This is a genomic window from Dyadobacter sp., from assembly GCF_039919315.1.
In the GTDB taxonomy this organism is placed as follows: Bacteria; Bacteroidota; Bacteroidia; order Cytophagales; family Spirosomataceae; genus Dyadobacter.
On sequence record NZ_JBDSFX010000099.1, the window covers coordinates 1 to 44,157 of the forward strand.

The 44,157-nt window shown below is 45.8% G+C and carries 44 protein-coding genes; 16 read left to right on the forward strand and 28 right to left on the reverse strand.

The window, feature by feature from the left end; all coding sequences use genetic code 11:
- The 5 genes from ABIO93_RS28710 to ABIO93_RS28730 all read left to right on the forward strand — a co-directional run.
- Positions 1-139: hypothetical protein (locus ABIO93_RS28710; protein WP_348073501.1), on the forward strand; the 139-nt coding region annotated here is incomplete at its 5' end.
- A gap of 12 nt (positions 140-151) precedes the next feature.
- Positions 152-496: a hypothetical protein gene (locus ABIO93_RS28715; RefSeq protein WP_348073459.1), complete on the forward strand. Its 345-nt coding sequence runs from the start codon at positions 152-154 to the stop codon at positions 494-496.
- Complete coding sequence (gene zapA, locus ABIO93_RS28720) at positions 493-804, forward strand: cell division protein ZapA (RefSeq protein ID WP_348073460.1); 312 nt, start codon at positions 493-495, stop codon at positions 802-804. Before ABIO93_RS28715 ends, zapA begins: the two co-directional genes overlap by 4 nt.
- Positions 805-924: 120 nt before the next feature.
- Complete coding sequence (rny, locus tag ABIO93_RS28725; protein WP_348073461.1) at positions 925-2,496, forward strand: ribonuclease Y; 1,572 nt, start codon at positions 925-927, stop codon at positions 2,494-2,496.
- Between the two features lie 15 nt (positions 2,497-2,511).
- Positions 2,512-4,047: a magnesium chelatase gene (locus ABIO93_RS28730; RefSeq protein WP_348073462.1), complete on the forward strand. Its 1,536-nt coding sequence runs from the start codon at positions 2,512-2,514 to the stop codon at positions 4,045-4,047.
- A 71-nt stretch (positions 4,048-4,118) separates the two neighbouring features.
- Here ABIO93_RS28730 and recA read toward each other — a convergent pair whose 3' ends face one another.
- A complete protein-coding gene (gene recA, locus ABIO93_RS28735; RefSeq protein WP_348073463.1) occupies positions 4,119-5,186 on the reverse strand; it encodes a recombinase RecA in 1,068 nt (355 codons plus the stop codon).
- A 342-nt stretch (positions 5,187-5,528) separates the two neighbouring features.
- Here recA and ABIO93_RS28740 point away from each other — a divergent pair, with 342 nt between their 5' ends.
- Positions 5,529-6,581 carry an aminopeptidase gene (locus tag ABIO93_RS28740; protein ID WP_348073464.1) on the forward strand — a complete coding sequence of 351 codons (1,053 nt, stop codon included), beginning with the start codon at positions 5,529-5,531 and terminating at the stop codon, positions 6,579-6,581.
- Positions 6,582-6,591: 10 nt separating this feature from the next.
- Positions 6,592-7,395 carry a DUF3108 domain-containing protein gene (locus ABIO93_RS28745; RefSeq protein ID WP_348073465.1) on the forward strand — a complete coding sequence of 268 codons (804 nt, stop codon included), beginning with the start codon at positions 6,592-6,594 and terminating at the stop codon, positions 7,393-7,395.
- On the opposite strand, the gene ABIO93_RS28750 is transcribed toward ABIO93_RS28745, so the two are convergent.
- Together ABIO93_RS28750 and dnaA are read right to left on the reverse strand one after the other, a co-directional pair.
- Positions 7,324-8,361 carry a hypothetical protein gene (locus ABIO93_RS28750; RefSeq protein WP_348073466.1) on the reverse strand — a complete coding sequence of 346 codons (1,038 nt, stop codon included), beginning with the start codon at positions 8,359-8,361 and terminating at the stop codon, positions 7,324-7,326. The two genes, ABIO93_RS28745 and ABIO93_RS28750, sit on opposite strands and share 72 nt — an antisense overlap.
- Positions 8,362-8,414: 53 nt before the next feature.
- Positions 8,415-9,842, reverse strand: a complete 1,428-nt coding sequence (gene dnaA, locus ABIO93_RS28755; RefSeq protein ID WP_348073467.1) for a chromosomal replication initiator protein DnaA — start codon at positions 9,840-9,842, stop codon at positions 8,415-8,417.
- A 256-nt stretch (positions 9,843-10,098) separates the two neighbouring features.
- On the opposite strand from dnaA, the gene ABIO93_RS28760 reads away from it, so the two are divergent.
- Positions 10,099-11,496, forward strand: coding sequence for a methylmalonyl-CoA mutase family protein (locus ABIO93_RS28760; RefSeq protein WP_348073468.1), 1,398 nt, complete (start codon positions 10,099-10,101; stop codon positions 11,494-11,496).
- On the forward strand, positions 11,493-13,628 hold the full coding sequence (gene scpA, locus ABIO93_RS28765; protein ID WP_348073469.1) for a methylmalonyl-CoA mutase: 2,136 nt from the start codon (positions 11,493-11,495) through the stop codon (positions 13,626-13,628). The genes ABIO93_RS28760 and scpA overlap by 4 nt, the downstream gene beginning before the upstream one ends.
- Here scpA and ABIO93_RS28770 read toward each other — a convergent pair.
- From ABIO93_RS28770 to ABIO93_RS28840, 15 genes are all read right to left on the reverse strand, one after another.
- Positions 13,625-14,824: a beta-ketoacyl-[acyl-carrier-protein] synthase family protein gene (locus ABIO93_RS28770; RefSeq protein WP_348073470.1), complete on the reverse strand. Its 1,200-nt coding sequence runs from the start codon at positions 14,822-14,824 to the stop codon at positions 13,625-13,627. The genes scpA and ABIO93_RS28770 overlap by 4 nt on opposite strands.
- Positions 14,824-15,090: a phosphopantetheine-binding protein gene (locus ABIO93_RS28775; RefSeq protein WP_348073471.1), complete on the reverse strand. Its 267-nt coding sequence runs from the start codon at positions 15,088-15,090 to the stop codon at positions 14,824-14,826. Before ABIO93_RS28775 ends, ABIO93_RS28770 begins: the two co-directional genes overlap by 1 nt.
- A 61-nt stretch (positions 15,091-15,151) precedes the next feature.
- Positions 15,152-16,429 (reverse strand): ABC transporter permease, encoded by a 1,278-nt coding sequence (locus ABIO93_RS28780; protein WP_348073472.1) that lies wholly within the window; start codon positions 16,427-16,429, stop codon positions 15,152-15,154.
- Between the two features lies 1 nt (position 16,430).
- On the reverse strand, positions 16,431-17,180 hold the full coding sequence (locus ABIO93_RS28785) for an ABC transporter ATP-binding protein (protein ID WP_348073473.1): 750 nt from the start codon (positions 17,178-17,180) through the stop codon (positions 16,431-16,433).
- Between the two features lie 15 nt (positions 17,181-17,195).
- Positions 17,196-18,227, reverse strand: coding sequence for a BtrH N-terminal domain-containing protein (locus tag ABIO93_RS28790; protein ID WP_348073474.1), 1,032 nt, complete (start codon positions 18,225-18,227; stop codon positions 17,196-17,198).
- A gap of 4 nt (positions 18,228-18,231) precedes the next feature.
- On the reverse strand, positions 18,232-18,630 hold the full coding sequence (locus tag ABIO93_RS28795) for a hypothetical protein (protein WP_348073475.1): 399 nt from the start codon (positions 18,628-18,630) through the stop codon (positions 18,232-18,234).
- A 60-nt stretch (positions 18,631-18,690) separates the two neighbouring features.
- On the reverse strand, positions 18,691-19,833 hold the full coding sequence (locus ABIO93_RS28800; protein ID WP_348073476.1) for a beta-ketoacyl-ACP synthase III: 1,143 nt from the start codon (positions 19,831-19,833) through the stop codon (positions 18,691-18,693).
- Between the two features lie 2 nt (positions 19,834-19,835).
- Positions 19,836-20,744: a hypothetical protein gene (locus tag ABIO93_RS28805; protein WP_348073477.1), complete on the reverse strand. Its 909-nt coding sequence runs from the start codon at positions 20,742-20,744 to the stop codon at positions 19,836-19,838.
- Positions 20,745-20,771: 27 nt separating this feature from the next.
- Positions 20,772-21,254, reverse strand: coding sequence for a hypothetical protein (locus tag ABIO93_RS28810; RefSeq protein ID WP_348073478.1), 483 nt, complete (start codon positions 21,252-21,254; stop codon positions 20,772-20,774).
- 49 nt (positions 21,255-21,303) lie between these two features.
- A complete protein-coding gene (locus tag ABIO93_RS28815; RefSeq protein WP_348073479.1) occupies positions 21,304-22,362 on the reverse strand; it encodes a methyltransferase in 1,059 nt (352 codons plus the stop codon).
- The gene (locus tag ABIO93_RS28820; RefSeq protein WP_348073480.1) at positions 22,359-23,033 is read right to left on the reverse strand and encodes a YdcF family protein; all 675 of its coding nucleotides are present in this window, start codon (positions 23,031-23,033) and stop codon (positions 22,359-22,361) included. Before ABIO93_RS28820 ends, ABIO93_RS28815 begins: the two co-directional genes overlap by 4 nt.
- 199 nt (positions 23,034-23,232) lie before the next feature.
- Positions 23,233-23,865 (reverse strand): hypothetical protein, encoded by a 633-nt coding sequence (locus ABIO93_RS28825; RefSeq protein ID WP_348073481.1) that lies wholly within the window; start codon positions 23,863-23,865, stop codon positions 23,233-23,235.
- Positions 23,866-23,890: 25 nt separating this feature from the next.
- Entirely contained in the window at positions 23,891-24,505 is a 615-nt protein-coding gene (locus tag ABIO93_RS28830; RefSeq protein ID WP_348073482.1) for a hypothetical protein, read from the reverse strand.
- A 33-nt stretch (positions 24,506-24,538) separates the two neighbouring features.
- Entirely contained in the window at positions 24,539-25,789 is a 1,251-nt protein-coding gene (locus tag ABIO93_RS28835; RefSeq protein ID WP_348073483.1) for an AMP-binding protein, read from the reverse strand.
- A 16-nt stretch (positions 25,790-25,805) separates the two neighbouring features.
- Positions 25,806-27,515: a C45 family peptidase gene (locus tag ABIO93_RS28840; RefSeq protein WP_348073484.1), complete on the reverse strand. Its 1,710-nt coding sequence runs from the start codon at positions 27,513-27,515 to the stop codon at positions 25,806-25,808.
- Between the two features lie 63 nt (positions 27,516-27,578).
- Here ABIO93_RS28840 and ABIO93_RS28845 point away from each other — a divergent pair, with 63 nt between their 5' ends.
- The 3 genes from ABIO93_RS28845 to ABIO93_RS28855 are packed head-to-tail and all read left to right on the forward strand — an operon-like array spanning position 27,579 to position 30,712.
- Entirely contained in the window at positions 27,579-27,725 is a 147-nt protein-coding gene (locus tag ABIO93_RS28845) for a hypothetical protein (protein ID WP_348073485.1), read from the forward strand.
- A gap of 39 nt (positions 27,726-27,764) precedes the next feature.
- A complete protein-coding gene (locus ABIO93_RS28850) occupies positions 27,765-28,205 on the forward strand; it encodes a 4'-phosphopantetheinyl transferase superfamily protein (RefSeq protein ID WP_348073486.1) in 441 nt (146 codons plus the stop codon).
- A 32-nt stretch (positions 28,206-28,237) separates the two neighbouring features.
- The gene (locus ABIO93_RS28855; RefSeq protein ID WP_348073487.1) at positions 28,238-30,712 is read left to right on the forward strand and encodes a PIG-L family deacetylase; all 2,475 of its coding nucleotides are present in this window, start codon (positions 28,238-28,240) and stop codon (positions 30,710-30,712) included.
- A gap of 9 nt (positions 30,713-30,721) precedes the next feature.
- Here ABIO93_RS28855 and ABIO93_RS28860 read toward each other — a convergent pair whose 3' ends face one another.
- The 9 genes from ABIO93_RS28860 to sufC all read right to left on the reverse strand — a co-directional run bounded on the left by ABIO93_RS28860 (position 30,722) and on the right by sufC (position 37,352).
- Entirely contained in the window at positions 30,722-31,831 is a 1,110-nt protein-coding gene (locus tag ABIO93_RS28860; protein ID WP_348073488.1) for a hypothetical protein, read from the reverse strand.
- A 90-nt stretch (positions 31,832-31,921) separates the two neighbouring features.
- Complete coding sequence (locus ABIO93_RS28865; RefSeq protein ID WP_348073489.1) at positions 31,922-32,350, reverse strand: BrxA/BrxB family bacilliredoxin; 429 nt, start codon at positions 32,348-32,350, stop codon at positions 31,922-31,924.
- A gap of 134 nt (positions 32,351-32,484) precedes the next feature.
- Entirely contained in the window at positions 32,485-32,796 is a 312-nt protein-coding gene (locus ABIO93_RS28870; protein WP_348073490.1) for an SUF system Fe-S cluster assembly protein, read from the reverse strand.
- A 33-nt stretch (positions 32,797-32,829) separates the two neighbouring features.
- A complete protein-coding gene (locus tag ABIO93_RS28875) occupies positions 32,830-33,261 on the reverse strand; it encodes a SufE family protein (RefSeq protein ID WP_348073491.1) in 432 nt (143 codons plus the stop codon).
- Entirely contained in the window at positions 33,258-33,449 is a 192-nt protein-coding gene (locus ABIO93_RS28880) for a hypothetical protein (protein ID WP_348073492.1), read from the reverse strand. Before ABIO93_RS28880 ends, ABIO93_RS28875 begins: the two co-directional genes overlap by 4 nt.
- A gap of 2 nt (positions 33,450-33,451) precedes the next feature.
- Positions 33,452-33,835 (reverse strand): DUF5618 family protein, encoded by a 384-nt coding sequence (locus ABIO93_RS28885; RefSeq protein WP_348073493.1) that lies wholly within the window; start codon positions 33,833-33,835, stop codon positions 33,452-33,454.
- Positions 33,836-33,895: 60 nt separating this feature from the next.
- On the reverse strand, positions 33,896-35,122 hold the full coding sequence (locus tag ABIO93_RS28890) for a cysteine desulfurase (RefSeq protein ID WP_348073494.1): 1,227 nt from the start codon (positions 35,120-35,122) through the stop codon (positions 33,896-33,898).
- Between the two features lie 90 nt (positions 35,123-35,212).
- On the reverse strand, positions 35,213-36,532 hold the full coding sequence (gene sufD, locus ABIO93_RS28895) for a Fe-S cluster assembly protein SufD (protein WP_348073495.1): 1,320 nt from the start codon (positions 36,530-36,532) through the stop codon (positions 35,213-35,215).
- Positions 36,533-36,593: 61 nt separating this feature from the next.
- Positions 36,594-37,352 (reverse strand): Fe-S cluster assembly ATPase SufC, encoded by a 759-nt coding sequence (gene sufC / locus ABIO93_RS28900; RefSeq protein WP_348073496.1) that lies wholly within the window; start codon positions 37,350-37,352, stop codon positions 36,594-36,596.
- Positions 37,353-37,609: 257 nt separating this feature from the next.
- Between sufC and ABIO93_RS28905 the strand changes: the two genes are divergently transcribed.
- Both ABIO93_RS28905 and ABIO93_RS28910 read left to right on the forward strand, forming a co-directional pair.
- Positions 37,610-39,079 carry an arginine deiminase family protein gene (locus ABIO93_RS28905; protein ID WP_348073502.1) on the forward strand — a complete coding sequence of 490 codons (1,470 nt, stop codon included), beginning with the start codon at positions 37,610-37,612 and terminating at the stop codon, positions 39,077-39,079.
- 78 nt (positions 39,080-39,157) lie between these two features.
- On the forward strand, positions 39,158-40,114 hold the full coding sequence (locus ABIO93_RS28910) for an arginine deiminase-related protein (RefSeq protein ID WP_348073497.1): 957 nt from the start codon (positions 39,158-39,160) through the stop codon (positions 40,112-40,114).
- A gap of 70 nt (positions 40,115-40,184) precedes the next feature.
- Here the strand turns inward: ABIO93_RS28910 and ABIO93_RS28915 are convergent, their stop codons facing one another.
- The gene (locus tag ABIO93_RS28915; protein ID WP_348073498.1) at positions 40,185-40,643 is read right to left on the reverse strand and encodes a hypothetical protein; all 459 of its coding nucleotides are present in this window, start codon (positions 40,641-40,643) and stop codon (positions 40,185-40,187) included.
- A gap of 263 nt (positions 40,644-40,906) precedes the next feature.
- Here ABIO93_RS28915 and ABIO93_RS28920 point away from each other — a divergent pair, with 263 nt between their 5' ends.
- Complete coding sequence (locus ABIO93_RS28920) at positions 40,907-42,979, forward strand: TonB-dependent receptor (protein ID WP_348073499.1); 2,073 nt, start codon at positions 40,907-40,909, stop codon at positions 42,977-42,979.
- A complete protein-coding gene (hemW, locus tag ABIO93_RS28925; protein WP_348073500.1) occupies positions 42,979-44,103 on the forward strand; it encodes a radical SAM family heme chaperone HemW in 1,125 nt (374 codons plus the stop codon). The genes ABIO93_RS28920 and hemW overlap by 1 nt, the downstream gene beginning before the upstream one ends.
- The last annotated feature ends 54 nt before the right edge of the window (positions 44,104-44,157 follow it).

A 44,157-nucleotide genomic window follows, 5' to 3' on the forward strand; every position in this document is an offset into this window, starting at 1 on the left:
GCAAGGCAAGAAGTCCTACTCCATCAGTTTTGTGTTACAGGACGATCAGCAAACACTGACCGACAAGGTCATAGACAAGTCAATGCAACGACTGATCACCGCTTATGAAAGGGAATTTGAAGCGTTAATCAGAAAGTAGGCAAGTCAGCAAATGGAAAGAAGCACAGCGCGAATCATTGAGCTTAAGTTAGCTGATCTTGAGAAAAAACTTGAGATACTGATCAATGCAAAAGAAAAATTAAGTTGGTCAGTTACAGAGCTGCAACGTGAAAATACCGAGCTCCGGTTGTCAAATACCAAACTCAAGGAAGAAGCGAAAGAAATAAAGAAAAAATACACTACTTTGGAAAAAGACTTTAATAAGTCTAAAAGTTTCGCTAAAATTGTCACTAGTAAACTGACACCAACGAGCGGAATAGCCGAACTGAAAGACTCAGTTGAAAGATATATACAAGAGATCGATAAGTGCATTGAATTGCTTGAAGATACCTTATGAAAAAAAATAGCATACCCAATCCGGACGTTTCTGTCTTTATAAAACTGCTGGACAGGGGTTTCAAACTGAGTGTTCCGGCAGATCAGGAGAAATTCTACAGGGATGGGTATGAGGTGTTCATGCAACGCGTGCAGCAGCATAAATTAAAAGGAAAAGTATACGGTGACATCGAAGCGATTGCGCTTACCTCCATTGAATGCCTGGTGGCATTGCAACGGAATCAGCAGCAAATGGACAACTTGGTGATGGCTTTTAAAAGCAGAGTGGAAAAGCTGGACGAGACAATTACCAGCGCTATTGAAAGCTGAGCAATCTACACCCCTAACCTTTAATTTATACGGAATCTTCTAAATAACTTTCAATTCTTCATTTTCGGCATTTTAACGCGGGATAGTCGGTAAAACCAACTATATATAACCATAATTGAAATGTCAAATTCTTTAATTTTCATCATCGTCCTGTCCGATATCATTGCCATTGGCGTCGGTATTTTTGCAGGTAAATACATTTTTCAGAGGTCATTCGACCAAAAGGAAAAGGAAGCTCAGGAACGTGCTGCTGAAATTCTCCGTAATGCCGAAAGTGCTGCTGAAAACATCAAAAAAGACCGTATACTAGAAGCTAAAGAAAAATATCTCCGTCTGAAATCAGAATTTGAAGACGATGCCAATAAAAAACGTGTCATTCTTCAAACCAACGAGCAAAAGCTCAAACAACGCGAGCAGACCCTGAATCAAACCATCGAACAGAATAAGCGCCGTGAAAATGAGCTTGAAACACTCAAAACCAACCTGAACCAACAGGTAGAGCTCGCCTCAAAACGCCGCGAGGAAGCTGAAAAATCATTGCAGCAGCAGGTAACCCAGCTGGAAAAAATCGCTAATCTTACAGCAGACCAGGCGCGCGACCAACTCGTTGACGCCCTGAAAGCAGAAGCCGATACAAGGGCCGGATCCTACGTGAAGAGCGCCATGGAAGAGGCTCGCCTCACAGCAACCAAAGAAGCGAAAAAAATCGTTATCGAGACTATCCAGCGTACTGCGGCTGAACATGCCATTGAAAACTGCGTGTCGGTATTCAACATTGAAAACGACGATATCAAAGGAAAAATCATCGGTCGTGAAGGCAGGAACATTCGCGCATTGGAAGCTGCCACAGGTGTTGAGATCATTGTCGATGATACCCCGGAAGCGATCGTTATCTCAGGTTTTGATCCCGTACGCAGGGAGATTGCCAGACTTTCGCTGCACCGCCTGGTTCAGGATGGAAGGATCCACCCCGCAAGAATTGAAGAAGTGGTGGCGAAAACCCGTAAGAATATTGATGACGAGATCGTCGAAATTGGCGAAAGGACTGTCATTGACATGGGTATCCACGGCTTGCACCCGGAGCTTGTTAAAATGATCGGCCGCATGCGTTTCCGTTCATCTTACGGCCAGAATCTGTTGCAACACTCCCGTGAGGTCGCTAAACTTTGTGCTACCATGGCATCCGAACTGGGCCTAAATACGAAACTTGCGAAAAGAGCAGGATTGCTACACGATATTGGTAAAGTTTGGCCGGAAGAATCCGACCTGCCGCATGCTATCCTGGGAATGGAGCTTGCCAAGAAATACAAGGAAAATCCCGAGGTATGCAATGCCATCGGCGCTCACCATGATGAGATCGAAATGACGAGCATTCTTTCTCCGATCATTCAGGTCTGTGATGCGATTTCGGGCTCACGTCCGGGCGCACGCCGTGAAATGATGGAATCTTACATTCAGCGTCTGCGCGATCTGGAAGCCATGGCTTTGTCTTTTGATGGCGTTGAAAAATGCTATGCGATACAGGCAGGCCGTGAATTAAGGGTGATCATTGACGCCGATAATGTTTCGGACGAAAAAGCGGGAATGCTTTCCTTTGATATTTCTCAGAAAATTGAAAAAGAAATGCAGTATCCCGGGCAAATTAAAATTACAGTGATCCGTGAAATGCGCTCAGTGGCGTATGCGCGTTAACCTAGCTTCAAATACATGACTTACTTACAGCTTAGCAGTTCACAACGATTGGGTATCCATACGCTTGGTGAACTGAAAAAAGCAGGTTATCAGCCGCGTTCCATCAAACAGGAGTTAAGAGATAACCTGATTACCAAAATTAGGAGTAAAGAAAATGTTTTTCCAGGAATATGGGGTTACGAAGAAACCGTCATACCTGATGTTGAGCGGGCGATCCTCTCGATGCATAACATTAATTTCCTTGGATTACGTGGCCAGGCCAAAACCCGCATTGCGCGGATGATGGTCAACCTGCTCGACGAGTACATTCCCTACATTAAGCATTCAGAGCTGCACGACGATCCGTTGCAGCCTCTTTCCAGATTCGCAAAAGATGTGGTCGCTGATCACGGTGATCATACTGAAATTGCCTGGCTGCACCGTGATGAGCGTTACACTGAAAAGCTGGCAACGCCCGACGTATCGGTGGCAGACTTGATCGGCGATGTGGATCCAATTAAGGCGGCGAGCTTGAAGTTGCCTTACTCTGATGAACGTGTCATCCATTTTGGACTGATACCCCGCTCCCATCGCGGCATCTTTGTTATCAATGAGCTGCCTGATTTGCAGGCGCGTATCCAGGTGGCATTATTCAATATTTTGCAGGAAGGCGATATCCAGATCCGTGGTTTTAAGCTGCGTTTACCACTAGACATTCAATTTGTGTTTACGGCCAACCCGGAGGATTATACCAATCGCGGCAGTATCGTTACGCCTTTGAAAGACCGTATCGAAAGCCAGATTGTTACCCACTATCCCAAGACCATTGAAACAGGTAAAAAAATTACCGAGCAGGAAGCGGTCGTCAAACCCGGGCAAAAAGAGCTGGTATCGGTCTTCGAGCTGGCTAAAACGCTCATTGAACAAATTGCTTTTGAGGCGCGGGAAAGCGAATATGTGGATAGTAAAAGCGGTGTTTCGGCACGTCTTACGATTTCCGCCTATGAAGGCCTTTTGAGTACAGCCGAAAGACGAGCGCTGATTAATGCAGAAACCCGCACCAGTGTACGCATTTCGGATCTTTACGGCGTTGTTTCGGCGATTTGCGGAAAGGTGGAGCTGGTCTACGAAGGAGAAGTGGAAGGACCAGTGATCGTGGCGCAAAACCTGATCGGAAAAGCGATCCGTACCCAGTTCCTGAGCTTTTTCCCGGATCCTGAGAAAAGCAAGAAAAGCAAGATCAATCCATATGCGAAGGTAATCGAATGGTTTGGGGCCGGCAATGAAATGGAAATGCCGGGTGATATGACAGACCGCGAATATATGGCGCGCCTGAAAACCATTGACGGGCTTGACGATTTTGTCGATATGCTTAGTGCCTACTCGACTGCGGAGGAAAAGCTTTTCATGATGGAATTTGCCCTGCACGGCATGGCAGAGTTTTCATTGATCGGAAAACAATCCCTCGACCAGGGCATGAAATTCCAGGACCTGGTTAGCAGTATGTTCTCTGGCCCGGGCGATGAAGATTATGATTTCGACGAGGACGATGATGACAGAAAGCCTTTTTAAAATGATATGCCAATAAAAATGCCCTGCTAGAAACAGGGCATTTTTATTATACATCAGTGTAGATTCTCAAATTATAACGGAGCGCCTTCGTCGACAACGTTAGGCTCGCTGGTATCAATCAGTGCATCCGGTTCATTGTTTACTTTCCCGCGTACTTTGGCTTCCAATTCGTCCATTAATTCAGGGTTATCTTTCAGCAGGGCTTTCACCGCATCACGGCCCTGACCCAAACGATTTCCATCATAGCTAAACCAGGAACCAGCTTTCTTGATAATTTCCAGTTCAACACCCAGGTCAATGATCTCCCCTACTTTGGAAATTCCCTCGCCATACATGATATCAAACTCCACTACCTTGAAAGGCGGCGCTACTTTGTTTTTTACTACTTTAACACGTGTACGATTACCAAGAATCTGATCCGCGCTTTCCTTAATCTGCCCAACACGACGGATATCTAAACGAACAGAAGCATAATATTTCAATGCATTACCACCGGTAGTGGTTTCCGGGTTACCAAACATTACACCGATCTTTTCACGCAGCTGGTTGATGAAAATACAGCAGCATCCCGTCTTGTTGATCACGCCCGTCAGCTTGCGCAGTGCCTGCGACATCAAACGCGCCTGCAAACCCATTTTGCTTTCTCCCATTTCGCCTTCCAATTCAGCGCGGGGAACCAATGCTGCCACCGAGTCGATCACGATAATGTCCACTGCGCCGCTGCTGATCAGATGCTCGGCGATTTCCAGCGCCTGCTCTCCATTATCTGGCTGCGAAATCAGAAGATTGCTGGTATCAATGCCTAGCTTCTCGGCATAAGAGCGGTCAAATGCATGTTCCGCATCAATGAATGCTGCCAGGCCGCCCTTTTTCTGAGCTTCGGCAATGCAATGCATGGATAATGTAGTTTTACCGGATGATTCCGGTCCATATATTTCCACCACCCGACCGCGTGGCACGCCACCTACGCCAAGGGCGAGGTCGAGCCCGAGTGAACCTGTTGAAATAACGGGAATATCTAAAACCTTGCTGTCGCTAAGGCGCATTACTGTGCCTTTTCCATAAGCTTTGTCAAGCTTTTCCAGCGTGGTCTGTAACGCTTTTAGTTTGTTGTCTTTATCAGTGGTTGCTTGTGCCATAAAAAAAGTGACAAAAATTTAGTTTGTACATAAAAAAGCGGTCTTTGCGTCACAAAAACCGCTCGATGACTGGTCTTTTCTGAGATGTAAAAATACCGAATTTTGCTCAAAATTCCAAGCCCCTTTTTCTTAATAAAATGTAATTTCTGATTAGAAAAAACCACTAATACCGGTAATTATTTTTAAGGAGAAACAAAATAATTACCCACCGAGTTAAACTAGTTAGCAACCGGAATTTGCGCTCTTTGACCAGTGGATAAATACTGTCGTTTTTGTATAATTTTGTGCAGGAAACGATTGTTGTACAATCTGATCCCCATTCATTTTTTAATTGAAGTTTCAGTGTTAAAAAAAATATTGCTGGCCATTCTGGTCATACTTATACTACTAGGAATTTATTACAAAGATCTGCTCAGCTACGGCTGGATGCAGGCATCGGGGCAGATCGGAATATTAATGAATGTCCAGGATGTGGAGGACGTACTCAAAGATCCTGCCATACCCGACTCCGCAAAGGCAACGATCAGGCTGATTGCTGAAATCAAGCAATTTGGTGTTGATTCGCTGGGTCTGAAACCTTCTGAAAACTACACGACCTTCTATAATCAGCATGGTAAGCCTCTGATCTGGCTAATTACAGCTTCGGACCGCTATAAGATCAACGCCTATAAATGGAATTTCCCTGTGATCGGCAGCTTTCCTTACAAAGGCTTTTTTGACTCCACACGCGCCGTTTCGGAAGAAAAAACCATGATCAGCCAGGGCTTTGACACCGACATTGGCGAGGTATCTGCGTGGTCTACTTTGGGGTACCTGAAAGATCCGATCCTGTCGAGTATGCTGAGACGAAAAGTGGGCAGCCTGGCCAATCTGATCCTGCACGAGCTGACACATGGTACGCTTTTTGTGAAAAGTAACCTGGAACTCAACGAAAATCTGGCCAGCTTTGTCGGCGATCAAGGTGCGATCCGTTTTTTGAAATACAAGTATGGTCTGGATTCCCCCGAATTACGTACATACGAATATTCCAAAAAATTCAATGATGCCTATTCGGGGCACATGCTTAGGGGTATAGGCCGGTTGGACAGTCTTTATAAGACCTTTGGTAAGGATCTTTCACCCAACGCCAGAAAAGACTCGCTCAAAAACAGTCTGATCATGCATATACTTAGCGACGCGGATACACTTCTGGCAGGTAATCGAACGTTAACAAACAAAAACCGCCAGGCGGCGAGCCGGTGGCAAGCGGGTAACCTTCCCAACAATGCATACTTTATCAGTTACCAGACTTATAAATCAAAGCAGAATACGTTTCGGGAGGAGTTTCAGAATAAGTTTCAAGGAAATTTTAAGAACTATTTAGCCTATTTAAAACAGAAATACCCCTCTCTTTAATTACACGAGTATGAAGATATCGTACATATTAGCATCCGTTTGCGCATTATTGATCTTATTTTCTTTCAAACAGTACGAGGAAAAATCGGAACAGAACAGAGTCGTTCCCAACAAAAGCTTTTGCACCGGTGAGCGAGTGGAATACCGGGTTCATTATGGATTTATTAATGCCGCTGAGGCGAAGGTAGAGGTTGGCAAAAACGTTTCCATGATCAACAACAGGCCCTGTTTCCGGGTTAATGTAACAGGCAGGACTGTGGGCGCATTCGATCTGATTTCGCGCGTTCGCGATACCTGGCGCTCCTACATTGACACGACCGCTATACTGCCGCATATGTTTGAGCGGCAGATACAGGAAAACAAATACCGTAAGGAAGAAAAGATTTTCTTCAATCACAGCAAAGACCAGGCGGTTTCGAGCATCAAGGATGAAACCAAAACTTTCAATGTGCCCAATAACATCCACGACATCATCAGCGGCTACTTTTTTCTGCGCACCATCAATTTTGAAAAGGTAACAGAGGGTGAAATTATAGAGGTACCCACCTTTTTTGATGGTCAGGTTTACAAATTGAGGGTTAGGTATGTGGGCAGAGATGTGATTAAAACCAAGTTTGGCAAAACCAAAGTTCTTAGACTCAACCCGCTGATTCCTGACAATAAATTTTTCAAAGATGAAGGTGCGATGCGGCTTTGGGTCTCTGATGATTCCAATAAAATACCGCTCAAAGCCGAAGTAGAGTTAAAAATCGGCTCGCTTGAAATGGACCTTAAATCTTATAAGGGCCTGCGCAAAGACCTGGTTTGGTTTTAAAAAATAGCTCACTCTCCAATGCTGGATTTGCCTGAATGGAAACCATAACCGGTTTTTGCTGACTTTGAGATAAGGGATTGCCTGACTTCCAAAGCTTTTGTAAAAACCAGAGATCTGATCAACTTCCGGGCTTTCAAAGTCAAAAATAAAGGCCTCCCCCGCGTGTTGCAAAAAATACATGTCAAGCATCCCGCTTCGTGCATTACCCTTTCTGCCGACCGGATCTGAGGCATTAAACAAATAAATAACCCTTCCTGCATACCTGACCAGCAGTATGCCCGAATGAATCACATTTTCTTTCTTTGCATACCAAAGTTCTGCTATACCTGTCGATTCGGCCGCAACAAAGAGTTTTTTCAGCATCCCGTAAGCATTTTGATTGACCCCTCCCGCTATCAGCTCAGAATGATTTGCTTCGAATAGCTCAATGAGTGTTTCTACCTCAATACTGAGTTCAAAAGCCCAGCCTTCTTTTTTGCTTCGACTGACATTAACCCTGCGATCCGCAGAGTAACTTGCACCAATCTGCCGGTAAGGTTTGTCAAGGCTTAACCAATGCGTGTGATACGTCACGAATGTAAATTCGGCTAGCTGATCTTTAATCTTCGATAAAGTATTGAAATTTTCGGGATTGAAATGGTAGCAACTGATGTAGGAAAAATGATTGGACAAGGATCGCGTAAAGGCAAGAAAATCGGCCTCAGTGAGTGAATCCATTGAAAAAAGGCCAAGGTACTGACAAAAAAGAGGCTGAAAAACAATGCTCTTTCCCCATTTGATACGCACCGGTAACGGCATTACAATCTGATAACTAGATTGATCAGGCCAGACTAACGCTTGCCATCCGCCGCAAACAATGTCCAGGTAAAAGGTATGGGCGTAAAGGACACATTGCTTTGAGGAGCTGATGAGCTGATCCCAGCGGGCATCATTTATTTTTGTGCGGTCTAGCAGAATGGGCGTCAAAAGAAGTCGGAATAAGTCAGTGAATGATGAGGCTTATTCCTTAGACGCTGATTCTATTTAAAGTAACTGCGAAGTTTCTGAAGAGTTTCTTCGACGTCCGGTGTTTCATCCATCAGCAAGTTAATGCTCTGAATGGAGTGGATCACGGTACTGTGGTCGCGCCCGCCAAAGTGATACCCGATCGATTTCAATGGAAGGTCCGTGTACTCTTTGGCCAAAAACATCGCGAGCTGGCGCGGATAGACCACTTCCTTCTTGCGACTCTTACTTTTCAGATCCGCAATGGTCACCTGAAAGTAGTCCGCAACGGTCTCCTGAATGGTATCGATGGTGACTTCCTTATCCTCATTGGTCACAATGTTGCGCAAAGTGTTTTTAGCAAGTTCTACATCGATTTCACGTCTGGTCAGCGAGGCCTGGGCCATCAGAGACACAATCACACCTTCCAGCTCACGCACGTTGGAATTGACACTGTGGGCAATGTATTCGATCACATCATAGTCAATGGAGATTCCCTCGGCCTGGATTTTTTTCTGAAGAATAGCGATACGCGTTTCAAAATCCGGCGTCTGAAGGTCAGCAGTCAGCCCCCACTTAAAACGGGATAACAGCCTGTCCTGTAAGCCTTGCAGCTCCCTGGGCGGGCGGTCACTGGTCATGATGATCTGCTTTCCGAGCTGGTGCAGGTGATTAAAAATATGGAAGAATGTATCCTGTGTTTTTTCCTTTCCCGACAGAAACTGAACGTCATCGATAGCGAGTACGTCGACTTTCATGTAAAAATCTGTGAAGTCCTGAAGGGTATTGTTTTTAATGGAGTTGATAAACTGGTTCGTGAATTTTTCGGAGGAAACGTAGAGCACCAGCTTGTTATCGAAGTGGTTCATGATATAATTACCGATCGCCTGCACCAGGTGGGTCTTGCCCAACCCTACCCCGCCATACATCATCAGCGGATTAAATGAAGTCAGTCCGGGACGCTGTGCTACCGCAAACCCGGCTGAGCGTGCAAGTCGGTTGCAGTCACCTTCAATGAAATTGTCAAAAGAATAATTGGGGTTCAGATAGGTATCCAGGTTCATCGAGTCCTGGTCCTTGTCCTTATGATTGGAACCCATCCGAGGATCGGTAGCAAAATTATCGGGCCGCGAATAATTAGGGGATTTCTGGGTAGACACATTCATGGTAAGCGGCTGGTGCTTATCATTGCCCGTATCTACAATGATGGAATATTCCAATAAGCCATCCCGCCCGATTGCATAATCCAGCGCCTTTCTGAGCAGGTTCACATAATTATCTTCCAGCCATTCGTAGAAAAACTGACTTGGAACCTGAATGGTAAGCACTTTCCCATAGATTTTCAAAGGCCTTATAGGTTCAAACCAAGTCTTAAAGCTCTCATCAGGAATGTGCTGCTGGATCACTCTCAGGCAGGCATCCCAGATCTGGTCGACTTCTCTATATGTGCTTACTCGTTCCAATGTATAATCTACCGTATTCAGAATGTCAAATTTTAAAAGGACGGCAAAGATATAAAAATACCTGATCTCTCCAGATTAAACTAAGGTTCAATTTAATACCAATGCCTTCCATCTCCAAGCCTGTAAATAAATCTATTTCATAAACCCGCCGTGCTAACGCCTGGGCCACATTCACATGCATGAATAAAAAAATGATATGTAATTTGTAGCTTTGTTAACCCACATTTTTGGTACTCACGACGATTTTTCCTACAAAATGCCAGGTAGTTTATTTTCAGAATTCGGACCTTCAAGCAAAGACGCCTGGGAAAAACTGGCTCAAAAGGAACTGAAAGGCAGACTGCATGAGCTGCCCCCCTGGGCGATTGCTGATGAGCTCAGCTTTGAGCCCTATGTTACCAGCCAGCAAACAGAGCTTGAAAAAATGGCAGCCATGCAGCGATGCCAGAAAAAGACGCCGGGATGGATCAACATGCCCGAGGTTACCTTCACGGATCCGCGCAAAACCAATGCTAACATTAAAAATGCGCTGGCCAATGGGGCCGATGCCATTGTTTTGAACCTGAGAGATACCGAGCTGAACCGCTGCGAATTCCCTAAACTGCTTCATAGCCTGCGACTGAGCGACACGCCGGTATTTTTTCAAACCGGTCAAAATAGCGGTCAGCTGTTTTCTGAAATTTCCCGGCATGCCGGGTATTATCTCAAAGGCGGTGTGGCTTTTGATCCGGTCGCCGAGTGGATGCGGACGGCCAAACCCTTTGATGAATCCATCAATGCTATTTCGGAGCTTTTGCACCACACCAAAAATATGCGCGAGTTCCGCCCGTATATGGTCCAGACCCATTTATACCATGATCAGGGGGCCAGCCCGGTGCAAGAACTGGCCTACGGGATCGCAGCCACGGTAACATATATGGATTTGCTTACCAACAATGGCGTGGCACCACTACTGGCATTCAACAGGATTCTCTTTTCCGTTTCAGTAGGGACCCAGTACCTGACCGAAATTGCCAAACTGAGGGCATTCCGATACCTGCTGCGAAACATCTCACGCGCCTACGGGCTGCCTGATGCGCTTTGCGCCCCCTTTTTGCGGGCTCGTACCTCCTCTTTCTACCACTGCGGCAGCTCGCCCCATACCAATATGATCCGGGCGTGCTCAGAGGCCATGAGCGCTGTGATCGGTGGATGCAATGCGCTAACCGTGCAGGCCTTCGATCAGCATCGCAGCGTGCACACTGATTTTTCTGAGCGGATTGCCCGAAATGTATCCTCTGTTCTCTCCTATGAAAGCGCGTTGGGCGTTGTGGCCGATCCGGCCGCGGGCTCCTATATGCTTGAAGACATGTCGTGCAAACTGGCGGATGCTGCCTGGAAATTATTTTTGGATATGGAAGAAAAAGGAGGTTTGATCAAATGTTTTGAAAATGGTTTGATTCAAATTGAATTAAAAAAATCATTGGAGCAGAAAGTGAATGCATTGAATCATGATCAGGTGATGGTGGGTGTAAATCGTTTTACCGAGCCTGGCGAAACTGCTCAAAACAACACTGTACACCTAGATACTAATACTACACAACCTTTTACAATTCTAAATGACAGATCTTCTTTGTCAGATTATTTTCACCAACATAGTCTGACTAAAAAATGAAGCCTGATTTCAAACATATCCCAATACCAGACCAGGTTGAGCAGGTTACTGCCAGCGAAAAGTCAATTGTAACCTCGGAAGGCATTAGGGTCAAGCCGACCTATTCGGCGGAGGATATAGCAGATTTTCAGCATCTATCATTCGGTGCCGGTGCGGCTCCATTCCTGCGCGGGCCGTATGCGAGCATGTACCTGGACCGCCCCTGGACCATTCGGCAGTATGCCGGATTTTCGACGGCGGCAGATTCGAATGCATTTTATAAAAGAAACCTGGCAGCCGGGCAAAAAGGGCTTTCTGTCGCATTTGACCTGGCCACCCACCGTGGTTATGATTCAGATCATCCCCGGGTAACCGGCGATGTAGGAAAGGCAGGTGTGGCCATCGATTCGGTGGAAGACATGAAAATGCTTTTTGATGCCATTCCTTTGGATCAAATCTCAGTGTCGATGACCATGAATGGCGCAGTGCTGCCCATCATGGCGTTTTTTATCGTCGCTGCCGAGGAACAAGGCATTAGTTCTGAGCTGCTTTCGGGCACGATCCAGAATGATATCCTCAAAGAGTTCATGGTGCGCAATACCTATATTTATCCGCCCGGGCCTTCCATGCGCATCGTCGGAGATATTTTTGCCTATGCATCCCGCTATATGCCCAAGTTCAACTCGATCAGCATCAGCGGCTATCATATGCACGAAGCAGGCGCCCCGGCGCACATCGAGTTGGCCTACACGCTGGCCGACGGCCTTGAATACATTCGTACCGGGCTGGATGCAGACATTGCAATTGATGATTTTGCTCCCAGGCTTTCATTTTTTTGGGGCATAGGGATGAACCACTTCATGGAAATTGCCAAAATGCGTGCTGGTAGGCTGTTATGGGCCAAAATCGTGCATCAATTTGCACCTAAAAATGAAAAGTCGCTGGCGTTAAGAACGCATTGTCAGACCAGCGGATACAGCCTCACCGAGCAGGATCCTTATAACAATGTAGCGCGCACGACCATTGAAGCCATGGCCGCTGTAATGGGCCACACCCAGTCACTGCACACCAATTCACTTGATGAAGCCATCGCATTACCTACCGATTTTTCAGCACGCATTGCCCGTAATACACAGCTTTTTATCCAATATGAAACAGATCTCTGCCAGGCTGTTGATCCCTGGGGCGGCTCCTATTATGTCGAGTATCTCACCAATGAACTGGCAGAAAAAGCCTGGCAGCTCATCGAAGAGGTCGAGCACCTGGGCGGCATGACCAAAGCCATTGAAACGGGTCTGCCTAAAATGCGAATCGAGGAAGCTGCGGCCAGAAAACAGGCCAGGATCGACTCGGGTAAGGATGTGGTGGTGGGTGTAAACCGTTTTAAAACAGAAAATAAAGAAGAGCTCGATATTCTCCAAATCGATAACCATGCCGTTCGTCAGGCCCAGATCTCCCAGTTGGAAAACATCAGAAAAACCCGCAATGCTGAGCAGGTAAATGAGTCGTTGCAGGCCATTACCGATGCTTGTAAGCGGGCGGGCGGAAAGGATATGAGCACTAATTTGCTGGCCCTGGCCATTGATGCGGCACGTAAAAGGGCTACTTTAGGAGAAATTTCTGATGCTATGGAAAAGCAGTTTGGGCGTTATAAATCCACCATCCGCTCTGTTTCGGGCGTGTACCAGTCCGAAGCATCGGATGATGAAAACTTCCGTCTCGCCTTGCAGATTTCAGATCAGTTTGCTCAGGCGGAAGGTCGCCGGCCGAGGATATTGGTTGCCAAAATGGGCCAGGATGGTCACGATCGCGGCGCGAAAGTCATTGCGACCAGCTTTGCAGACTTGGGTTTTGATGTCGACATTGGTCCGCTGTTCCAAACGCCGCAGGAAGTTGCGCGGCAGGCGGCTGAAAACGATGTGCACGTTGTCGGCGCATCCAGTCTGGCTGCGGGCCATAAAACACTGATCCCAGAGCTGATTGCTGAGCTCAAAAGCATTGGCAGGGAAGACATTATGGTCATAGCGGGCGGGGTAATCCCTGCCCAGGATTATCAGTTTCTCTACGATGCAGGCGTGAAAGGCATTTTTGGGCCCGGAACGATCATTTCCGTCGCAGCCCAAAAGATCTTGAAGGAATTAATGGCAGGTTAGTTCATACCAGCAAAAACCAACGAAGTACAGTTTCCTCCGAAGCCGAAAGAATTGGAAAGCACGTAATTAACTTTTTCCTTTTTGGTATATACCGCAATGGGGCTGGTTTGATAAGTGGGGATTGGCGTTTCGACATGCAAACTGGGAAACAATTCGGCGTGATGAATGCTCAAAATGCTAAAAATAGCCTCCACCGCACCCGCAGCTCCCAATGTGTGCCCGGTATAAGATTTGGTGGAGCTGAATGGCGGAATCTGTCCAAACAGCTTATTAAGGCCGTATAATTCAACCTCATCATTGTTCTGCGTTCCCGTGCCATGCGCATTCACGTAGTCAATCTGATCATAGGAAATGCCCGCAGCCTCGACCGCCTCCCGCATGCTGCGAATAGCGCCCACTGCATCATCGGACATGGCAGAAGGGTGGTGGGCATCATTTGAATTGCCATAGCCAGCCACTGCTGCATATACTTTTTTTCCTGAGGCGACTTCCTCCGATTCCAAAACAAGATAGGCTCCGGCCTCACCCAAGTTAAGCCCGTCACGATCCACATCGAAGGGTTTACAGGGATTTTCAGAAAGTATTTTAAGCGCGTTAAAACCGTTGACGGTGTATTTGGCCAGGCTATCCACTCCTCCCACGATTACCCTTTTGGCTCTTCCGGATCGAATCAAACGCGCGCCGAGCATAATCGCATTGGCAGAAGAAGAACAGGCCGTGTTGATCGTATCAGTAAATCCCCTGATCTGGTATCGCCTGGTCAGCTTCATGGTGTGTGCCGAGCAGCTATATGCATTCAGGTACTCTGAACCGTTAGATTTCAGGTTCGCATCCTCGTAAAGCTGGTCTGTGAGACACATTCCCCCTACTGTGCTGGCCGATATCAATGCAGTGTCAAAAGCTGAAAGCTCGGCCCGGGATAGTCCTGCATCGTTGATCGCTTCGGAAAATGCTTTGTCGGCCAGAAGACAGGTCCTGGTGTAGCCGCTCCTATATGCCAGTCCCAGCGACTGCTTCAAGCGCTCATTATCCACATTGATTTCACCAAATGGCAGCAGACCAGCATAGTGAGATTTAAAATGGGTAGCTTTGGAAATCCCCGAACGGGCACTGCGCAAGCTTTCATGATTTTCAGAAAGATTTTCACCAATCGCAGAAATAATGCCCATTCCAGTCACCAGCACCCGTTTCATCATCAGGCAGGTTTGGTATTGGCCAAAATGTATTGGGCCATATGATTGACATCCACCAAGATTTTTCTTCCTTCCGCCGGATTGGTTATTTTGATGCCATACTCTCTTTCAAGCAGAACGACAAGTTCAAGGGAATCGATGGAATCCAGGCCCAGATCGCCTCCAAACAAAGGTTCGTCGTCCTTGATGTCGGCAGGGTTGATATCCAATAAATTCAGATACTGCACAATCTGCCCTTTCAAGATGGGCTTCAAACTTTCTATGTCCATATGATTTGATTAGTCTCTTCCGACTGTATGATGTTCTTTTAGGGTGTTCTGTGGTTCAAACTTAAATAATTCTTTCTAACCGCAACTTAAAATAGGTCCCAAGTTGGCAAATCAGGATAAAAATACCCAGGAAAGCAAATACATACCTGAGCTCCCGCCAGCTTCCGCCTTTGAGAAAAAGCACGTAAAATCCTTCCAGACACCAATGTAACGGCGAAAAATTAGCGGCAAACTGCATAAAGCCCGGCATCACAAATGTCGGTACCAGAATGCCTCCGATGGCTCCGAAAATGATAATCGAAATTGCTCCGAAGCCATTGGCCTGCTGCTCGGTTTTGGCAAAAGCGCCGATCATTAAAGCATAGCTGACCGCTGCCATACTGCTAATGAGTACTACCGCCGCCAGAGCCAGAAAGTTATGAGGGACAGTCAGCAGTGGCAGGCCCAGCCTGGGCAATATCCAGATTCCCATCGAAAAAGTGAGCGCAACCTGCACTACGGCCACAATCACATAGATAGCCATTTTGCTAAACATGACCAGCATGAAGGTGGTAGGCATGGTTTTGAGCCGTAAAAAACTGCCATTGACGCGCTCTTTTACAATATTGCTACCCAATGATACCACCATAAAGAACATAGCAAAAATCGTCCAGGCCGGCACATTGTGCTGAGTGGAATTGGGGATAGCAGTTGAATTGCCATTACTGGCCACGATCTGGTCAATGGCCACCCTATTGGAAATCATTTTCTCTTTCAGCTTTTCAGACTTATCACCCAGATCCATACTGGTGTACATCCGGTCGATCATCAGCGAATTTTCGATCACGCTCATATAGGACTGAATGACACCCATCACTGAGTAGCTGTAATTTTCCTGCAAGACCGGATCATTGTAAAAAGAAAGCCTGGGCATATCCACTTTTTCAGGGTCGGATACATGGTGTTCCAGTCCGAGATCCTCCATCAGGATCTTGCTCACATCTGCCGCATTACTTTCCAGTCCGGCCGAAAAACGCGGCGGAATATACAATGCGAGCAGTTTTCCACGCGAAAGCAGTTCCGATTTCAATGACTGCTGCTGGATTTTGTTCTGAGAATCAATTTTAAAAAGTCCGGATTTTTTCAATGCGGCTACCAGCTTTGTCCCCTCTTGGCCCGTATCATGGTTGACCACCAGCAGCGGGATCTGGTTTTCGTTGACGACCTTATAGGCGCTGTCCTGAATGATGGTAATGATAAAAACCAAGATCAACGGCATCAAAAACATCAATGCGAGGCCCACCTTATCGTTGATGAGCAGCAAAAATTCCTTGCGCAATGATGAAATGATTTTGAACATATTAGTCGCGGTACTGCTCTCCGGTCAGTTTAATAAATAAAGATTGCAAGCTGGGCACAGCATTTTCCGTTTTTAGTTTCAATAATTCTCCTGCTGCAATAACCTTTCCATTGTCGATCAGGGCAATGTGTTTACAGAATTCTTCCGCCTCCCCCATATGGTGTGAAGTGTAAATAATGGTTGTTCCGCTCTGATTGATTTGCTGCAAGTAGCGAATGATTGCGTTTCGGCTCTGGACATCGACCCCTACTGTGGGCTCGTCAAGAAACAGGATGGCGGGCTCGTGAATAATGCCGATGGCCAGGTTAATTCTCCGCTTCATTCCTCCCGAATAGGTACTTACCTTTTTATCAGCCGCTTTGGTAAGCCCCAACACTTCCAGTAGATGCTCTCTTCTTTGTTGCAGGTTGCTTTTGGAGAGGTTATACATGGCCCCAAAATAGTCCAGATTCTGTCTGGCTGTCAGCTCCTGATAAAATGCGTATTCCTGCGGAACAAATCCTACACGATTTTTCCGCTCTGTTTCAGTTACCTGATCACCGTCAATGAAATAATGAATTTGCCCTGATGAAGCTGGTATGATCCCGCATAGTATGGAGATCAAAGTCGTCTTTCCGGCGCCGTTCGGCCCTAGCAGGCCGAAGACGTCACCGGTTTGAATGTCAAGGGAAACATCGGTGAGGCTGTCCTCCCGGGAGGATTTGTATCTTTTATAGATATTCTGAATTTGAATGCATACTGCTCCGGCCATGATCTGTCGTTATGCTCACTTACCCAGATTAAGCCCTGAAAGCTTCTGAAAGGCCTCTTTTTCTACCAGTCGAATGTCGAGCAGCATATCGGCGATCTCTTCAAAATCCTTCTGTTCGGTCAGTCTGCCTTTATAGACTCCGGCCATTTTAATGGCGCTGGCCCGCCACATATCCCCGGCTTTGGTAAAGTCCTCGGAAATGTTGGAAAGCCGCTCGTCCTGCATGTAGCCAGCCGCTTCTTCCAGGAAAGCCCCATATAGAAAGCGAAACCCGCCGCCGCCCGTCCCTATTTCCTCCTGCATGCGCACGATCTGCCCTAAGTAAAGACTGGCTTTTTTAAGCCCGAGTTTATCGCGCCACTTGCGAATATGGCCAGATGTATGCCTGATGCCGTCCACACCAGCAAAATTCCCCGGAATTCTGAGCATATCGCGCACATTTCTGCGGATACCTTTCACAATACCTTGCCGGATGACATCATCGCTGACTGGTTTGACCCTTTCAGGAAAATAAATGTGTCCCTTTGGCGCAAGAGGTCCCTGCGCAAAACGAACGCGCGTCAGATCTGTTTTCGAAAGAGTCGTGACATCCTCCATCACCGGGTCACTGATCAGATAGTTATCATCTTGCTGGCCGAAAACGATCAGGTTGTGCGCATTGAAATGAAACCGGTATTCTTTGGGAAAATAAGTCAAATGAAAAACCCCTACCTGGCATCCTACCGGCACGCCTTCCTTTACTTTTTGATCTAGAAAAGCCTCGGCAGCAGCTACATTGGAAAATTTCTTGCGGGTCACTTCCACGCCCAATGATTTGCAGGTTCTTTTGAAAATAGCCCCGGGCATGGTTCTGAACGAGATCGCAGGCCCATTGTTGACTGTCAAAAAAGGGATCTGGATATAAAACAGCCCCGAACCCATGCCAAACGCCAGCGGCTCGGTCATAAATTCCAGACCGTGATAGCGCAGCAGCGCAGTAGTCACACCATTTTCACAATGGGCTGTCTGAACATGGCGGAACGCATCGGTTTGACTATCAATATTCACTGGCTTAGCCTTTAAAATTTTTCAATTCACTTACGGTAATATCGAACGCCCTGGCATATTTTTCCAGTTTGCGATCGCTCAAATCTTTAAAAACCGATGGTTTTAAATGTCTCTTTATAAAAAAAGGGAAGAAACCCGTGTACCCTGAAAGTACGGAAAGGTCCATCAAGCGAAGTTCCATAAAATAATGTACCGGACTCTTTTCGCCTCTGGTCACGGCCTGCCTGGCATCCTCTATGCGCTCATTCACATCGTCCCAGGCGCTGTCCAGCGCCTGCTTTTTGACTTCCCATCCCCTGCTCAGCGCGGCTTCATATTTGCCGTCCTGATTTTTGACGTAGCAAACTTCTCTGGTAAACTTGTCTAATGCGCCCGGGTCCTGGGGAAGGTCTTCCTTTTTCATTTGATCAGCAGTGATTTGTCAGATATCATTCATTCAAACTGAGCGTGCACTGCGGCAAAATCAGCACACAGTCAGCAAGCAAAACATATAGGAGAAGCGGGAACTTTCGGGTACCGCCAAAAGAATTTTCTCACCCTTTTTCAATGCGCCGCTATTGAAAACTTCTTCCAGCATCATGTAAATAGAAGCCGCTCCCACATTACCCTTGGTGACCAGATTGGTGTACCATTTTTCTTTGGGTACTGTAATGCCATTCTCCTTAAAGAAATCATCAATCTTAACTTCAAAAAAGTAGCTCGATAAATGTGGCAGAAAATAGCTGACATCCTCCATACTGATGCCCTTTTTGGTAAGTATATCTTTCAGTTTTACAAAACCCAATTTAACGATCTTTTCGCCCAACAGCTTCACGTCCTGTTTGATGCTAAAAACAGACTGATCCTGAATTTCGCCGGCAGAATATTCCTTGTAGCTTTTGAGAGAGCCGTCGGCAAGCTTATCTGCGCCCATATACATACAGGCTTCCTCCTCGTTGGCGTAGGAACAGCCTTCAATCCAATCTATTTTCAATGAAATCCCTTCGGCATTCGGCTGGGGTTCAAGCAAAAATGCGCCAGCACCGTCTGATAACATCCATCTAAGGAAGTCCTTTTCAAAGGATAGGTACGGATTCTGTTCCAGTCTTAACAGTTGTTGCACCTCGTCCTCAAATCGGTCTGCACGCAAAACTGGCGACAACCTTTCGGAAGCGCAGGCGACTGCCTTTTGCTTTTCACCGAGCTTGACAGACATATAGGCATATTTGAAGGCATGCATACCTGCGCAGCAAACCCCTGACGGAGAGACTACCTCAATCGAACCCGACCCGGGCAAATAGCCGTGTACCATTGCGCCGTGCGAGGGCATCAGCTGATCCGGGCTCGAAGTCGCGCAGCTTAACAGATCGACCTGGGAGATTTCCTCCGAATTAATTCTAAATAAATCCGAAACCGCCAGTGCGGCCATTTCAGCATTGCTGTGTGTGGGCGTTCCGTCTTTTAAAAGCGCGTAATATCTACTTTTGATACCGTTATTGCGTAAAACGATTGCTTTTGATTTGGACGGTTTTCCGTTGATGTATCCTAAGTATTCTTCCATTTCCTCATTTGAAACGGACTCATTCGGTAAGAACTTGGCAATTCTGGTAATATATGCTTCTGACATTACTATTTGATTTCTACCCCACAAAAGTATTCTTTTTTCTTCTTAATCGCATTTCCGGTAAAGGGTGCGATCAGCAAATTATAGATAAACAGCAGCACCGGAGCCACCAAAAACAAGGCGATCAGCAGATAATACTTAAAGAAGCCCACCAACCGTTTCCGTTTTTCAGGAGTAGTACCTTTTTTCTTGATCAACCCTGCCCAGATACGAAAAATCTTCTTGGCCCTTTCTTCAATAAATAAAATATCGGTCGGTATTTGGATCAGCCCTGTTGCGAGCACCTCTTTTTGTAGATCACTGTACTCCTCTTTTTCAAAAGCGCTTTTCACAATGTGTCCAAATCTTTCCCCGCTCTTGATATCCTGCTCACTTACACCCGGGAAAGGGAAAATACCCCATTTCTTGTCTTTGCGGCCTGTCAGCATCCAATGCAAAATCGTCACTGCGCTGATCAGATTGGAGGTCCGGTCCATGAAAGGGATGTTGGCCACTAATTTGCCGCCCGCATCCTTAATGAGTTTTTTGACACTTTCCTGAGAGTTAAGCCACATATTTCTGCCGCCAATGATGGTCACAACGGGCGTATTGGCTAGCAGGCGTTGAAATTCAGGAGTTTTAAGCAATGCCGTAAATGGAAGGGACGGCGACAAAAACCAGGGCTGGTATCCCATCACAATCAGATCGTAACGGTCTGAGGCAAAATGAAGTGCTTTCAGCTCGATGGGCTCTTCGAGCACACATTCAGGCATCTTATCGAAAAATTCCTCGGTAGTCCACGGAAAAACAAAGGGTCGGGCAGGAAAAACCTGCACCCTTTCTACGGTCTCAGAATCAAAAGGCAACAAAAACTGATCGATAATTTCATTGAGTTGTCCGCTCTGGGTGTAATTGACAACTAGTATTTTTTTCATTGAATAACAATGCTGTTTATGCCTGATCTACTTTAAATCGGATTCTTTGAGAACCTTGGAATCTTTTGCGTAATCTGATATAAATTCCTTTAAATCAGCATTCAGCTTGCTATATCCCGAGACAATGGCCTGTTTATCCTCATCAAGCTCCTTGTTATAATTTAAAATTCCAGGTGCATGCTCCTGAATGGTGAGTCTTAAAAAACGAAATTCGGTATTAGCAGGATTGGTCTTTATTTCGTCATCCAGTAACTGAACACCCCTTTTAAACGTCTTTAACTTACCTCCTACCCCTTTCACAAATCCCGCCTGTTTCATCGTTAACGCACCTTTATAGGCATTCACCCGAGGCGTCACTTTTTCGCCATCAAGTCTGGCGAGCGCTTTGTTGATCACATCCTCTTCGCCACTGGATAATGCTTTATAATAAGTGCTTTGTTGTGCTTGGGCCGGTGCGAGGGCCGCTAGCGCACTGATCAGCAAAAAATAAATTACTACGAATCCCCTCATATCGTGCACTTACGTATTCTGTATTTAAATGGATGATGATCCGGCTGGCTTACGCCTTTTTTTGGCATTCCAGGATCGTATGATAGCTATTTCCTATCAATGGATAAGTTTCCACCACCTCAAATCCTGCCTGGCTGACCAAGTCCTTCATGACTTCAATCCGGTACATTTTGCTATTCCCATTGGCCATGATGGTAAAATATAACGATGTCGCCACCAGGCTATATTGCGCTGCAGGATAATTCTGGTTATCAAAAAATGGTTCCAGTATGTATAAGGTAGTACTCTCTGAGGCCGCCTGACATGCATTTTTAAGGATTTGCAAAATTTGTTCCTTAGAAAAACAGTCCAAAAACTGGCTCATCCAGATCACGTCCGCACCCTGCGGTATTTTTTGTGTTTCGTCAAGCAGATTGATCGCGTGAAATTCAATGCGATCCAGCAGTCCTTTCTCGGTCGCATTGGCTTTTGCTACATGGAGCTGTACGGGCAAATCCAAGATTTTAATCTGTACATTTTGATCATGATTACAGCATGCAAAAGACCATTTGCCAGTATTTCCACCTACATCAAAAATCAGTTTCGGATTTTTCCTGAACACAATTTTCAAAGCATCCGGAAATGCATTGTCGGAGTAGTAATGATCAAAATCGAACCAGGAAGTTTTTGCGGGCTCTGGCAGAATCGAGAGCCCCTCATAGATCGTCGGCCAATCGCCTAACACTTTCAGCCCCTCAGGTTTGCCATTTTTAAAGCTCTCCGTCATGCTTTTGGCCCCCAGGTAGCACACATCATTCATGAAATTAACATTCACACGGGTCATTTCATCTTTCAAAAGAAAAAACCCGACCTTGCTGATCTTGACCAAACCTTCCTCCATCTCTACCACGCCTAAAATTTCAGCTGCTTCCAGCAAAAGGGTAATGCCGTACTCGGAAACATCCATTTCCGCAATGATGGTATCCACATGCACACCCTTACGGTGATTGCTAATAAATTGAAGAATCCCGAGGTCCCTTAGTGCTATGACCGATTGGAAATACATCGGCCCGAATGCTATCTTCTGTGCTTCATACTTGGCTTCAATAGCCGACAATTCTTTTTTCATTGTACGCTTTTAAGGTTCTTACTTTCCGACGAGGCAGGTATCATTCTATCCTTGAACTTTCTTCTGTGCTTTTTCTTTTTAAGGTCTTCTTCATGCCAGATAATGTACTTGCCCATTGTTCCCTTGAAACGCTGGAAAAAATTCTCTCTGTCCGACAATTTGACAAAGCCCTCTCTGATGGATGGTTCTGCGTTAATTTTCGGTTCATACAGATTCAAAACTTTCAAAGTATCAATCACCGTCGGCATTAATCCGATCGGGAGCTCAAAGCGCTTGATAAATTTGCGCATATAGCTGTTCTGAATAGGGTCGGTCGCCAATGCAATTTTTGAAAAGCCGAGCTCTTTTGCAAGTCGGTAAGAATAATATACGTTTTCGGTGCTGTGCTCTGCTTTTTCTTCTGTGAAAATATGCTCCCGGGTAATGCCCAGCGCCTCGGCATACGTAGCCATTACTTTACTTTCAACATAAGGTGTAGCAACTGCCGAGCCCGAGAAAATGATATTTTTAGTGTAGCCTTTCGTATAAAGGTAGTGGGCCCAGTGAATGCGCATTTGCAGGACCATATCCCACTTTTGACCATTGTGCGGAAAACCAGGAACGATCACAGCGTCGTATGGCTGGTCTTGGAGGCCTTTTTGAAATGCCTTGTCCGCCGCGCGATAAAGCATTTTACCGCAACCGGAAAAAAGTACGGAGATCAGGACAATAAGGCTCAACGATAAAATTCGCACGATAATGGGTTATCAGTTTAAACAGTAAGCTGTGAAGCGTTCACCCAAACCGGCAAACAAATCACAGCTTACAAAACATTGCTTTGGTATCGGTAATGAAATCTCAACTTTAAAAATAAGCAATTCTATTTACTTTTTATGACTTGAAAGATTTACTCCACTTTTTGTAGAGTTTGGAATCGATCTCCTGATTGATTTTGTATACTGCTCCGGCCCAAAAGTTACGGAATCCGAAACCGCCTGCCTTACCCTCTACTTTCTCGATATAAAGTACTTTTTTGGTTGCCAAATCAATGAAAGTAACGTAGGCCGTTAATTTTTCGGAAGTCTTATTCAGGCTTTCAATGATGTAAACCACACCTACTCCGTCTTTCTCGCTCAATGAATACTTGCCAACCGCTTTTTTTGCCTGATCCTCAGTCAATGTAACCTCTGAATCTGTAATGTTGTCAGCCACGTTAGCCGCTTTGTTGAATTTGACCATATCTTCCACTTTGGAGAGGTACTGATCATCTTTCAGGTTGAACGCTTTCTGCAAAGAGAATTTCTTAGGCTCCATTTCGATCAGGTTGTTCCAGCTCACCATGTGCTGGTTCTGAATAGCTGCAGGGTCGGTAAAACCGATCTTCCCAACATATTTGGCTTGCGTGAAATCAAGGCCCAGAAATACCAGCTTGGTCTTGCCTGCAAATAAATCAGCCATCGTGTTATCCGCTGAAACGCTGCCGGCACTGAAAAGAACGAATGCAAGAAGTAATAACTTTTTCATAACATGAGTAATTTGAAACGGTTGATTATTTAAGCTTTTTGTCTAAAAAGGCAGCCAGAGATTTACCTGCTTTGGCATAAGATTCTGCAATACGGACGCCGGTATCAAAGTCAAAACCACCAAACTGGCCGCCAGGGACGTTTCTCATGGTGATCTCGGCTACCTTGGCCGATTTGTTGGCTGATTCAACCAGGTCTACCTCGTAATCCACATAAGCGTTCTTACGCATGACGCCTACATTGAAACCCGGCTCGATAAATTTGGTACGCACAATCAGCGTGTAGGCAGCATCGGGTCTTGCCTGAATTGCCTGCAAGCCTTTCTCGCCTAGTCCCTTATTGAAAAGTTCTTCAAATTTGGGTTCAAAGCGGGCTTTACGGTCTTCCACCCAAGCCTTTTTCCAGGTATCCCCTTTACCCGCTTCCTTATTATTATATTCCGCGGATTTTTTGTCAAGATACTCCTGTTCGGTGGCAAATTTCCCTACTCCGAAGCTGGAATAGTCGTATTCGATATTAACTGTTTTCTGTCCTGACAATACACTTACATCTCCTGAGCGGAGATCAACGCGTTGGGCAAAAGAGTCACTGACGCCCATTGCAGCCACGGTTAAGATGGATGCGTAGATAAACTTTTTCATTGTAGTAATGTGATTTTTAAGGTAATAGAGGCTTCAAATATATATCAATTTTTCAGGTTTGCGTTTTTCCTGTTTGTATATTCTCAGCGACAATTCTTCAGCGGTTATAAACTGGAAAGAGGGCGTCACCCGAAGCCTCGATTTGAACAGAGAATGAAGCATTTCCCTGAAAATCTGGGTGTCTAATGCCATCGGAATCAGGATCGCGACATCATCATTTCCGTACTCATTTTTGGAAACTACCACCTGATAAAGATCTATTTCTTTGACCATATCCAGTACATCAAACAGGGCTGGCGGAAAAATGGTCGTCCCCTTGAATTTGATCATTTGCTGCTTGCGGCCTACCACCGGCCCCAGCCGCGGACTTTTACGTCCACAACCGCAAGTCGCGTAATACACATGACACAAATCACCTGTTTTATAGCGCAGCATAGGCATGCCTTCCACGCCCAGCGTCGAGATTACCACTTCACCCAGTTCACCGTCTTTCACTGTCTGCCCGGCCTCATCGACAACTTCCAGGATCAGCAAGTCTTCATTCAAGTGCCCTCCCTTACCTTCTTCACATTCTGTAAATGCTGCGCCCATTTCAGTGGACGCATAGGTGGAATATAGTTTCACATTCCATTGAGAGGTGATTCTTTTGCCCAGCCCATTATAGGTAAAATCCGCGTTACGGACCGGCTCGCCGATACAGATCACCGATTTGACACTGGAAGCATTGTAGTCGATGCCATTGGCCTGGGCGTAGTCGATCAGACGCGGGATAAATGAAGGAATGGCGATAATGACCGTAGGAGAAAACCGTTGAATGGACTCCCATTGCAAAAACGGTGCACCCGGGCCGACGCGTATCATACCCGCGCCCATTCTGCGGGCACCCATCCAGTAGGCCAATCCGGCCATAAAACGGCGGTCAATGGTGGTCATTAACTGGTAAATATCATGCTCGCTGCCGCCTGCACAACGAAACGAATCCGACTCGTTGATGGCCAGTCTTTCTATATCCGAATCGGTCAGATAAAATGCAACGGGGTCACTCAATGTGCCTGAGGTCGTTACGTAATCGGCGATCCTGCTTTTGGGCACGCACAAAAAATCATCATTGGCCGCGGCAAGGTCATCTTTGGAAGTAAATGGCAGCTTAACAAGATCGGCAATACTGACAATGGAATCAATGTCGACACCGTGCTCTCTGAACACTTTGCGGTAATAAGGTGAATGGGCCGACACATAGGCCAGCAGATGTTTCAGTTTTTGTTCCTGCGTTTCACGGTTCATGGCAGAGGTCATTTTTTCACTCGGATTTGTAGGTAAACATCAGGAACTTCACTTTTTTGCATTCTGAAATCCGTTCGCGGATCGCGTTTTCTTCATTGAGCGAAGAAACATCATGCTTTAATGCTTCCTGGTAGTAGCTGATGGCCTTTTTCAGGTTTTTGCTCTTTTTGAAATAATCACCCAGAAACAGATAGGTAAGGTAGCTCTGCGGATTATTACTCACAAAACTCCTTTCCTCTTCGGCAGAAAGTTCAAAAGGAACATCCAACATGAGGTACCTGATGATCATTTGTTTGGTCGCTTTAAATGCTTCGAATTTCCTGTAATCCGCTGAACTTAGGAAAGGATCTTTTTTGATTGCCAATGAATCCACTGTACCAAATTTTCCTTTCCCAGAAAATACATCATTCAAATTGTAGCAAATGAATTCTCCCAGTTGGTAGGGAGGCGTGGAAATCCACATTTCCTTTTTGGCAGGTTTAAAAACGATACCGTGGTGGGCTATGAGCTGATTCAATGATTTCGAATTACCATAGCCTATAAATTTATCGTTCACGCCACTTTTATCCCGTAAAATAGAGGCCGCCTTATTCACGTCCAGCGGATAGGACCGGCCCATCAGCTGGTTCATCCGGTCAAAACGAGATTTGGAATCCGTGTCCTTGACATTGTTGATATTGACCGAATCCTTGATGAATGCATTGCCCTGATAATGATTGGCACACACCAGGTAATCTTTGCCTGACTCGAAAACATCCATTTTCTGCGGTGATTTCTCAATGATAACTGCCTTATCATCAGCCGCCGAGCCGATTAGTAAAGATTCTGATACGAATGTTTCGCTGCGCTGCGCAATGCGGTTTGCTTCTTCAATGGTACCGGCGTACTGCAATATTTCTCTTGCCAAAATCGAAATCGGCTCTTTGGCAGCAAACGGAATGTCGGATTTGGACGCGTTTAGGGTGACGGTAATGCCTTTCTCGTTCATGCCCGACACCACGCCGGTCAGTCCTGCCCAGGCGTAGGAGGCAAATTGGTAGCCCTTATCGGGTTTCATGAAAACGATAAGCTTGTCTTCCGAGAAAGCATCGCCCATATAGAAATCAAAATTCCGCGCAATCAGCAAAGTGGAGTCTTTGGAAAGCGAATGGTTTACTGCAAAGGAGGTACAGCCGACCATATTCAGGTCAGTCAACGCGTGGCCAATATCGTGGGCAGCGTGGTAATTGAGTATGCGGTAATATTTGGGGCCAATGTAGTTGAACTGCTCAGAAAATGACTGGGAAACGCCATAGATTTCTTGTTGGTTTTCCTGGGGAATGTATTTGTAAATGTCTCGGTTAAACCAGCCCACAAAACCTTTCAGCACTTGCAGGAACATCACGCTTGGGATCATTTCCTTGATCTGGCCCACAAAATGTACCTCCTGTTTTTCCATGAGCTCCTTGGCCAGGATACCGTAGATCAGCCCTCTTTCATAGGGAGCCCCTTCCAAGTACATTTCCCAGATACCTTCCTTATTCTTCCGAAGCCAACAGTTGCCGACCGCGTAATGGTTTTCGGCCACTTTGACACGCTTGTAACTCTCTACAGTTTTATTACTTTCAAGATTCGGAGCCGGCACCGTGATTCGCCAGATGAATAAACCGAAAAGGAGCACGGTTATCAGCAGGAAAATACCGAAGAATTTGAGTACAGATCTTGTTACTTTATTTTTTGGCCACATATAGATAAAACAAAACAGCTGTCTGCCGATTGGCAACTGGCATAAGATCAAAATTAATAATAAATGGGCATCTCTTACATAAAAAGCGTTTCAGCGGACTCAGCATTGGGGCTTTGGCATATGACCGAGCCGTGGCAGCAGCTAAGAAATATCGTCCATTTACCTCCCAATGAGTTGATAACATTGGAGGAAAAGAAAACAGATCGGTGAAAACAGGAATGGCTGGCGTGCCGGGCATTGTTGCAGCAAATGACAGATACTCAGCCAGTCATCTATTATGATGAAAACAGAAAACCGCACATCCAACACAGCGGCCAGCAATTATCGATGTCTCACTCGGGCGAGTATGTGAGTGTATATCTGCACAAAACCCATGCTGTAGGCGTGGATATTCAGCAAATGAAGCCCAGCATTTCCAAGGGTGCCGATTACTTTCTAAATGACGACGAACAGCGCTGGGCCGATCTGGACGACAATGTTTTGCTGCATTTGATATGGTCAGCAAAGGAATCCATTTTCAAATACGCGGGAGATACGGATCTTAATTTAAAAAAACATATCATTACAAATTCATTCAATAGCAACCAAAACGGCACAATTCAGGTTTCTATCCTGAAAGGGAACATGACTGAAAATATTCTTGTGCAATTCGAGACTTTTGAAGATTATGTACTGACCTGGACTTTCTAAAACCACCTTAAACCTTAACCTTCAAGCAATATATGCGCAGATTTCTTACGATCCTCTTTGTCCTTTCCGCTTTCAAAATTTCCGCCCAAGTACCCTCGCTGTCATCAAGTGAAATTTTTCAGAACATTAAAAAATTGAATGTGCTAGGCTCGGTCCTCTACATTGCGGCGCATCCCGACGACGAAAATACATTAATGCTTTCCTATTTGTCCAAAGACCAGCTCGTGCGGACGGGGTACCTTTCGCTGACCCGAGGAGACGGCGGTCAAAACCTGATCGGTGCTGAGCAGGGCTATAATATCGGCGTGATCCGTACCCAGGAATTGCTTGGTGCACGGAGGATTGACGGGGCGCAGCAGTTTTTTTCAAGAGCCTATGATTTTGGTTTTTCCAAAACGCGCGATGAAACGCTAAATTTCTGGGACAAGGACAAAGTACTTGGTGATGTAATATGGATGATCCGCAAATTTCAGCCGGACGTGATCATTACCCGCTTCCCACCCGACGCGCGCGCAGGACACGGCCACCACCAGACTTCCGCTTTCCTGGCAGAACAAGGATTTACCATGGCTGCCGATCCGAAATCCTACCCGGACCAACTCAAATTTGTTAAAACCTGGCAAGCCAAGCGGCTGGTTTGGAATACTTACACGCCTGGGTTCACCAATAAGCAGCCATTAGAAGAGAAAACCCCATTCATATCGGTCGAAATCGGCGGCTACAATCCTGTTTTGGGAAAATCTTACACTGAAATCGCTGCCGAAAGTCGCAGTCAGCATAAAAGCCAGGGATTTGGTAGCTCGGCCCAGCGAGGCGACCGTATCGATTATTTCCTTCATAAAGTAGGCCAACCCGCTGATAAGAACCTATTTGATGGCATCGATTTGAGCTGGAAAAGGGTAAAAGGAAGCGAAAAGATTCAGTCATTGATCCATGCAACGATCAAGAAGTTTTCAGTCAACAAACCCTCTTCGTCCATACCTGATCTGCTAAAAATCAATGCGGAGCTGAGCAAACTGGATACGTCTGATGTATACATTAAAACTAAAAAAGAGGAAGTAAAGGACCTGCTGGTGCAATGTGCGGGGCTATGGTTTGAAACCAACCCTGCTACATTTTCAGGAGTGGCCGGTGACTCAGCGGCCGTGACTATTTCGATTGTAAAAAGATCTGATTATCCTGTCAAGTTGGTTTCCCTTCAATGGACTGGAAAAACGCAGGATAGTCTGCTTAATCTTGCTCTGGGAGAAAATGAATTGAATTCGTTTGCTCAAAAAGCACTACTACCAGCGACATTGAAGATCAGCCAGCCCTATTGGCTTGAAAAGCCGATTGATAAAGGTTTATTTCAGATAGACAATCAGCAAGACATTGGTTACCCGCAAAACCGCCCGGAGACAGTAACACATTACACTTTTGAGATCAGCGGCCAGCGTCTCACATTTGAGCGTCCCTGGATTTACAAATTTACAGACCCTGCCGAAGGAGAAATTTACCGCCCTTTCGAGATCAGGCCGCTCGTGACAACAACCATTACCGAGCCTGTTTTTATTTTTTCTTCCCTTGAACCGAAAACGGTGACGATGGTAGTAGAAGCGCAAAGGAATAATGTGAAAGGGACGTTGAAACCAGCACTTCCAGCCGGTTGGAAATCAGTACCGGAAACTGCGGATTTCAATTTTTCAGGTAAGTATCAGCAGCAGTATTTTTCATTCATTATTACCCCGCCCTCGGCTAACTCGGAAGCGACATTAAAGGCCGTGGCAACGGTTGACGGCAAGACCTTTGACAAATCCATTAAAACCATTGCATACCGCCACATTCCAAGCCAGACCATTTTCCCTGTTTCGGAAGCCAAGCTTGCCCACATTGACGTCAAAACTTCGGTAAAAAACATTGGCTACATAGCGGGAGCAGGCGATGATGTGCCTACTGCCTTGCGCCAAATGGATTGCCAGGTTACGATGCTGAATGAATCAGGCTTAGCAAAGGATTTGAGCATTTATGACGCTATTGTTGTTGGAGTAAGGGCTTATAACACGGAAGATTACCTTGCCAATTACCAGAGCAAGCTTATGGATTACGTTAAAAATGGCGGTACCATGGTCGTTCAGTATACGATTCCAGGACAAAAAGTAAAACAGATCGGACCGTTTCCGATAACGTTGGGCCGTGAGAGGGTAACGGAAGAAGATGCGGAAATGCGGTTTTTATTACCTGATCATACGTTGCTGAACTACCCAAACAAAATCACGCAAAAAGACTTTGACGGATGGATTCAGGAGCGCGGACTATACTTTGCACAGGATTGGGACAAGAAAAATTACCAGGCGCTATTTTCAAGTAATGATAAGGAAGAAGGCCAAAAAGAGGGTAGCGTGCTATATGCCCAGTATGGCAAAGGGCATTACATTTACACGGGCCTCTCATTTTTCCGGGAGCTGCCAGCCGGCGTTACCGGAGCCTATCGCTTGTTTGCTAATATGATTTCGGTTGGGAAGAAGTAGGGTTCGCCCCTACTTCACATTTTTCCTGCGGTTACGCTGAAAATCTTCCAACACAAACCCGCCCAAACCCTGCAAATTGCTGTAATAAGCGCGGCCATTGTTGACCTGGGTGAAGTTTTGGACAAATTGTTTCAGGTACGGATCGGTAGCAATCATAAAGGTTGTTACCGGTATATCCAACCGTCTGCATTGCGCAGCCAGTGTCAAAGTCTTGTTGATAATCTTGCGGTCCAGGCCGAAACTGTTTTTATAGTAACGGATACCTTCTTTTAAACAGGTCGGCTTTCCGTCGGTAATCATGAAAATCTGCTTGTTACGCGTTTTCTTGCGGCGCAGAATATCCATGGCAAGCTCCAATCCCGCAACCGTATTGGTATGATAAGGTCCTACTTCCAGGTAAGGCAAGTCTTTGATCTGGATTTGCCAGGCGTCGTTACCAAAAACAATGATATCCAGCGAATCCTTAGGGTACTTGCTTCGGATCAATTCGGCCAAAGCCAGCGCTACCTTTTTGGCTGGGGTAATGCGGTCCTCGCCATACAAGATCATTGAATGGCTGATATCGATCATGACTACCGTCGCCGTAGTCGTTTTTTGCTCGCGCTCGACCACTTCCAGATCACTTTCCATGAGCATAAAATCTCCGATGCCGTGATTGACCTGCGCGTTCTTAATGGATTCGGTCATTGCGATCTGATCCAATGTATCACCGAACTGAAATTGGCGTATGTCACTGCTGAGCTCATCGCCCACGCCCATATGTGGTGTATGGTGATTTCCGCCTGATTTAGACCGTTTCAATTTCCCGAAAATCTCATCCAATGCACTTTTGCGAATGCTTTTTTCCGCTTTCGGCGTCATAATAAGCTTGCTTTCGCCTTCCTGTTTTTCCTCCGTGATGTATCCTTTCTTTTTGAGGTCATCAAAGAAATCACCGATACCATAAGAATCGTTGGTGAGGTTGTACTGGCGGTCGAGCTCGCTGAGCCAGGACATAGCTTCGCTGACATCGCCGGAAGTCATCAACAACAGCTGCTGAAAAATGTCAAAAAGTTGGTCAAACTTACTGTTAGCGCCTTGCTCGGCCGGTATGAATTTGGAAAAACGATGTCCACGCATAAGAATTCAGCTAAAAATATCCCTAAAATGAGACGGCTACTTTCAAAGTTATCGAAAGTAGCCGCATATTACTTACAAATCCTGACCGAATTATGCCTCTTCTGCGCAGAATTCTTCGAATGCCATTTGCAAATGTTGCGCGATCATCTCAGCCGAACGTCCTTCAATGTGGTGACGCTCAACGAAATGGATCAGCTCTCCGTCTTTGAAAAGCGCTACCGCGGGTGATGACGGAGGATAAGGTAAGGTATACTCGCGCATTTTGGCAGTTGCAGCCAGGTCGGCTCCTGCAAACACAGTTGCCAAATGATCAGGCTTGATTTCACTGCGGGACAATGCCTCTCTCACGCCCGGACGTGCCGCACCAGCCGCACATCCACAAACTGAATTGATCACAACCAAGGCAGTACCTTTGGTTGTTTGCATGAAATTGTCAACTTCCTCAGCAGTTGTCAAATCCTGAAAGCCAACATTAGTAAGTTCAGCTTTCATCGGAGCCACTAATTGTGGTGGATACATATTGTTTTAAAATTTAGAATTGATAGTTAATTTTATTTGAGCCAATGGCTGTTAGCTGTTAGCGATTAGCTCCTTCTGTGTACTTAAAGTAAATTCAAAAATAAAAGAAGCTAACAGCTAATAGCTAAAAGCTACTACATAAACCCCAGTTCCAGTTTCGCTTCTTCCGACATCATCTCTGTTGTGTAAGGAGGATCGAAAGTCAGTTCGAGGCTAACGTCATTGACACCTTCTACTTCCCTTATTTTTTGCTCCACTTCGCCTGGCAATGTACCTGCCGACGGGCACGATGGGGATGTCAGTGTCATGGAAACAAAAACATTGTTTACCGGAAATATTTTCAAATCGTAAATCAGTCCAAGCTCATAGACGTCGACGGGAATTTCCGGGTCATAAACCGTCTTAATCGCTCTTACTACTTCTTCTCTCAATTCTGACTCTGACATTTCAATTTATTTATAGTAACGACGACTTAGATTTCACTCTGCATTCACCGATTTGGCCTGATAGGCAATCCCGTATGCTTTCATTTGTTTCAACATAGCTGCCAGACCATTCGACCTGGTTTGTGCCAAATGCTGATGCAGACCAACTTTTTCCATGAAGTAAAGGTCCGCACTGGCGATTTGCTCCGGCGTATGCCCCGAAAGCACTTTGACCAGCATACTTACCAATCCGCGCACAATGATCGCATCGCTGTCCGCTTCAAATTTCAAAAGCTCCCCGTCCATGTAAGCATTCAGCCAAACCCTGGACTGGCAACCTTTGATGATATTTTCTTCTGTTTTAAACTGTTCTTCCAACGGTGGGAACTGCTTTCCAAGATCTATAATGTACTCGTACTTGCTTTCCCAATCATCAAACAATTCAAAATCAGAAATTAGTTCGTCCTGTATCTCGTTTATGGTCATTGTATTCTAATATTCTGATAAGCATCTTTAACTTTTTCATGCGTATAGGATTCTCCATTGTCCAGTTGACGCCTCGACCTTTCGGTTTTTGCCAGAAGAATAATCTGTTCAATGACTTGTTCAACTTCCACCTGTTCAGGCAAGTTTTGGAATGAATCAATTAAAACCGTTTTAGGAATCGTTTCCATATTCATGAAGTTTGAGCAATTGCTGTCTTAGTTTCAACCCAGTTAATGATAGATTCTGCTAATTCAATACCAGCAGTGGACACTTCGACCGAACGATTACCATCGTATCCCATTGCTAAATGAAGCGTGTCATGTGCACTATCAAAAGCATTGAACACTTTCTTATCCGCTATTCGTTCTTTATACCAATCAACGTCCTTCCTACCCTTCGCTTTGTTTTCAAACAGCGTGTCTAGTGCTATTAAAATACCAGTATAGGCAGCGTTTCCAGCGAGCTTCACATATTTTCTGTCCTCATAATAGCCGTCTCCTTTCTTAGCTTTCTCTCTTAAAATCTCCTTTGCATTATCCAGATAACGCTTCGCTTCCTGTACTGTGTTGGGCATATGTGTATATAGTTTAGTTTCAACAAGGAGACCAGCCGGGCCGGGTGAATTTAAGCAAAATTATCCAAGCATTTTCTTGACCTTATGGAGGCCTTTTACCAATAGATCGATTTCTTCGATCGTGTTATAAACAGCAAATGAGGCGCGCGAGGTTCCGGAAATATTGAATCGATTCATCAGCGGCTGCGTGCAATGATGCCCCGTACGTACCGCAATGCCCTGCTGGTTCAGTAATACCCCAATGTCTTGATGATGAATTCCATCTATTACAAAAGAGAGCACGCTTACTTTTTCTTTGGCTTTACCTATAATTCTCAAACCTTCGATCTCGCTCACAGCCTCAGTGGCGTAGGTCAGCAGTTTGTGTTCATGAGCAGCAATGTTAGATTTGCCCAAAGTATCCACATAATCCAGGGCGTACTTGGCTGCCACTACATCGGCAATGTTGGGCGTTCCGGCTTCGAATTTATAGGGAAGCTCATTGTAAGTAGTCTTTTCGAAAGTCACTTCTTTGATCATCTCCCCGCCGCCGCGGTAAGGTGGCATCGCGTTAAGCAAGTCTTTTTTACCATATAAAATCCCCATTCCGGTCGGGCCGTAGATCTTGTGCAGGGAAAGCGAATAGAAATCGCAATCCAAATCCTGAACGTCCAGGTGAATGTGAGAACTAGCCTGGGCTCCATCCAAAAGTACCTTCGCTCCTACTTTATGCGCTTTTTCAATGATCTCCTTGACGGGATTAATTGTTCCTAGTGAGTTGGAAACGTGCACTACCGACACAAATTTAGTGCGCTCGGTGAGCAGCTTTTCGTATTCGTCCATCAATAGCTCACCATCGTCATTGATAGGAATCACTTTCAGAACGCACCCTTTTTCTTCACAGAGCATCTGCCAGGGCACAATGTTGGAATGGTGCTCCATGGTGGAAATGATCACTTCATCGCCCTCTTTTAAAAACTTGCGGCCATAGCTGGAAGCGACCAGATTGATGCCATCGGTTGTTCCGTAGGTAAAAATGATCTCTTCGGCGAATTCTGCATTTAAAAAGGTTTGCAATCTGCGGCGCGAGAGCTCGAAAGCAGAAGTTGCTTTTTCTGCCAAATGGTGAATACCTCTGTGGATATTGGCATTGTAATGCTCATAATATCCTGCCAGTGCATCCAGTACCAATCGCGGTTTCTGAGTTGTGGCCGCGTTATCAAAATACACCAGCTGTTTTCCGTTAATGACTTCATTGAGGATCGGAAAATCGTTTCTGATTGAGGCTATATTGAGATTGTTGCTCATTGTCATGGGTATTTAAGAAAAATACCCAACCCAAAAAATTGAAGGTTGGGTAGCAATAAGTTTGGTATCCTCTGTAAAAACCGCGGGATATTATTTTGAAGCCAGCTTCTGGGCGATCACATTTTCCAGATATTCCCGAACTGAATCGATCTTGATCTGAGAAACGACATCTGCACAAAAAGCAAACATTAATAGTGACAGTGCTTCCGGCCTTGAAATCCCACGTGAACGCATGTAAAACAATGCTTCCTCGTCGATCTGGCCGGTGGTAGTCCCGTGGGAACATTTGACATCATCCGCAAAAATTTCAAGCTGCGGCTTGGTGTTCATTGTCGCCTCGGGGGACAATACTATATTTTTACAAGATTGGAACGCATTGGTTTTCTGAGCATCAGGACGCACAAATATTTTACCATTGAAAACGCCCTTTGCCTTATCCCTTAAAATCCCTTTATATAACTCGTTACTTTCAGAATTAGGCTTGCGGTGATCGGCAACCGTGTGGTTATCAACGTGCTGCGTGCCGTCCGGGAAGTACAGTCCATACATATGTGCTTCACAGCGCTCTCCATCCAGGATAATATTGAGGTTGTTGCGTGTAAAACGTCCGTTGAGCGTCACGGTGCCTGCGTAAAACTGCGAGCGGTCCAGCATTCTCACCTGGGTAGTTCCGATGTGGTAAGCATTATCGCTTTCATTCTGCACTTTATAATACTCCACACCCGCTTCTTCACCGACGAAAATCTCTGTAACCACGTTGGTAAATGAGCGCTGCTCGCCCAAAGTGCGGAACGCTTCCGCCAGTTTCACGTGTGCATTACGGCCCACAGCAATAACATTTCTGGGCTGGCTACCTACATTCTGTACCCGCGCGTCACTCACAAAGCGAAGGATCACAGGATGCTCCACCGTTTGATGATCGGCTACGTGTATGAAAATACCGTCTTGTGCAAAGGCTGTGTTCAATGCTGTAAAAGCATCGTCCGCTTCGTGCGCCAATTCATTGAAATAGGTATTAACCAGGGTAGGGTTCTTTTTATAAGCTTCTGAGAGCGGCTCAATCGTGATCTGATCCTGAGCAGATATGAGTCGGGACAATGCCGGGTTATAATGCCCGTTGACAAAATAAATAATGTTAGCTTCCTGCTCGGGAATGTTGAGATCCTCCAATTCGGCAAGCCCCAGGGCACTGTCTGCATTGAAGTTGTAATTAACACTGATCAGGTCCTTTACGTTGGAATATTTCCACTCTTCATTACGATGAGTCGGGAAACCCAACTTATCAAACTGAGCCAGGGCTGCACGTTTTTTTTGATGAAAAGCCGAAGAGGCTTCACCATTCATTACGGACTCACGGGCATGAAAGTCCGTGATCAGCCTGGTTTTCAAATCTATTGTTTCGGTACTCATTGATGTAGTAATATGTACTTTTAATGTTAAGAATTACAGCAAGGCCAAACCTTCTTTTTTCTTAACCAACGGCTTCAACTTCCGCTTTGATCCAGTCGTAACCCTTTTCTTCCAGTTCCAGTGCCAGTTCTTTCGGCCCGGATTTTACGATGCGTCCTTTGTAGAGCACGTGTACGTAATCAGGAATAATGTAGTCCAGCAAACGCTGATAGTGGGTTACCACAATGGTTGCGCGTTCCGGAGAGCGAAGCGAGTTAACGCCTTCTGCCACAATACGTAATGCATCAATATCCAGACCGGAATCTGTTTCGTCCAGGATGGCCAGTTTCGGTTCGAGTACTGCCATTTGGAAGATTTCGTTCCTTTTTTTCTCACCGCCCGAAAAACCTTCGTTCAATGCACGTTTCAGAAGCGAATCGTTCATGCTCACCAGCTTGGCCTTTTCACGTACCATTTTCAGGAACTGAGCGGCATCCAGCGGGTTTTCGCCTCTATATTTACGAATTTCGTTAACAGCAGTTTTTAGAAAATTAATGGTGGTTACACCTGGAATTTCGACCGGATATTGGAATGCAAGAAAAATACCTTCCGCCGCCCTTTCTTCCGGGGCCATTTCCAAAATATCCTTTCCGTCGAAAACAACACTCCCGCCAGTAACTTCGTATTCCTCTCTTCCAGCTAAAACAGATGCCAAAGTGCTTTTTCCGGAACCATTGGGTCCCATAATCGCATGCACTTCACCCGGTTTGACTTCCAGGTTAATGCCTTTTAATATTTCTTTACCTTCAATTGAGGCACGCAAGTCATTAATAGAGAGCATAACTAATTAATCCTTAATATATAGTTCGTGGTAATTTACCGCAAAAGTAACACGCTTTAAGCGTAAAAGAAAATGAATGTCAAAGACGGCAAACTTCCTACTTGTATATTCATTAACCTTTTTAGAGGCAGCCTTGTTCCCCGGAATTATATATTTCTCGCTGGAAAACCCACATTATGAACTCCTTGAAACAGGGCTTGTTTTTAATTGGTAAAGAAAGATTTACTTTGCGAGAAAGGCTTTCCAACACTTCGTATATGAGAACAGGCTCCACATCCGGTAACGCATTACCGGGTAATGCAATCAACGTTTCCTCCGAAACGGGTACTTTAAAGAGATTACTCATCCATAGCCCCGACCGGGGCCTGGGTAAAGTAGTGCCCAGCAAAGCCCAGGACTGGCTTTTTGAAGACATCGTCCACCTGGATACCATGCGACGGGGGGAATATGACTACTATGTAAAGCTGCTGCTGTACTTTCTGGACCCTGATAAAATCAAGGGGAAACTCAGCCAAATTGACCATGATCCCACGCGCTCCTTCTTCATCCCCGGCTCGGAAGAATATTACGATTCAGACCGCGTGGTTGACATTCAAAAACTGCTGGGTCAGATCCTTGAAAACGATGATGTGCGCGTCAAGCTGACGGCGGCCATTTGTGGAATAGAAAGATGTTCCTACCGGATCCAGCAGGAGCTGAATGCCTATGATCCGCACGAGCTGGCCAAAATCTTCATTTCAGGCTCCTACTCAGATAAAAGAATGCTCTTCGCCCCGCTGCCCAACCTGATATTCATGCGCGACATTGGTATTGTTATCAATGACCACATTCTGCTCAATAAGCCTGCAAAGACTGCTCGCACCAGGGAATCGATTCTGGCGCAGTTCGTCTTTTTTTATCATCCTATGTTTGCTCATATCCGGGAAAATCTCATTGAAATACCTGAAAATGAGCGGCATTTTCTTTTGCCCGACGACGAAAAAGCCAGCGATTATCACCGCTGTACTCTCGAAGGCGGAGATGTCATGATGGTCGCTCCTAACCATTTGCTGATCGGCTGCAGCGAAAGAACATCAATCTACGCCGCCCAGCAGGTCATGAAAATATTATTTGATAAAAATGTGGTTGACAAGATCACCATCATCAAAATCCCTAAAAAGCGGGACTATATGCACATTGACACCATTTTTACGCAGGTCAAAAAAAATGTGTGGGTACTGCTTGGCTCACTGGCCAGGCTGGGTGACGAGGCGCGAAAAAAAGATGTGCTGCATTTCTTTGCGCCCGCCGATACCAATAAAGAATTCAGGATATTACAATTTGTAAAAGGCAATCAGCATCAGCCCCGGGAAATCGAGAACCTGGAAGATCTGCTGGCCGAGATCAGCGAGAAAGACCTGGGATCGAAAGAACCGGTCAGGTTTATTTATTCGGGAGACAACGAATTCCCTTATGGTGAACGCGAGCAATGGACCGATTCCTGCAACTTACTGGCGTTAAAAGACGGTGTCGTCGTAGGTTATGATCGAAATGACAGGACGCTGGAAGCTTTTAAAAAGCTAGGGTTTTCGGTGATCAGCGTCAAAGAGCTGCTTGATAAATTTGAAAATGATGAATTATCCCCGATCACATTAACGGATACATTCATTACGCTTCCGTCAGCCGAGCTCTCCCGTGCGCGGGGCGGATCGCATTGTATGAGCATGCCCATATTGCGGGAGCCGTAGTTCGGTGAACTTTAATATTGTAATCGCCATATTTCGGTCGTAAATTGCAGTAGGCTTACCATTAGAAAAAATACTCCTATGCGCGTTATCACTTCATCCACTCAAATTCAGCCACAATCTACCTCGCGGATCATGATGATCAGGCCGGTCAGGTTTGGCTTTAATGAACAAACTGCCGAAAGCAACGAGTTTCAACAGGAATCTTTTGCCCAAAGTACCAGAGAAACGGCCCAGCAAATTGCAAAAGAGGAATTTGACCTGATGATTGATCAATTGAAAAAAGCGGGCGTCAATCTGCATATTTTTGAAGATACCGAAGATGTTTACAGACCTGATGCTGTGTTTTCCAATAATTGGGTCTCATTTCACCAGAGCGGCAAAGTGGTACTCTACCCGATGATGGCCGAAAACCGCCGCGCTGAGCGAAGACTGGACATTATAGACAGGCTAGCCGATGATTTTAATGTTGAGGAAGTAATAGATCTGACCCATTTTGAGGCGCAAGGCAAATTCCTGGAAGGTACCGGAAGTATGGTCCTGGACCGCCGCTACAAAATCGCCTACGCCTGCCTGTCCCCGCGTACACATATAGAGGTACTACACGCATTCGCGGACGCGCTCGGCTACGAGATCGTTGCCTTTTCGGCCTCCGATGAAAACGACAAACCGATTTACCATACCAATGTGCTAATGTGCATTGGCGATATTTTCGCAGTAGTATGCCTGGAAGCGATCAAAAATCCGGACGAACGTTACCTCGTGCGTTCAGCTTTGGAAGAAACCAAAAAAGATATCATCGAAATTACATTGGAGCAGGTCAGGCACTTTGCCGGTAATATGCTGATGGTCAAGGACGATAAATCCAATAAATTTCTGGTCATGTCCACCCATGCTTATGATTCACTAAGCCAGCAGCAGCGCCAGGCGCTCAGTGAGCACGCCCGGTTGCTACACACTGATCTGTCTGTGATCGAGGGTAATGGGGGCGGCTCTGCCCGGTGTATGATGACGGAAATACACTTACCTATCAAGTAAAAGCACAAAAAAAATGCTCCCCAAAAGAGGAGCATTTTTCACTATTGGTAACCCTATCTAAATTTTTTGCTTAATCTTTCAGGTCCGCCTTTGCTTTTGCAATTTTTTCCTGAGTTTTAGCTTTGAATGAATCCCATTTGTCAGCAGTTTCGTCCTGAACCTCTTTCCAAGAAGCTTTTAGGTCTTCTTTTTCGTTGTTCAGTTCTTTTTTACGTTCCTGCCATTTGGCTTTTTCTTTGTCGGTTGTCTTGTCGATCTTCGCATCAGCTTCATCGATTTTCTTGTCAAGCTTAGCAACCGCTTCGTCTATATCTTCTTTCAAAGATTCTTTGTCCTCTTTTACTTTTGCTTCGAAATCGTTGCCTGCTTCTTTGATGTCCGATTTGGCTTCGTCTACATTTTCCTCCATATCGTTTTTAGCCTCTGCGACAGTCTCGTTGGCAGAATCTTTTGTTTTTTCGGAACAGCTTGTCAGTGTCAGCATTCCCAAGGTTAGCATGGAAGCTACCATCCAGGTGATCTTTTTCATTTTCGAGGTTTTAATAAATTCATTTGATAAATAATATTATTGAATTCAATTACAAAAACCCTACCAAACCGCTATACGCATGCAGCCGATGATTTTGTAGAAAATAATGCTCAAAAGTTGGCTGGCCCGTTTCAGTTTTCATCGTTTTTCACCGGAAACCCATGAACTACAACGCCATCTGAGAGGTTATGACTGGTATATATCTTGACAGTATTCCCTTTTATGATCAGATTTGTATTTTATTGATATCCATCTCACTCGTTATGCGCCAATTTTATCTTCCTAGCCTCTTCATTTCTTTAATCGTTTTTATTAATCCCGGGAAAGCATCGGCCCAGAGCGACAGCCTGAAAGCCCGCGATTTGCAGGAGCTCACCATTAATGCCTTTGAATCAAAAACCAACCCACTCACGACCACGGCAACCGTAGGCCTGCTAAGTGCGAGAACTCTGAACCGGTTTTCCGCTACCACCTGGACCAATGCGATCAATACCCTTCCGGGCGTGAGAATGGAGGAGCGCTCGCCGGGTAGTTACCGGTTTTCGGTGCGCGGAAGCCTGATCAGAAGCCCGTTCGGTGTGCGGAATGTGAAGTTTTACTGGAACGGCATCCCTTTCACGGACGCCAGTGGCAACACGCCCCTGAACTCGCTGGATTACGGGGCAATTCAAAGTATGGAGATCATCAAAGGGCCTGGAAGCAGCCTTTATGGAGCAGGTACGGGCGGCGTGGTACTGCTGCAAAGCCATGCTGACAATGAGTTTCAAAACCGTGCCGAGCAAAGTGTCAGTTTTGGTAAATATGGCTTTCAGAGCCGGAATTCAACTTTACAGATCGGCGATATTTCTATCCAGTATGGCCATAGCGAGCAGGATGGTTATCGTAACCATAGCGCTATGACAAGGGATGCGATCCGATTTACTTCTTCTTCCAAAATCGGTGAAAAAGGCACATTGTCGCTGCTAGGAATGTATTCCGACCTGTATTATCAGACGCCGGGCGGCATCAACATTGCCCAATACCAGAAGGACCCCAAGCTCGCGCGCCAGTCCACTGCGACCGTACCGGGCAGCGAGGCGCAGCAGGCGGCCATCTACACCAAACTGGCCATGCTGGGCGGCAACTACGTTTTGCAGCTTTCCGACAATTGGACCCAGTCCACTGCACTTTACGCGACATTCACTGATTTTGCCAATCCATTTATTTCCAATTATGAAAAAAGGGACGAGAATGGGATCGGCGGCAGAAATATTTGGCAAAACCGCTCGCAGATCGGAAACGTGAAAACCAATTGGACCAGCGGCTTTGAATGGCAGTATGGCAAATCAGCGCAGCGAAATTATGATAACACGGGTGGCGAGCCCGGCAAGCAGCAAACCGTGGAAGACATCAGAACTTCCAATTTATCTGTTTTCAGCCAGCTGGAAGCAGTTTTCTTCACAGATCTGACACTAAGTGCCGGCATAAGCTACAACACATTCAAATACAAATACGAACGCTTTTTTGCTTTGCCATATAGCAAGGAACAGCGCACCTTCGACGGCATATTCATTCCACGTTTTGCAGCCAACAAGGTCATTGCCAAAAACTGGGCAGTTACCGCATCTTACAGCGGCGGTTTCTCCCCTCCTACCTTGCAGGAAGTTCGACCGTCGGCAGGAGGTTTCCGCAAAGATTTGGAAGCAGAAAGAGGTACGAATGTGGAAGTGGGCATCAGACGCACCGGGAAACGCATTACCGGTGAGATCAGCGCCTATCATTTTGGGCTGAAAGAAACCATCGTCAGAAGGACCAATGAAGCTGGCGCGGAATATTTTATCAATGCGGGAAAAACCAAGCAAAAAGGATTGGAATGGACTGTTGCCTACGAAATTCTCTCAGATCCGCAGCTGCCGGTGATGCTCAAAATCTGGAATGCAGGTACTTATACCAAATATACCTTCGAAAACTTCAAGCAAGCCGAAGTGGACCTGAGTGGTAAACTGATTCCCGGAATCCCACGCTTCTCTCAGAATGCAGGTCTGGATGCATTGTTCAAATACGGCCTTTCGGCTTACGTTACTTACCAGCACGGCGACTCATTTTATTTGAATGATGCCAATACTGTTAAAAACACATCTTATAATCAATGGACTGCCCGCATCAGCTGGAAGAAAAGCTGGGGACAACATTTTTACAGCGAACTCTCAGCGTCGGCCGAGAAAGTCAATGCAGGGATCTACAGTCTGGGCTATGATTTGAATGCATTCGGGAACCGTTACTTCAATGCGGCTCCGAAAAACAATGTCTGGGCAGGTGTGAAAGTGGGCTGGGAGTGGCAGAAAAATACTAAATAATGCATTTATACCTTCATATTCCTTTTTGCCGGCAGGCTTGCCATTACTGCGATTTTCATTTCAGTACCAATACTTCAAACAAACGTGCTGTTGTAGAAGCGATTGCAGCTGAGATTGTGCTTCGCAAAGATTACCTGCCCGGGAAAGAGATTGAAACCATTTATTTTGGCGGCGGAACACCTTCCATGCTCGATGAGGCCGAGCTCGGGCTGCTGCTGGAAACGATCCACAATCATTTTTCAGTAGCAAAAGATGCCGAGATTACATTAGAAGCCAATCCGGACGATCTGAACGAAGACAAACTCCGGCAGTTTCACGCGGCCGGAATCAATAGGCTCAGCATTGGGATCCAGTCCTTTCACGAGCCGCATTTAAAATTCCTGAACCGCATCCATTCTGCTGCCGAGGCTGGGCAATGCGTGAGTACGGCACAAGACATTGGTATTGACAATATTTCCATCGACCTTATCTACGCCATTCCCGCCGATAGCCACGCAATATTGAAGGACGACATTCAGAAGGCTTTTGAGCTGAACATTTCACATATTTCAGCTTATTGTCTTACCATTGAACCGCAGACCGCCTTTGGCAGCTGGCTTAAAAAGAAGAAAATCCAGCCCATTGATGAAGAGTTCGCGGCGCGTCAGTTTGAAATCCTGATCAAATCACTGGCTGAAAACGGCTATGAACAGTACGAGATTTCCAATTTTGCCCGAAACGGACAATATAGCCGCCACAACAGCTCCTACTGGAAGCAGCACCCCTACCTGGGCGTCGGGCCTAGCGCGCATTCCTACAATGGAAGCAGCCGCGAGTACAATGTCTCCAACAATGCCCAGTATCTGAAAGCGATTCAAAACAGCACCATTCCTGCCACCATCGAGCAGTTATCGGTGGCCGATCAAACCAATGAGTATCTGCTCACCGGGCTGAGGACGAAATGGGGGGTTAATAGAGAAAAACTAGAACTGTTGTCGGGCGGAACATTCCGAATGGTGCACGCCGAGGACCTGAAAAGAATGTCGGCCAGCGGCTGGATATGGGAAGATACCCAATCATTATATCTGACCGAATCAGGAAAACTCTTCGCCGACCGCATCGCCAGCGATTTGTTTATTGATTAGCAGATGCTTGTACATCGTTTGTCAAGCTGAGCGGAGCCGAAGCATTGTGCACAA

Coding starts and splice junctions, on each gene's coding strand:
- ABIO93_RS28805 (WP_348073477.1), bottom strand. CDS start 20,744: ATGAAAAAAATACTAGTTGTCAATTACACCCAGAGCGGACAACTCAAT.
- ABIO93_RS28800 (WP_348073476.1), bottom strand. CDS start 19,833: ATGTCAGAAGCATATATTACCAGAATTGCCAAGTTCTTACCGAATGAG.
- ABIO93_RS28865 (WP_348073489.1), bottom strand. CDS start 32,350: ATGTATCCACCACAATTAGTGGCTCCGATGAAAGCTGAACTTACTAAT.
- ABIO93_RS28890 (WP_348073494.1), bottom strand. CDS start 35,122: ATGAGCAACAATCTCAATATAGCCTCAATCAGAAACGATTTTCCGATC.
- ABIO93_RS28825 (WP_348073481.1), bottom strand. CDS start 23,865: ATGAAAAAGTTATTACTTCTTGCATTCGTTCTTTTCAGTGCCGGCAGC.
- ABIO93_RS28920 (WP_348073499.1), top strand. CDS start 40,907: ATGCGCCAATTTTATCTTCCTAGCCTCTTCATTTCTTTAATCGTTTTT.
- zapA (WP_348073460.1), top strand. CDS start 493: ATGAAAAAAAATAGCATACCCAATCCGGACGTTTCTGTCTTTATAAAA.
- rny (WP_348073461.1), top strand. CDS start 925: ATGTCAAATTCTTTAATTTTCATCATCGTCCTGTCCGATATCATTGCC.
- ABIO93_RS28760 (WP_348073468.1), top strand. CDS start 10,099: ATGCCAGGTAGTTTATTTTCAGAATTCGGACCTTCAAGCAAAGACGCC.
- ABIO93_RS28860 (WP_348073488.1), bottom strand. CDS start 31,831: ATGCGTGGACATCGTTTTTCCAAATTCATACCGGCCGAGCAAGGCGCT.
- ABIO93_RS28830 (WP_348073482.1), bottom strand. CDS start 24,505: ATGAAAAAGTTTATCTACGCATCCATCTTAACCGTGGCTGCAATGGGC.
- ABIO93_RS28870 (WP_348073490.1), bottom strand. CDS start 32,796: ATGTCAGAGTCAGAATTGAGAGAAGAAGTAGTAAGAGCGATTAAGACG.
- hemW (WP_348073500.1), top strand. CDS start 42,979: ATGCATTTATACCTTCATATTCCTTTTTGCCGGCAGGCTTGCCATTAC.
- ABIO93_RS28745 (WP_348073465.1), top strand. CDS start 6,592: ATGAAGATATCGTACATATTAGCATCCGTTTGCGCATTATTGATCTTA.
- ABIO93_RS28770 (WP_348073470.1), bottom strand. CDS start 14,824: ATGATGAAACGGGTGCTGGTGACTGGAATGGGCATTATTTCTGCGATT.
- ABIO93_RS28835 (WP_348073483.1), bottom strand. CDS start 25,789: ATGAACCGTGAAACGCAGGAACAAAAACTGAAACATCTGCTGGCCTAT.
- ABIO93_RS28715 (WP_348073459.1), top strand. CDS start 152: ATGGAAAGAAGCACAGCGCGAATCATTGAGCTTAAGTTAGCTGATCTT.
- ABIO93_RS28785 (WP_348073473.1), bottom strand. CDS start 17,180: ATGGCCGGAGCAGTATGCATTCAAATTCAGAATATCTATAAAAGATAC.
- ABIO93_RS28850 (WP_348073486.1), top strand. CDS start 27,765: ATGACAGATACTCAGCCAGTCATCTATTATGATGAAAACAGAAAACCG.
- ABIO93_RS28780 (WP_348073472.1), bottom strand. CDS start 16,429: ATGTTCAAAATCATTTCATCATTGCGCAAGGAATTTTTGCTGCTCATC.
- ABIO93_RS28845 (WP_348073485.1), top strand. CDS start 27,579: ATGGGCATCTCTTACATAAAAAGCGTTTCAGCGGACTCAGCATTGGGG.
- scpA (WP_348073469.1), top strand. CDS start 11,493: ATGAAGCCTGATTTCAAACATATCCCAATACCAGACCAGGTTGAGCAG.
- ABIO93_RS28855 (WP_348073487.1), top strand. CDS start 28,238: ATGCGCAGATTTCTTACGATCCTCTTTGTCCTTTCCGCTTTCAAAATT.
- ABIO93_RS28795 (WP_348073475.1), bottom strand. CDS start 18,630: ATGAAAAAGGAAGACCTTCCCCAGGACCCGGGCGCATTAGACAAGTTT.
- ABIO93_RS28875 (WP_348073491.1), bottom strand. CDS start 33,261: ATGACCATAAACGAGATACAGGACGAACTAATTTCTGATTTTGAATTG.
- ABIO93_RS28810 (WP_348073478.1), bottom strand. CDS start 21,254: ATGAGGGGATTCGTAGTAATTTATTTTTTGCTGATCAGTGCGCTAGCG.
- ABIO93_RS28820 (WP_348073480.1), bottom strand. CDS start 23,033: ATGCTTTATCGCGCGGCGGACAAGGCATTTCAAAAAGGCCTCCAAGAC.
- ABIO93_RS28730 (WP_348073462.1), top strand. CDS start 2,512: ATGACTTACTTACAGCTTAGCAGTTCACAACGATTGGGTATCCATACG.
- sufC (WP_348073496.1), bottom strand. CDS start 37,352: ATGCTCTCTATTAATGACTTGCGTGCCTCAATTGAAGGTAAAGAAATA.
- ABIO93_RS28905 (WP_348073502.1), top strand. CDS start 37,610: ATGAGAACAGGCTCCACATCCGGTAACGCATTACCGGGTAATGCAATC.
- ABIO93_RS28840 (WP_348073484.1), bottom strand. CDS start 27,515: ATGTGGCCAAAAAATAAAGTAACAAGATCTGTACTCAAATTCTTCGGT.
- sufD (WP_348073495.1), bottom strand. CDS start 36,532: ATGAGTACCGAAACAATAGATTTGAAAACCAGGCTGATCACGGACTTT.
- recA (WP_348073463.1), bottom strand. CDS start 5,186: ATGGCACAAGCAACCACTGATAAAGACAACAAACTAAAAGCGTTACAG.
- ABIO93_RS28910 (WP_348073497.1), top strand. CDS start 39,158: ATGCGCGTTATCACTTCATCCACTCAAATTCAGCCACAATCTACCTCG.
- ABIO93_RS28775 (WP_348073471.1), bottom strand. CDS start 15,090: ATGGACATAGAAAGTTTGAAGCCCATCTTGAAAGGGCAGATTGTGCAG.
- ABIO93_RS28915 (WP_348073498.1), bottom strand. CDS start 40,643: ATGAAAAAGATCACCTGGATGGTAGCTTCCATGCTAACCTTGGGAATG.
- ABIO93_RS28815 (WP_348073479.1), bottom strand. CDS start 22,362: ATGAAAAAAGAATTGTCGGCTATTGAAGCCAAGTATGAAGCACAGAAG.
- ABIO93_RS28885 (WP_348073493.1), bottom strand. CDS start 33,835: ATGCCCAACACAGTACAGGAAGCGAAGCGTTATCTGGATAATGCAAAG.
- ABIO93_RS28880 (WP_348073492.1), bottom strand. CDS start 33,449: ATGGAAACGATTCCTAAAACGGTTTTAATTGATTCATTCCAAAACTTG.